The sequence below is a fragment of the Nocardioides sp. Bht2 genome (genome assembly GCF_047308515.1).
Lineage (GTDB): Bacteria > Actinomycetota > Actinomycetes > Propionibacteriales > Nocardioidaceae > Nocardioides.
The window spans coordinates 168522-222823 of the sequence record NZ_JBLBWI010000004.1; the positions used below are offsets into that span (position 1 = coordinate 168522).

At 69.1% G+C, this 54302-nt stretch carries 56 protein-coding genes and 1 tRNA gene (1 of these 57 only partly in view); 36 read left to right on the plus strand and 21 right to left on the minus strand.

Going from position 1 to position 54302, the window contains the following annotated elements; translation table 11 throughout:
* The first annotated feature begins 65 nt into the window (after positions 1 to 65).
* The 5 genes from ACLM5J_RS08520 (at position 66) to ACLM5J_RS08540 (ending at position 5087) form a co-directional block, all read left to right on the plus strand.
* The gene (locus ACLM5J_RS08520; protein ID WP_413655862.1) at positions 66 to 818 is read left to right on the plus strand and encodes an enoyl-CoA hydratase-related protein; all 753 of its coding nucleotides are present in this window, start codon (positions 66 to 68) and stop codon (positions 816 to 818) included.
* Positions 819 to 868: 50 nt separating this feature from the next.
* Positions 869 to 1324: a hypothetical protein gene (locus ACLM5J_RS08525; RefSeq protein WP_413655864.1), complete on the plus strand. Its 456-nt coding sequence runs from the start codon at positions 869 to 871 to the stop codon at positions 1322 to 1324.
* A 26-nt stretch (positions 1325 to 1350) separates the two neighbouring features.
* On the plus strand, positions 1351 to 1956 hold the full coding sequence (locus ACLM5J_RS08530; RefSeq protein WP_413655866.1) for a rhomboid family intramembrane serine protease: 606 nt from the start codon (positions 1351 to 1353) through the stop codon (positions 1954 to 1956).
* Positions 1957 to 2035: 79 nt separating this feature from the next.
* Complete coding sequence (locus ACLM5J_RS08535; protein ID WP_413655868.1) at positions 2036 to 4231, plus strand: HelD family protein; 2196 nt, start codon at positions 2036 to 2038, stop codon at positions 4229 to 4231.
* A gap of 241 nt (positions 4232 to 4472) precedes the next feature.
* On the plus strand, positions 4473 to 5087 hold the full coding sequence (locus tag ACLM5J_RS08540; protein WP_413655869.1) for a hypothetical protein: 615 nt from the start codon (positions 4473 to 4475) through the stop codon (positions 5085 to 5087).
* Positions 5088 to 5177: 90 nt separating this feature from the next.
* Here the strand turns inward: ACLM5J_RS08540 and upp are convergent, their stop codons facing one another.
* Entirely contained in the window at positions 5178 to 5819 is a 642-nt protein-coding gene (upp, locus tag ACLM5J_RS08545; RefSeq protein ID WP_413655871.1) for a uracil phosphoribosyltransferase, read from the minus strand.
* An 88-nt stretch (positions 5820 to 5907) separates the two neighbouring features.
* Here upp and ACLM5J_RS08550 point away from each other — a divergent pair, with 88 nt between their 5' ends.
* From ACLM5J_RS08550 to ACLM5J_RS08560, 3 genes are all read left to right on the plus strand, one after another.
* Positions 5908 to 6387: a tRNA adenosine deaminase-associated protein gene (locus ACLM5J_RS08550; protein ID WP_413655872.1), complete on the plus strand. Its 480-nt coding sequence runs from the start codon at positions 5908 to 5910 to the stop codon at positions 6385 to 6387.
* 23 nt (positions 6388 to 6410) lie between these two features.
* A complete protein-coding gene (locus tag ACLM5J_RS08555) occupies positions 6411 to 6842 on the plus strand; it encodes a nucleoside deaminase (protein WP_413655974.1) in 432 nt (143 codons plus the stop codon).
* A 62-nt stretch (positions 6843 to 6904) separates the two neighbouring features.
* Positions 6905 to 6994, plus strand: a tRNA-Ser gene (locus ACLM5J_RS08560).
* A gap of 76 nt (positions 6995 to 7070) precedes the next feature.
* Here the strand turns inward: ACLM5J_RS08560 and ACLM5J_RS08565 are convergent.
* Entirely contained in the window at positions 7071 to 7346 is a 276-nt protein-coding gene (locus ACLM5J_RS08565) for a hypothetical protein (RefSeq protein ID WP_413655874.1), read from the minus strand.
* Between the two features lie 132 nt (positions 7347 to 7478).
* Here ACLM5J_RS08565 and ACLM5J_RS08570 point away from each other — a divergent pair, with 132 nt between their 5' ends.
* Positions 7479 to 7721 carry a hypothetical protein gene (locus ACLM5J_RS08570; protein ID WP_413655875.1) on the plus strand — a complete coding sequence of 81 codons (243 nt, stop codon included), beginning with the start codon at positions 7479 to 7481 and terminating at the stop codon, positions 7719 to 7721.
* Between the two features lie 146 nt (positions 7722 to 7867).
* Positions 7868 to 8014 (plus strand): hypothetical protein, encoded by a 147-nt coding sequence (locus tag ACLM5J_RS08575; RefSeq protein ID WP_413655877.1) that lies wholly within the window; start codon positions 7868 to 7870, stop codon positions 8012 to 8014.
* A 62-nt stretch (positions 8015 to 8076) separates the two neighbouring features.
* Here the strand turns inward: ACLM5J_RS08575 and ACLM5J_RS08580 are convergent, their stop codons facing one another.
* Both ACLM5J_RS08580 and ACLM5J_RS08585 read right to left on the minus strand, forming a co-directional pair.
* Positions 8077 to 9597, minus strand: a complete 1521-nt coding sequence (locus tag ACLM5J_RS08580; protein WP_413655878.1) for an AMP-binding protein — start codon at positions 9595 to 9597, stop codon at positions 8077 to 8079.
* Between the two features lie 72 nt (positions 9598 to 9669).
* Entirely contained in the window at positions 9670 to 10263 is a 594-nt protein-coding gene (locus ACLM5J_RS08585) for a TetR/AcrR family transcriptional regulator (protein ID WP_413655880.1), read from the minus strand.
* A gap of 255 nt (positions 10264 to 10518) precedes the next feature.
* Here ACLM5J_RS08585 and ACLM5J_RS08590 point away from each other — a divergent pair, with 255 nt between their 5' ends.
* The 7 genes from ACLM5J_RS08590 to ACLM5J_RS08620 all read left to right on the plus strand — a co-directional run bounded on the left by ACLM5J_RS08590 (position 10519) and on the right by ACLM5J_RS08620 (position 18766).
* Positions 10519 to 11709, plus strand: coding sequence for an ABC transporter substrate-binding protein (locus ACLM5J_RS08590; RefSeq protein WP_413655881.1), 1191 nt, complete (start codon positions 10519 to 10521; stop codon positions 11707 to 11709).
* A gap of 37 nt (positions 11710 to 11746) precedes the next feature.
* A complete protein-coding gene (locus ACLM5J_RS08595; RefSeq protein ID WP_413655882.1) occupies positions 11747 to 12613 on the plus strand; it encodes a branched-chain amino acid ABC transporter permease in 867 nt (288 codons plus the stop codon).
* A 65-nt stretch (positions 12614 to 12678) separates the two neighbouring features.
* Positions 12679 to 14610, plus strand: a complete 1932-nt coding sequence (locus tag ACLM5J_RS08600) for an ABC transporter permease subunit (RefSeq protein WP_413655883.1) — start codon at positions 12679 to 12681, stop codon at positions 14608 to 14610.
* Positions 14607 to 15314 carry an ABC transporter ATP-binding protein gene (locus ACLM5J_RS08605; protein WP_413655884.1) on the plus strand — a complete coding sequence of 236 codons (708 nt, stop codon included), beginning with the start codon at positions 14607 to 14609 and terminating at the stop codon, positions 15312 to 15314. The genes ACLM5J_RS08600 and ACLM5J_RS08605 overlap by 4 nt, the downstream gene beginning before the upstream one ends.
* 58 nt (positions 15315 to 15372) lie before the next feature.
* The gene (locus tag ACLM5J_RS08610; RefSeq protein ID WP_413655886.1) at positions 15373 to 16422 is read left to right on the plus strand and encodes a phosphotransferase family protein; all 1050 of its coding nucleotides are present in this window, start codon (positions 15373 to 15375) and stop codon (positions 16420 to 16422) included.
* Positions 16423 to 16460: 38 nt separating this feature from the next.
* Positions 16461 to 17714, plus strand: coding sequence for an acyl-CoA dehydrogenase family protein (locus ACLM5J_RS08615; RefSeq protein WP_413655887.1), 1254 nt, complete (start codon positions 16461 to 16463; stop codon positions 17712 to 17714).
* Complete coding sequence (locus ACLM5J_RS08620; RefSeq protein ID WP_413655889.1) at positions 17711 to 18766, plus strand: LLM class F420-dependent oxidoreductase; 1056 nt, start codon at positions 17711 to 17713, stop codon at positions 18764 to 18766. The genes ACLM5J_RS08615 and ACLM5J_RS08620 overlap by 4 nt, the downstream gene beginning before the upstream one ends.
* Before the next feature lie 330 nt (positions 18767 to 19096).
* Here the strand turns inward: ACLM5J_RS08620 and ACLM5J_RS08625 are convergent, their stop codons facing one another.
* Positions 19097 to 19258 (minus strand): hypothetical protein, encoded by a 162-nt coding sequence (locus ACLM5J_RS08625; protein ID WP_413655891.1) that lies wholly within the window; start codon positions 19256 to 19258, stop codon positions 19097 to 19099.
* A 9-nt stretch (positions 19259 to 19267) separates the two neighbouring features.
* Between ACLM5J_RS08625 and ACLM5J_RS08630 the strand changes: the two genes are divergently transcribed.
* Genes ACLM5J_RS08630 through ACLM5J_RS08640 form a run of 3 tightly spaced genes read left to right on the plus strand, consistent with a single transcriptional unit; the run spans position 19268 to position 20213 of the window.
* Positions 19268 to 19837, plus strand: coding sequence for a hypothetical protein (locus ACLM5J_RS08630; protein WP_413655892.1), 570 nt, complete (start codon positions 19268 to 19270; stop codon positions 19835 to 19837).
* Positions 19834 to 20004, plus strand: coding sequence for a hypothetical protein (locus ACLM5J_RS08635; RefSeq protein WP_413655894.1), 171 nt, complete (start codon positions 19834 to 19836; stop codon positions 20002 to 20004). The genes ACLM5J_RS08630 and ACLM5J_RS08635 overlap by 4 nt, the downstream gene beginning before the upstream one ends.
* Complete coding sequence (locus ACLM5J_RS08640) at positions 20001 to 20213, plus strand: hypothetical protein (RefSeq protein WP_413655896.1); 213 nt, start codon at positions 20001 to 20003, stop codon at positions 20211 to 20213. Before ACLM5J_RS08635 ends, ACLM5J_RS08640 begins: the two co-directional genes overlap by 4 nt.
* 180 nt (positions 20214 to 20393) lie before the next feature.
* On the opposite strand, the gene ACLM5J_RS08645 is transcribed toward ACLM5J_RS08640, so the two are convergent.
* The 5 genes from ACLM5J_RS08645 to ACLM5J_RS08665 form a co-directional block, all read right to left on the minus strand.
* Positions 20394 to 21488 (minus strand): YihY/virulence factor BrkB family protein, encoded by a 1095-nt coding sequence (locus ACLM5J_RS08645; protein WP_413655898.1) that lies wholly within the window; start codon positions 21486 to 21488, stop codon positions 20394 to 20396.
* Positions 21485 to 21796 carry a YtxH domain-containing protein gene (locus ACLM5J_RS08650; protein WP_413655900.1) on the minus strand — a complete coding sequence of 104 codons (312 nt, stop codon included), beginning with the start codon at positions 21794 to 21796 and terminating at the stop codon, positions 21485 to 21487. Before ACLM5J_RS08650 ends, ACLM5J_RS08645 begins: the two co-directional genes overlap by 4 nt.
* A gap of 87 nt (positions 21797 to 21883) precedes the next feature.
* The gene (locus ACLM5J_RS08655) at positions 21884 to 22174 is read right to left on the minus strand and encodes a DUF3618 domain-containing protein (protein ID WP_413655902.1); all 291 of its coding nucleotides are present in this window, start codon (positions 22172 to 22174) and stop codon (positions 21884 to 21886) included.
* The gene (locus tag ACLM5J_RS08660; RefSeq protein WP_413655904.1) at positions 22171 to 22590 is read right to left on the minus strand and encodes a phage holin family protein; all 420 of its coding nucleotides are present in this window, start codon (positions 22588 to 22590) and stop codon (positions 22171 to 22173) included. The genes ACLM5J_RS08655 and ACLM5J_RS08660 overlap by 4 nt, the downstream gene beginning before the upstream one ends.
* A gap of 95 nt (positions 22591 to 22685) precedes the next feature.
* The gene (locus tag ACLM5J_RS08665; protein ID WP_413655906.1) at positions 22686 to 23459 is read right to left on the minus strand and encodes an IclR family transcriptional regulator; all 774 of its coding nucleotides are present in this window, start codon (positions 23457 to 23459) and stop codon (positions 22686 to 22688) included.
* Positions 23460 to 23562: 103 nt separating this feature from the next.
* Here ACLM5J_RS08665 and ACLM5J_RS08670 point away from each other — a divergent pair, with 103 nt between their 5' ends.
* Genes ACLM5J_RS08670 through ACLM5J_RS08680 form a run of 3 tightly spaced genes read left to right on the plus strand, consistent with a single transcriptional unit; the run spans position 23563 to position 26870 of the window.
* Positions 23563 to 24327 carry a CoA transferase subunit A gene (locus ACLM5J_RS08670; RefSeq protein ID WP_413655908.1) on the plus strand — a complete coding sequence of 255 codons (765 nt, stop codon included), beginning with the start codon at positions 23563 to 23565 and terminating at the stop codon, positions 24325 to 24327.
* 1 nt (position 24328) lies between these two features.
* Entirely contained in the window at positions 24329 to 25003 is a 675-nt protein-coding gene (locus tag ACLM5J_RS08675) for a 3-oxoacid CoA-transferase subunit B (RefSeq protein ID WP_413655910.1), read from the plus strand.
* Between the two features lie 58 nt (positions 25004 to 25061).
* Positions 25062 to 26870 carry an N-acyl-D-amino-acid deacylase family protein gene (locus ACLM5J_RS08680; RefSeq protein WP_413655911.1) on the plus strand — a complete coding sequence of 603 codons (1809 nt, stop codon included), beginning with the start codon at positions 25062 to 25064 and terminating at the stop codon, positions 26868 to 26870.
* 233 nt (positions 26871 to 27103) lie between these two features.
* Here the strand turns inward: ACLM5J_RS08680 and ACLM5J_RS08685 are convergent, their stop codons facing one another.
* Positions 27104 to 27607: a pyridoxamine 5'-phosphate oxidase family protein gene (locus ACLM5J_RS08685; RefSeq protein WP_413655913.1), complete on the minus strand. Its 504-nt coding sequence runs from the start codon at positions 27605 to 27607 to the stop codon at positions 27104 to 27106.
* Between the two features lie 311 nt (positions 27608 to 27918).
* Here ACLM5J_RS08685 and ACLM5J_RS08690 point away from each other — a divergent pair, with 311 nt between their 5' ends.
* Positions 27919 to 28809, plus strand: a complete 891-nt coding sequence (locus tag ACLM5J_RS08690; protein WP_413655915.1) for an AAA family ATPase — start codon at positions 27919 to 27921, stop codon at positions 28807 to 28809.
* A 240-nt stretch (positions 28810 to 29049) separates the two neighbouring features.
* Here ACLM5J_RS08690 and ACLM5J_RS08695 read toward each other — a convergent pair whose 3' ends face one another.
* On the minus strand, positions 29050 to 29691 hold the full coding sequence (locus ACLM5J_RS08695; RefSeq protein WP_413655917.1) for an NAD(P)-dependent oxidoreductase: 642 nt from the start codon (positions 29689 to 29691) through the stop codon (positions 29050 to 29052).
* 196 nt (positions 29692 to 29887) lie between these two features.
* Between ACLM5J_RS08695 and ACLM5J_RS08700 the strand changes: the two genes are divergently transcribed.
* Positions 29888 to 31315, plus strand: coding sequence for a vWA domain-containing protein (locus ACLM5J_RS08700; protein ID WP_413655919.1), 1428 nt, complete (start codon positions 29888 to 29890; stop codon positions 31313 to 31315).
* Between the two features lie 16 nt (positions 31316 to 31331).
* Here ACLM5J_RS08700 and ACLM5J_RS08705 read toward each other — a convergent pair whose 3' ends face one another.
* From ACLM5J_RS08705 to ACLM5J_RS08715, 3 genes are read right to left on the minus strand one after another with little or no spacing between them, the layout of a single operon-like run.
* Positions 31332 to 32603: a hypothetical protein gene (locus tag ACLM5J_RS08705; RefSeq protein ID WP_413655921.1), complete on the minus strand. Its 1272-nt coding sequence runs from the start codon at positions 32601 to 32603 to the stop codon at positions 31332 to 31334.
* Entirely contained in the window at positions 32600 to 33523 is a 924-nt protein-coding gene (locus tag ACLM5J_RS08710; protein ID WP_413655923.1) for a hypothetical protein, read from the minus strand. The genes ACLM5J_RS08705 and ACLM5J_RS08710 overlap by 4 nt, the downstream gene beginning before the upstream one ends.
* Before the next feature lies 1 nt (position 33524).
* A complete protein-coding gene (locus tag ACLM5J_RS08715; protein ID WP_413655925.1) occupies positions 33525 to 33962 on the minus strand; it encodes a hypothetical protein in 438 nt (145 codons plus the stop codon).
* Positions 33963 to 34155: 193 nt separating this feature from the next.
* On the opposite strand from ACLM5J_RS08715, the gene ACLM5J_RS08720 reads away from it, so the two are divergent.
* On the plus strand, positions 34156 to 34731 hold the full coding sequence (locus ACLM5J_RS08720; RefSeq protein ID WP_413655927.1) for a LysR substrate-binding domain-containing protein: 576 nt from the start codon (positions 34156 to 34158) through the stop codon (positions 34729 to 34731).
* A 337-nt stretch (positions 34732 to 35068) separates the two neighbouring features.
* Positions 35069 to 37471: a hypothetical protein gene (locus ACLM5J_RS08725; RefSeq protein WP_413655929.1), complete on the plus strand. Its 2403-nt coding sequence runs from the start codon at positions 35069 to 35071 to the stop codon at positions 37469 to 37471.
* Between the two features lie 4 nt (positions 37472 to 37475).
* Here ACLM5J_RS08725 and ACLM5J_RS08730 read toward each other — a convergent pair whose 3' ends face one another.
* The 4 genes from ACLM5J_RS08730 to ACLM5J_RS08745 form a co-directional block, all read right to left on the minus strand.
* On the minus strand, positions 37476 to 38666 hold the full coding sequence (locus tag ACLM5J_RS08730) for a pyridoxal phosphate-dependent aminotransferase (protein WP_413655930.1): 1191 nt from the start codon (positions 38664 to 38666) through the stop codon (positions 37476 to 37478).
* Positions 38667 to 38754: 88 nt separating this feature from the next.
* On the minus strand, positions 38755 to 40206 hold the full coding sequence (locus tag ACLM5J_RS08735; protein ID WP_413655932.1) for an FAD-binding protein: 1452 nt from the start codon (positions 40204 to 40206) through the stop codon (positions 38755 to 38757).
* A gap of 88 nt (positions 40207 to 40294) precedes the next feature.
* Positions 40295 to 40810, minus strand: coding sequence for a LytR C-terminal domain-containing protein (locus ACLM5J_RS08740; RefSeq protein ID WP_413655934.1), 516 nt, complete (start codon positions 40808 to 40810; stop codon positions 40295 to 40297).
* Positions 40810 to 41106 (minus strand): type II toxin-antitoxin system VapB family antitoxin, encoded by a 297-nt coding sequence (locus ACLM5J_RS08745; RefSeq protein WP_413655935.1) that lies wholly within the window; start codon positions 41104 to 41106, stop codon positions 40810 to 40812. Before ACLM5J_RS08745 ends, ACLM5J_RS08740 begins: the two co-directional genes overlap by 1 nt.
* A gap of 169 nt (positions 41107 to 41275) precedes the next feature.
* Here ACLM5J_RS08745 and ACLM5J_RS08750 point away from each other — a divergent pair, with 169 nt between their 5' ends.
* The 4 genes from ACLM5J_RS08750 to ACLM5J_RS08765 are packed head-to-tail and all read left to right on the plus strand — an operon-like array spanning position 41276 to position 46453.
* Positions 41276 to 42001, plus strand: coding sequence for a hypothetical protein (locus ACLM5J_RS08750; protein ID WP_413655937.1), 726 nt, complete (start codon positions 41276 to 41278; stop codon positions 41999 to 42001).
* A gap of 56 nt (positions 42002 to 42057) precedes the next feature.
* Positions 42058 to 44133: a sensor histidine kinase gene (locus tag ACLM5J_RS08755; protein ID WP_413655939.1), complete on the plus strand. Its 2076-nt coding sequence runs from the start codon at positions 42058 to 42060 to the stop codon at positions 44131 to 44133.
* Positions 44133 to 44789, plus strand: coding sequence for a response regulator (locus ACLM5J_RS08760; RefSeq protein ID WP_413655941.1), 657 nt, complete (start codon positions 44133 to 44135; stop codon positions 44787 to 44789). The genes ACLM5J_RS08755 and ACLM5J_RS08760 overlap by 1 nt, the downstream gene beginning before the upstream one ends.
* A gap of 41 nt (positions 44790 to 44830) precedes the next feature.
* Positions 44831 to 46453: a helicase HerA-like domain-containing protein gene (locus tag ACLM5J_RS08765; protein WP_413655943.1), complete on the plus strand. Its 1623-nt coding sequence runs from the start codon at positions 44831 to 44833 to the stop codon at positions 46451 to 46453.
* Positions 46454 to 46502: 49 nt separating this feature from the next.
* Here ACLM5J_RS08765 and eccCa read toward each other — a convergent pair whose 3' ends face one another.
* Complete coding sequence (gene eccCa, locus ACLM5J_RS08770; protein ID WP_413655945.1) at positions 46503 to 50483, minus strand: type VII secretion protein EccCa; 3981 nt, start codon at positions 50481 to 50483, stop codon at positions 46503 to 46505.
* A gap of 131 nt (positions 50484 to 50614) precedes the next feature.
* On the opposite strand from eccCa, the gene ACLM5J_RS08775 reads away from it, so the two are divergent.
* Complete coding sequence (locus ACLM5J_RS08775; protein ID WP_413655946.1) at positions 50615 to 51973, plus strand: EsaB/YukD family protein; 1359 nt, start codon at positions 50615 to 50617, stop codon at positions 51971 to 51973.
* Between the two features lie 22 nt (positions 51974 to 51995).
* On the opposite strand, the gene ACLM5J_RS08780 is transcribed toward ACLM5J_RS08775, so the two are convergent.
* Positions 51996 to 52583 carry a hypothetical protein gene (locus ACLM5J_RS08780; RefSeq protein WP_413655947.1) on the minus strand — a complete coding sequence of 196 codons (588 nt, stop codon included), beginning with the start codon at positions 52581 to 52583 and terminating at the stop codon, positions 51996 to 51998.
* A 227-nt stretch (positions 52584 to 52810) separates the two neighbouring features.
* Between ACLM5J_RS08780 and ACLM5J_RS08785 the strand changes: the two genes are divergently transcribed.
* The 4 genes from ACLM5J_RS08785 to ACLM5J_RS08800 form a co-directional block, all read left to right on the plus strand.
* Positions 52811 to 53116: a WXG100 family type VII secretion target gene (locus ACLM5J_RS08785; RefSeq protein WP_413655948.1), complete on the plus strand. Its 306-nt coding sequence runs from the start codon at positions 52811 to 52813 to the stop codon at positions 53114 to 53116.
* A 39-nt stretch (positions 53117 to 53155) separates the two neighbouring features.
* On the plus strand, positions 53156 to 53455 hold the full coding sequence (locus ACLM5J_RS08790) for a WXG100 family type VII secretion target (protein WP_343994219.1): 300 nt from the start codon (positions 53156 to 53158) through the stop codon (positions 53453 to 53455).
* An 85-nt stretch (positions 53456 to 53540) separates the two neighbouring features.
* The gene (locus tag ACLM5J_RS08795) at positions 53541 to 53987 is read left to right on the plus strand and encodes a hypothetical protein (RefSeq protein WP_413655950.1); all 447 of its coding nucleotides are present in this window, start codon (positions 53541 to 53543) and stop codon (positions 53985 to 53987) included.
* A protein-coding gene (locus tag ACLM5J_RS08800) for a hypothetical protein (protein ID WP_413655951.1) crosses the window boundary here: on the plus strand, positions 53984 to 54302 show its 5' end (the start). It continues 935 nt past the right edge of the window; the window shows 319 of its 1254 coding nt (coding positions 1–319); the start codon lies at positions 53984 to 53986; its stop codon lies off the right edge, out of view. The genes ACLM5J_RS08795 and ACLM5J_RS08800 overlap by 4 nt, the downstream gene beginning before the upstream one ends.

The window sequence follows — 54302 nt, forward strand, 5'->3', positions numbered from 1 at the left end:
CGGCCCGAGCGCCCGCTTGCACACATCGCATGACGTCTTGGGCGAGCGCTGGCAGGATGGCGCCCATGACTGAGGCTCCGCTCGTCCATCTCCACTCCGTCGACGCCGTCGCGACGATCACCTTCGACTCGCCGCACAACCGCAACGCTCTCTCGCGGCAGTTGGTGAGCGAGCTCTACAGTGCGCTGGACGCCGCCGAGGCCGACGCCGCGGTCCGGGTGATCGTGATCCGGGCCGAGGGCCGCGTCTTCTGCTCCGGCGCCGACCTCTCCGAGGCGTCGTCCGGCGGGATGGAGGAAGGAGCGCTCGGCATCGTCGACCTGCAGCGCAGGATCGTCACCTGCCCGAAGCCGGTGGTCACCCGGCTGCACGGCGCGGTGCGGGCGGGAGGGATCGGCATCGTGGCCGCTTCGGACGTCGCGATCAGCGCGGACGACGCCTCCTACGCCTTCACCGAGGTCAAGCTGGGCCTTACCCCGGCCGCGATCTCGCTGACGGTCCTGCCCCGGATGACCGACCGCGCCGCAGCGCTCACCTTCCTGACCGGCGAGACCTTCAACGGCACGGCAGCCGCCGAGATGGGCCTGGTCACCAAGGCGGTTCCGGAGGCGGAGTTGGACGCCGAGATCGACGCCGTCTGCGCGGCGCTGGCCACCGGTGCGCCCCAAGGGCTGCGCGAGACGAAGCTGCTGTTGGGGCGTCACCTGTTGCGCAACATCGACGAGAACGGCGCGGATCTGGCCAAGCTGTCGGCGCGGCTCTTCGGCTCCGATGAGGCCCGCGAGGCGATGACGGCGTTCTTGAGCAGGAAGAAGTAGGTCCCGCGTTGCGTGCGATGACGAGGAACCCGTTGCGTGCCAACGGGCGGATGACTGCTGCGCTCCTGCTTCCGGCCGCCCTGCTGCTCGGTTGCGGCGGCGAGGACGGCGGCGGCCAGAAGGCCGAGAGCAGCCCGAAGGCCACGATGGCGGCGTACTTCGACGCCCTCGCCGACGCCGACTATGCGTTGGCCTGCAAGCAACTCACCGATGAGTACCGCGCGGGCACCATCGAGGAGTGGAACTCCTTGATGGATGAGAAGACCACCACCTGCGAGGAGACGTTGGCCGCCAGCGTCGACATGGTGAAGGCGTTCAGCGACGCGGAGGACGGCAAGGCGCTGTGGCGCTATGAAGGCCTCAACGCGGTGGTCGACGGCGACTCCGCGATGGCGACCGTGCAGCTCACCGCTTTCCAGGACGAGGACAGTACCTACTTCTTGCAGAAGGTGGACGGCGCGTGGCTGGTCTCGGGGGACGACGACGGGTCTGAGTCGGCCGAGTGATGGATTCGCGCACGTAGGCTGAGTGCATGTCGTTCCCCGAGCCGAGTGCCGCGCCTGAAGAGAGCTCGCGGTGGGCCGACGCCGCAACGGTGATCGGCACCTTCGTCGGTGTGCTCTGGCTGCTGGAGGTCGTCGACCAGATCGTCAACAACCGGCTCGACGGCCTCGGCATCGAGCCGCGCGAAGCCGATGGTCTCTGGGGCATCCTCTTCGCGCCGCTGCTGCACAGCGGATGGGGCCATCTGGCCGCCAACACCCTGCCGCTGTTGGTGTTGGGATTCCTGATCCTGCTCTCCGGCATCACCGTCTGGGCACGGTCGACGGCGATCATCTGGATCGTCGGCGGCGTCGGGACCTGGCTCACCGGCGGGGCCCATACGTTGCACCTGGGTGCCTCGGTCCTGGTCTTCGGCTGGCTGGTCTTCCTGGTGCTGCGCGGCTTCCTGAACCGGAAGGTCGGCCAGATCCTGGTCGGCCTGGTCGTGATCGCGGTCTACGGCAGCCTGCTCTGGGGTGTCCTGCCCGGCACGCCCGGAGTCTCTTGGCAGGGGCACCTCTTCGGGGCGATCGGTGGCGGGTTGGCCGCCTTCTGGATGGCCGAGCGTGACGACCGGTTGCCGACCCGGGTCTGAATCGCGAGCGTTGGCGCGCACCGGTGGGTGGCGATCGGTAATGTTGACTCTTCCTGCCACCTGGAGATGAGGACCTGCAGTGCCCGAGGTCGAGCCCAACGCCACCACCGATGCCGACGCCGTAGCGCAGCGTGAGATCGCTGCCGAGCAGAGCTTCGTGGACCGCGTCTATACCCAACTCGACTCCTCCACCCGCAACGCCCGCGAGCTCGCCCGGGAGGGCCACGAGCGGGGCCAGCTCGGTCACGAAGGTGGACTGGTGGAGCGGGACGCGATGGTCTTCCAGGCCGCGAAGCGGATCGCCCAGCTCGACGCCGCCCACGAGGGTCTGGTCTTCGGCCGCCTCGACCTGCGCAGTGACGTCGACCCCGAGCCGCGCTACATCGGCCGGATCGGTCTGCGCGACGACAACCGGGACTCGCTGCTGATCGACTGGCGCGCCCCGGCCGCCGCGGTCTTCTACCAAGCCACCGCCGCGACGCCGCACAACGTGGTCCGGCGCCGGGTGCTTCGGGCCGCGGCCCGCACCGTGATCGGCGTCGAGGACGAACTGCTCGACCCCGAGGCCGACAACGCCGGCGATCTGCCGATCGTCGGCGAGGGTGCCTTGATGGCCCAGCTCTCCCGGGCTCGGGACCGGTCGATGCACTCGATCGTGGCCACCATCCAGGCCGAACAGGACCAGGCGATCCGAGCCCCTTCGCGTGGGGTGGTCAACATCTCCGGTGGTCCCGGTACCGGCAAGACGGTGGTGGCGCTGCACCGCGCCGCCTACCTGCTCTACACCGACCGCCGACGCTACGAGAGCGGCGGCGTGTTGATCGTCGGTCCCTCCGGCGTCTTCATGCGTTACATCGAGCGGGTCCTGCCCAGCCTCGGCGAGACCGCGGTGGCGTTGCGTTCGCTCGGCGAGGTGGTGGACGGCGTCCGCGCGACCCGGCACGACGAGCCGCGGGTGGCCGACGTCAAGGGTGCTGCTCGGATGGCGGAGGTGGTCCGTCGGGCTGCGCGCCAGGCCGTCCCCGGTGCGCCGCGCGAGTTCCAGATGTTCTACCGCGACGACGTGCTTCGCCTCGACCGGCAGTTGCTCGGTCGGTTGCGTCGCCAGTTGCTCTCGCAGGGCAAGCGGAACAAGCAGATCCCGCGGGTGGCCTCGACCCTGATCGATGCGCTCTGGCGCCAGGTGCGCAGCGAGCGTGGTCGTGAGCGGGGCAAGGAGGAGTTCACCGCGGACCTGCTCGGCGACGACACCTTCGTGGAGTTCGCGCTGCGTTGGTGGCCGCCGCTGGAGGCGAACCAGGTGATGGCGTGGCTGCGGGACGCCGACTTCCTGGCGCGGGTCGGCGACGGCGTCATCGACCAGCAGGAGCAGGCGCTGCTGCACAAGAGCTGGGAGCACGACGGTCTCTCGATCGAGGACATCCCGCTGCTCGACGAGGCGCGTTACGCGCTGGGCGATCTGCCGGAGAAGAACGCGGCCGAGGGCGACGAGTACTCCGACCATGTGGGTGGCAACATCCAGGAGCTGACCACGGCCTCCGACCGTGAGTTCGCCAGCGGTCCGGGCTGGCGTCCGCCGACCAACCGGATCGAGGACGACCCGTTCGCGCACGTCCTGATCGACGAGGCCCAGGATCTCACCCCGATGCAGTGGCGGATGGTCGGCCGGCGTGGTCGGACGGCGTCATGGACGATCGTCGGCGACCCTGCTCAGTCGTCGTGGCCGGTCGCCGAGGAGGCGGAGGCTGCGAAGGCGAAAGCCTTGGCAGGCAAGGAGATCCACGCCTTCCACCTCTCCACGAACTACCGCAACTCTTCGGAGATCTACGCCTACGCGGCCGCCTACGCCCAGCGGGTCGGGTTGGACGCGGACCTGCCGACGGCGGTCCGTTCCACGGGCGTCGAGCCGGTGGTGCAGAGCTCCGTCCCCGACATCGAGGCGGCGGTCCGCGCCGAGGTCCAGCGTCTGGCCGGTGAGGTCGGCGGGACCGTCGGCATCGTGGTGCCGGTGTCGCGCCGCGCCGAGGTGAACGGATGGTTGGCCTCGTGGCCGGAGTTCGCCGATGAGGCGCGGGGTGCCGCGAACCCTGGCGATGTGCCGAGCGGTGACGACCGGATCGTGGTGTTGACCGGTCTCGACACCAAGGGCCTGGAGTTCGACGGCATCGTCGTCGTCGGGCCGCAGGAGATCGAGGACGAGTCGCTGACCGGCCGGGCCACGCTCTATGTGGTGCTGACCCGCGCTACTCAACTGCTGTCCCTCATCTCAATGTGACCTCAGCGCGCACTTTCGACACGAATTTGCGCGCCTAGGTCACATTGAGCGGGGAACTCCGCCGCCCCCGCCGAACTGGGGTGCGCCTCCGCCGCCCCCGCCCGGTCCGCCCGGTTGGGGTCCGCCCCCGCCGCCCGGATGGGGTCAACCGCCCCACGGCGGACCGCCGGGCCCGGCGAGCTACAACGCGACGGACGCGATCAAGTACGGGTGGAAGGCGTTCACCACCTACACCGGACCGTTGATCGTCGCGGGCATCTTGGCGCTGGTGCTTCCGAGCATCGTCCAGGGGGTCGGAAGCGCGATCAGCGGTGGCTCGCTCTTCGAGGCCAGCGGCACCGCGGGTGGCGGGACGTTCAACTTCGACTTCAACCCGATGGCGCTGGTCTGGAACATCGTCGCCACGGTGCTGACGATGATCCTGTCGGCGGGGGCGATCCGGATGGCGTTCGACGTCGTCGAGGGTCGCCAGCCGTCGCTGTCGACGATGTTCGACCGGATCAACTTCGGGCAGCTGATCATCGCCTCGCTGGTGCTGGGTGCGCTGACCGCGGTCGGTCTGATGCTCTGCGTGCTGCCCGGGTTGGCGGTGATGTTCCTGAGCTACTTCACGACGTACTTCATCGTCGGCAAGGACCAGGACGCGATCACCGCGATCAAGTCGAGCTTCTCGCTGACGGCGTCGAACTTCGGTGCGGTGCTGCTCTTCGCGGTCCTCGCCGTCTGCGTGGCCTTCGTCGGACTGCTCGCCTGCTGCATCGGCATCGTGGTGGTCTACCCCATCACCGTGGTCGGGACGGCCTACACGTTCCGGGTGCTGCAGTCTGAGCCCGTCGCTCCGCTCGCCGGCTCCTAACAAATCGCCGAGGGCGCACAAATAGCATTCGAGGTCGCAACCTCGTCTGCCATTTGTGCGCCCTCGGGGGTTATCTGTGCGCTCTCGGGGTTAGTGGGCGACGCCGTACAGGCGGTCACCGGCGTCACCGAGACCGGGCACGATGTAGCCGAGCTCGTTCAGCTTCTCGTCGAGTGCGGCGGTGACGATGGTGACCGGGACGTCGATGTCGGCCAGCTCCTCCTCGAGGCGGGCCACGCCTTCGGGAGCGACCAGTAGGCAGATCGCGGTGATGTGGTCGGCGCCGCGGTCGACCAGGAACCGGATCGCGGCGGCCAGGGTGCCGCCGGTGGCCAGCATCGGGTCCAGCACATAGCACTGGCGGCCCGAGAGGTCGTCGGGCAGACGCTCGGCGTAGGTGGAGGCCTCGAGGGTCTCCTCGTTGCGGATCATCCCGAGGAAGCCCACCTCGGCCGTCGGCAGCAGCCGGACCATGCCGTCGAGCATGCCCAGACCGGCACGCAGGATCGGGACGACGAGCGGTTTGGGCGAGGCCAGCTTGATACCGCTGGTCGGGGAGACCGGGGTCTCGATCGAGACGGGCTCGACCCGGACATCGCGGGTGGCTTCGTAGGCCAGCAGCGTGACCAGCTCGTCGGTCAGACGGCGGAAGGTCGGGCTGTCGGTGGTCTTGTCGCGGAGCGTGGTGAGCTTGTGGGCCACCAGCGGGTGGTCAACGACGTGGGTGCGCATGCCTAAGAACCTAGCCCAGGAAGGGGTTGGAACTGCCACCAACCTCTGTCAGTCTGGTCCGGAGGTCCACATGGGTCCAGGAGGCGTGATGGTTGGCTTGACCAGTGTCGAGTTCGCGCTGGCCGCATTCCACCGCGACGGCGAGTGGCAGGTGGAGCCGCTCAGCGAGTCCGCTCTGGTCGACATCGAGCACCTCGCTGCCGGGCTGCACCGTTTCCCCGCGGACGGCGGCGCCCTGGCCCTGATCGGCCTCGACGAGGACGCCTTCCTCGTGGTCCGGACCTCCGCCGCACAGACCAGACTGCTGCTCTCCGACATCACCACCGTCGACGAGTGGGAGCTCGCCCGGACGGCGGTGGAACTGCTCGGACTGCCGTTCCCCGAGGATGACGACGAGGCAGCCCCGGCGGGCGACCTGACCTTGCTGAGCGACCTGGGTATCGACGCCAACACGCTGGCGCCCCTACTGGACGACGATCGGTATGCCGACGAGATCCTCTCCGAGGTGGCGGCCCTGCTGGGCTTCGGTGCAGCCTTCGACGACGCCGTCGGGTTGACTAGCCCCTGATGAGCAGAGAGTACGACGAGGCGATGCGGCTTGCCCTCGCCCAGGGTGAGGTGGCTCGAGCGACCGGGGACGTGCCGATCGGGGCAGTGGTCCTGGACGCCGACGGCGTGGTGATCGGCCGGGGACGCAACACCCGGGAGGCTGAGGCCGACCCGACCGGTCACGCCGAGGTGGTCGCGCTCCGCGAAGCCGCCCGGGCGCGTGGCGAGTGGCGGCTCTCTGGCTGCACGCTGGTGGTCACCCTGGAGCCGTGCACGATGTGCGCCGGCGCGATCGTGCTCTCCCGGGTGGACCGGCTGGTCTTCGGCGCGTTCGACGAGAAGGCAGGTGCCGTCGGTTCGTTGTGGGACGTCGTCCGCGATCGACGGCTGAACCATCGCCCCGAGGTGATCAGCGGCGTGCTGGAGGCCGAGGCCAGCGCGATGCTCCTGGACTTCTTCGCCACCCAACGCTGATCGCCCCGGTTGAGCGGAGGCCGGATTTCAACTGAAGGCCGTCGTCCGGTAGATTCATCCGCGGTGCCGTGTCCGAGCGGCCTAAGGAGAACGCCTCGAAAGCGTTTGTGGGTGCAAGTCCACCGAGGGTTCAAATCCCTCCGGCACCGCCAGCAGAGAACCCGCCTGGGAGACCAGGCGGGTTCTCTCATTTCAGCTTCGTTGGGTCGAGCCTGTCGAGACCAGGGCTCACCCCGGTCGCTTCGCCCCGAATCGGCGCTTCAGGTCGATGCGGATCGCGATGATCGTGCAGACGACCGCTGTCGCCACGAACGTGATGAACGCCCAGAACAGGCCCTCGAGGATGAGTACGTGGCAGTCGCTGGCATCGTCAGGGCAGGTGCCTTCGACGCGCATGAACACCAACCAGGGCAGCCCGATCAGCGCAAGGGCGTAGCAGATCCGTCGGAGCACGGTCTCGATCCGTCGCTGCTCGGCGGCGAGCGACGCGTCGTCGTCGATCATCCAGCCTCCTTGGCCGAGGGAGGCACACGCTAGTGGACCAGGCGGCTCTCCGCCGCAGAATGTGTTCTCGCTCCGCAGAGGCTCCCGTGCTGCGATGATCCAAGCCACGCAAGGTCAGGAGGATGTGACGTGATGGAGCGCAGTCTCGTGCGCTGGTCGATCCTGGTGGGAGCCGGCATCGCAGTACTGGTGCTGATGAACGTCGTCGCGGAGGTGGTGCGGCCGGAGGGCGCTGCCGATGGTGCGGACAGCAGTGACGGCGATGTGGCGGGCCTCTACGCCTACCACGTCATCCCGACCGCGGCAGTGCTGCTGGCGTTCGGTCTGATCGTGGCTGGCTGGGGTGCGCGGTGGGCAGCCGCGGCCCGGCGCTGAGGGGCACGGTTCGGTAGCTAAGCCCGCTCGCTGTGAGCTCAGCGCGGGTTTCGGCTCCGTGAACGGACGCTGAGGTCACATCGAGCGCGTGAGGTCGGCGCACGGCGTAGGCTGGCCGAAGCCAAGGGAAAGGCGAGACGACGCCGATGAGACGACTACTGCGTGCCCTGTTCTTCGGGACCTCCCGGCTGCCCTACGGCTCTGCTGCTCGAGGTGTCGATCCGTCCGCGGTGCGACCCGACCAGCGAGCGGAGCCGACCACGCTGATCCACCGCCCGGACGACGAGAAGTAGCTCAATGTGACCTCAGCGCGGCTTTCAGGGCTGTAACCGGACGCTGAGGTCACATTGAGCGGTCAGGCCTCGTCGGCGACGCGGCGCAACTCGCGGCGCAGGAGCTTGCCGGTGGGGGTGCGTGGCAGGGTGTCGGCGAACTCGAGCACGCGGGGGCACTTCATCTTGGCGAGCCGTTCACGGGTGAACGCGATCAGCTCCTCGGCGAGCGCCTCGGTCGGCTCGACGTCGGGCTTGAGCTGGACGACGGCACGCACCTCCTGGCCGTACTCGGGGTGGTTGGCGCCGAAGACGCCGGCGTCGAGGACCAGCGGGTGCTCCAGGAGCAGGTTCTCGGCCTCCTGCGGGTAGACGTTGACGCCGCCGACCAGGATCAGGTCCTCTCGACGGTCGCTGAGGAAGAGGTAGCCCTCGTCGTCGAGATAGCCGATGTCGCCGACGGTGCGCCAGCCGCGGTCGTTACGGGAGCCGGCGGTCTTCTCCGGCGAGTTCAGGTACTCGAAGTCGAGCCCACCCTCGGACCAGATGATGCCGGGGACGCCCGCCGGAAGCGGGTTGCCGTCCTCGTCGAGGACGTGCGGGGTGCCGAGGATCGCGCGGCCCACCGAGCCGGGCTTCCGCAGCGCTTCCTCGGACCGGATCAAGGTCATCAGGATCGCCTCCGTGGAGGAGTAGAACTCGTCCACGATCGGGCCCACCCAGTCGATCATCGCCCGCTTCACGGCGGGCGGACACGGAGCGGCGGCATGGATGACTGCCTGCAGGGTGGAGACGTCGCGCTTGGTGCGTTCCTCGTCGGGCAGGTTGAGCATCCGGACGAACATGGTCGGCACCATCTGGGTGTGCGTGACCCGGTGGTGCTCGATCAGCCGCAGAGCCTCGGCGGCATCGAACTTCTCCATCACCACGACGGTGCCGCCGAATCGCTGAACGGTCATCGAGGTACGCATCGGTGCTGCGTGGTACAGCGGTGCGGGGGAGAGGTAGATGCTGTCGGCGTTGAAGTTCCAGGTGGCCTGGAGGAACGGCGCGGTGCCGCTCGCGGTGCCCAGCGGCAGATTGTCGAGGCGGGCGGCAACACCCTTCGGCCGACCGGTGGTACCGGAGGAGTAGAGAAGGTCGACACCCTCGCTCTCGGGGCCGGTGGGCTCCGTGGGCTGGGCGGCGATCAGTGGGCGCAGGTCGGCGATCGCGTCGCCGGCACCGTCGACGCCGTAGGCCGGGATCGGGGAGGTCGACTCGGCCAGCGCCGCGCCCACCACGGTGTCGTAGCGCTGGGCGGTGAGCAGTAGCTTGGCGCCGCTGTCGGCCAGGATGTAGGCGATCTCGGCAGCGGTGAGCCGGTCGGAGATCGCGGTGTAACGCAGGCCGGAACGCTGGCAGGCCCAGGCCGCTTCCAGCATGCCGACGGCGTTGGGGAGCAGCAGTGCGACGACGTCGCCCGGGCCGACCCCCTGGGCGCGGATGAAGTTCGCGATCTGGATCGAGGTGTCGGTCAGTTCGCGGTAGGTGACCACCTGGTCACCGAGGATGTACGCGGCCTTCTCCGGGCTCCGGGCAGCATGGTCGTCGATGAAGCTCATAACGGCCAGTATGTATAACGCTCGCTATAAATGGAAGACCCTGGGCAGATCAGATCTGCGAGTTCTGGGGAGTCAGTTGAGGTCGACGAACTCGACCAGGGCGACGGCGAACCGGGCGTAGTCGTCGGCGAACTGCGCCGGCGTCTTCGGTCCATCGGGGCGGTACCAGCTGACGATGTTGCGGCCCAGGCTGACCACGGCGCGAGCCGCCTCGATGGGGTCCGGAGTGGCGAATCGGCCCTGCTGAACACCGTGCTGAATCACCGCCCGGAAGAGATTCTCCTGCTCGTCGCGCAGGGCGACGACCTTGGCGCGGCCGTCGTCGTCCAGGCTCCGGATCTCGGTCGCGCCTATGGTCGCCTTGGCCTTCTCGCGGATGTGGAAGGCGACCCAGGCGCGCATGATCGCGCAGAGCTGATCTTCCGGTTTCTCGCCTGCGGCAAGGACCGCGGCGCGAGTTTCCTGCATGACTTCGGCGAGCAGGGCGACCATGATCTCCTGCAGGATCTCCTGCTTCGAGCCGAAGTGGTAGTAGATCGAGGCGACGGTGATGTCGGCCTCTCGGGCGATGTCTCGGATCGAGGCTCCGTGGTATCCGACTCGGAAGAACAGCGTCGTTGCGGCGTTGAGGATCACGGTGCGTCCTCCGCGAGCTTGCTTGGCCACCTTGGGTCCTCCTGTGTCTGGATCAGGGCCGACTCTAGTGGCATCCGGCGCATCGCGGGCCACCTTGGCCCACGACGTCCGCCCAGTGGGCCCTCGGATCAGAGCTGGCCACGCGTCACCCCGTCGGGGCGTCGTCGATACCCAGTCTGCAACTATTTATTCATAACGAGCGTTCGGTATTGTTTTTCTGTGACGGGCGTCCTAGGGTGAGGCCGATCACGCTCGCTTGGGGTGTGGATGAATGAGGAGTTCGGCATGAAGAAACTTGCGCTTGCAGCAGCACTGGCCACCGCCGTCGTGGCCGTGTCGGCCTGTGGTGGTTCCAGCAGCGACGGTGCCTCGTCCGACGGCACCGTCCGGATCGGCGTCGTAGGCCCCGAGACCGGCGCGGCGCCCCAGTACTACACCGACCTGATCCGTCCGGCCGAGCTCGCTGTCGAGCAGCTCGCCAAGAAGTACGACCTCAAGGTCAAGCTGGTTCCGGTCGACGACCAGGGCACCCCCGACGGCTCGTCGCGCGCCGTGCAGAAGCTGCTGAACGAGGAGAACGTCGACGCGATCCTCGGTCCGCCGCTCTCCGGTAACGCGCTCCAGGTCGCCGACGTCATCCAGCGCACCGGTCGTCCGTGGCTGACCCCGGCGATCGCCCCCGAGATCATGGACGAGTCGCTCTCCCCGAACTGGCTCTTCCGCACCAACTACAACTCGGCCGACCTCAGCGAGGTCGTGGCCTCGCTGCTCTTCGCCGGTGACGCCACCGTCGGTGTCGTCCACTCGGCCGACGCCTACGGTCAGAGCGGCGTGGACTCGGTCAAGGCGGAGGCCAAGCGTCTGGGCAAGAAGGTCGCGGCAGTCGAGGCGATCCAGCCCGGCGCCACCGACTTCAGCGCCGGTATCTCCCGCCTCAAGGCCGCCGGCGTGGACTCGGTCTTCCTTGCGATCACCGCAGGTGCCGACACCTCGACCGTCACCAAGACCATTGCGCAGCAGGGCCTCAAGCCGAAGCGCGTCGTCACCAACGCCACGATCATGGCCGACTTCGCCGAGCTGGCCGACCCGAACCAGTGGGAGAACCTGGTCTTCGTCGACCCCCGCGACCTCGTCGGTGAGAACCTCGCCACGATCGCCAAGGACTACAAGGCGAAGTTCAAGGCCGACCCGATCCTGCCCACCAACATCTACAGCGTGATGGCCGCGATCGACGCCTACCTCCAGGCTGTCGCCGAGGCCGGCGACGCCAGCGACTACGACGCCGTGCGTAAGGCGATGGAGGACGTCGCCTCCGTCTCCGTCGGCAGCGACACCATCGAGAAGCCGTTCGCCGAGGGAGACCACGAGCTGTACGAGGCCGAGGACCCGTCCGCCTGGAACGTCTTCGGATTCAACGACAAGGGTGCCCTCGAGATGCGCGGCAACCTCGAGCAGTGCCTGTCCGGCGACTGCTGACGCACGACGGACCGGATAGAGAACAAGGAAGGCAGCAATGGACGCGATAGTGAGCGGACTGGTCCTCGGAGGCCTGTACGCCCTGGTGGCGCAAGGATTCGTCCTTACCTATGTCACCTCACGGACGATCAACTTCGCCTCGGGTGAATTCCTCGCTATCGGCGCCTTTGTCGCACTGGGGGTGGGGAGCTGGAGCTGGCTCCCCACCGCCGGCAAGGTCGCGATCGGAGTGCTCGCCGCCGGCATCGTCGGCGCCGTCGCCTACCGACTGCTGGTGGTTCCATTCGCCCGCAGCGAGCACGACAGTCGCTGGTTGCTCAGCACGGTGGGTCTCTCCTACGTCCTGATCAACCTGCTCACCCACGCTGAAGGAGCCAACCCGCAGCGGCTCGGCTTCGCGCGTGCCGAGGGCACCGAATCGCTCTTCGGTGTCGTGGTCAACAAGCAGCAGCTGTGGATCGCCGTGGTCGCGGTACTGGTCACTGTGGCCCTGGTTCTGGGTTCGCGTTTCACCTCGGCCGGTGTGCTGATGCGCGCCACCGCGGAGGACCCGCAGGCGGTCTCGCTGATGGGTGTCTCACCGCGCCGCGTCGGCGCCATCGCCTACGCACTCGCCTCAGCGATCGCCGGACTGGCCGGCATCCTGTGGGCGGCCGAGGTCGGCGCGACGCCGGGTCTCGGCGTGCACATCCTGGTGTCGGCCTTCGCGGTCGGCGTCATCGGCGGACTCACCTCCTTCTGGGGGCCCCTGGTCGGCGGCGCGCTCTTCGCCGTCGTGGTCCAGGTCGGTTCCTACGAGGTGGGTGCGCTCTGGGGTCAGGTCATCGGCCTGCTCCTCGTCATCGTGGTCCTGGTCATCCGACCTGAGGGCCTGCTGGGTCGACGGATGGAGGCGAAGCTGTGATGGCGCGTCTGAGCGAACTTACTGCGACGGTGCGAAAGCGCCCCGTACTACGCGATCTCGTTTGGGTGCTGGCACTCGTCCTGATCGCCTTCTGGGCCTCGCGTCCGGCGATGTCCGGCGACGGCGTCACCCTCGCCGACAGCCAGATCCTTGGCTCCATCTGCGCGATCATGGTCGCTGCGGTCGGCCTCAACTTCCTGGTCGGCCACGCCCGACTGGTCTCCCTCGGCCAGGGCGCCTTCTTCGCGATCGGCGCCTACGCCAGTGCCTGGCTGACCCTGGACGCCGGCTGGCATCCGCTGCTCGCCATGGTGGCCGCACTGGTGATCGCCGGTCTCATCGGTGCACTGCTGGCGATGGCATCGATGCGTCTGCGCGGACCGTCGTTCGCGATGATCACGCTGGTCGTGACGATCCTCGTCGAACGGATCCTCGTCGAGTGGGCGCCGCTCGGTCGGCTCTCCGGCTACCCGAACACCCTCGACCACGGCACCGGCCTGCTGGAGCCAATCAACGTCTTCGGCATGGAGCTGGACCCGCCGCTCTTCGCCGGCATCCCGGCCGACGTGATCCTGGCGATCCTGGTCGTCCTGGTGGTCGCCCTCTACGGCTACCGCAACGTCTCGCAGTCCTCGTGGGGCCGTTCGCTGCGTGCCATCGGTACCAGTGAGCACCTGGCCGCGCACCTCGGCGTCAATGTCTATGCACGCAAGGTCGCAGCGATGGCGGTGGCCTCGGTCTACGGCGCCGTCGGTGGTGTCTTCTACGTGCAGGTCTTCGCCCACCTGCAGCCCGAGTCGTTCAACATCTACCTCTCGATCACCATCATCCTGGCCGTGATGCTGGGCGGCGCGGGAACCGTGCTCGGCCCGATCGTCGGTTCGATCGTGATCGTCCTCCTCCAGCAGACCGACGTGCTCGTGCCGCTGGTCGACGCGCAGAAGAACATCAGCGAGAGCTGGTACCTCTCCACCCCCGGGCTGATCGGCCTGTTGCTGATCCTCACCCTGGCGATCCTGCCGCAGGGTCTGGTGGGTGGCGCCCAGGCGCTGTGGCACCGGTTCCGCCCGGCCGCGGCGGACGACGGCGACGCGGCAGGTTCCGCCGCCACCGACGCTGAAACCGCGACCGAGGCCGACTCGACGGAGGCAGTCCCTGCCCCGGTGGCATCGGGCGCTCATGCCGACGCCGAGGCCCTGCTGACGGTCCGTGGCGTGCGTCGGATGTTCGGCGGACTCACCGCTGTCGACGGCGTCGACCTGACCGTCCGGGCCGGCCAGGTGCACGCGCTGATCGGCCCCAACGGCGCCGGTAAGACCACGCTGGCCAACCTGATCACCGGGGTCTACGCACCCAACGCCGGCGAGATCTCCCTGCGTGGGCAGCGGATCGACACCGCGCCGACCTACCGGATCATCCGTTCCGGTATCGCCCGGACCTTCCAGACCCCGTTGCTCTTCGGGCACGAGACCGTGGAGGAGAACGTGCTCTCCGGGTTCGCGCACACCGGCACCCTGCCGTTCTGGAAGGCGTGGCTCAAGCTGCCCACCGAGTACCGCCGCGATCACGAGATGCGGGCCCGCACCGCCGAGCTGATGGAGCTGGTCGGACTGCGTGGCTTCGAGCAGATCGAAGCCGGCAGCCTCTCCTACGGCAAGCAGCGTGCCCTGGAGATCGCCCGTGCCCTGGCCAGCGAGCCCAGCCTGCTGATCCTCGACGAGCCCGCGGCCGGTCTCAACACCGCAGAGACCGCTGAACTCGGACATCTGATCCTCCGGCTCCGCGAACGGGGCCTCGCGATGATCATCGTGGAGCACCACATGGAGCTCGTGACGATGGTCTCCGACGAGGTCACCTGCATGTACACCGGCTCGGTTCTCGCCCACGGCACACCGGCCGACGTGCTGGCCGACCCGCAGGTGATCGAGGCCTACCTCGGCGTCTCGGTCGCCGCCGAGAACTCCGACTCCCAGCTGGAGAGGACGCACAACTCATGAGTCTCATCGTCAACAACCTGGTCTCCGGATATGGACGCCTGCGCGTCCTGCAGGAGGTGTCGATGGAGATCGTCCCCGGCACCGTGGCCTCGGTGGTCGGTGCCAACGGCGCGGGTAAGTCGACGCTGGCGCTCACGCTGAGCGGCCTGCTGCGGGCGACGTCGGGAACGATCGAACTCGACGGGAAGCCGATCCTCCGGTTGGCACCGGAGAAGCGCGCTCGCCTCGGCCTGATCCACGTCCCTGAAGGCCGGCGGCTCTTCGGTGGGCTCACGGTTGCCGAGAACATCGCGATGGGGCGCCACGCGGTCGGCAGGCGCAAGGGCGACGACGTCGTCGAGAGCCTGCTCGACAGCTTCCCAGTGCTCCGGGAGCGGTGGGGACAGCGGGCCGGCCTGCTCTCCGGCGGCGAGCAGCAGATGGTGGCGCTGACCCGGGCCGCGGCGTCCCAGCCGCGGTACCTCCTGCTCGACGAACCGTCGCTCGGCCTCAGCCCCCGGCTGAGCTACGAGGTCTTCCGGTTGATCTCGATGATCACCGAGCAGACCGGTGCCGGGGTGCTGCTGATCGAGCAGCGGGTCGACGCCGCTCTGGAGTTGGCGGCCGAGGCCCACGTACTGGAGCACGGCGCCGTCGTCGCCTCCGGCCCTTCCCACGAGATCAGGTCTTCGGACGCCGTCCGCAAGGCCTACCTCGGGGCGTGATCGGCAAGCGCCGCTGACGAACGCCGTTCCCCCATCAACGCTCGTGAACAAGGACACCATGAACCACCCACGCTCATCGGGGAGCGAGGATGCGCTCGCGCTCCCTCCCTTGCAGAACTACCTCCATACGGCGCTGCTGGCCCAGGGTCATCCTGGGCTGGCAGGCGATCTGACTGCTTCGCTGATCGCCGGTGGTCGGAGCAACCCGACCTATCTGCTGACCGACGGCACTCATGACTGGGTACTCCGCCGCCCGCCCTACGGCGAGGTCTGGGCCAACGCCCACGACGTCGGCCGCGAGGCGCGGGTGGTCTCGGCGCTGCGCGACACCCCCGTCCCGGTACCGAACGTCGTCGCGCACTGCACCGACGAGCAGGTCTTGGGTGCCCCCTTCTATGTGATGGACCGGATCCCGGGCCGTACCTATCGGACCCATGAGGACACCGCGACCCTCACCGTTCAGCAGCGCTCCGACCTCACCGACTCCTTGGTCGAGACCCTGGTCGACCTGCACTCGATCGACCCGGCGGACGTCGGCCTGGAGAAGCTCGGTCGGCCCGACGGGTATCTCGGTCGACAACTCGACCGGTGGGCCCGGCAGTGGGACGTCGTTCAGACGGCCCCGCAGTCCGGCGTCCGCGAGCTGCTGCGGCTGTTGACCGAGGGACTTCCCGAGACCCGGTACCCCGGGATCGTGCACGGGGACTACAAGGTCGACAACGTGATGGTCGATCCGGCCGACCCGGGCCGCATCCTCGGCGTCCTGGACTGGGAGATGGCGACCACCGGCGACACCATCGCCGACCTCGGTTTCCTGGTCAGCTTCTGGGACGAGCCGGGTCAGCCGTGGAACCCGATCTCGGCCGGCGCCACCGCTCATGAAGGGTTCGCCTCGGCTCTCGACGTGGTGGAGCGGTACGCCGCTCGCCGTGGCGTCGACGTCGAGAAGATCGAGTGGTACCTGGCGTTCTCCGACTTCAAGCTCGCGGTGATCTTGGAGCAGATCCATCACCGGCACCTGAAGGGCGAGACCACCGGCGAGGGCTTCGACGACATCGGCGCGATGGTCGCCCCGCTGCTCGAGCGCGCGCTCTCGCGGGCCGGCTGACCCTTCCCTGATCCACCTTTTGAACCGTAGGAGTTCCCATGTCGCTTGAAAGCGCCGGTCTCGTCGAGGCCGATCTGACTCTGTCCCCCCGGGCTCGTGAGCTTCGCGAGAAGCTGATCGACTTCATGAACAACGAGGTCTTCCCTGCTGAGCAGGCCTACCACGCCTACCGCAAGGCCGCCGGGCCCGACGACCACACGGTGCCGCCGGTGGTCGAGGAGCTCAAGGTGAAGGCCAAGGAACGGGGGCTGTGGAACCTCTTCCTGCCTGCGCTCTCGGGCATCTCGCAGCTGGACTACTCCGCGCTCGCCGAGATCACCGGGTGGAGCCTGGAGCTCGCGCCTGAGGCGTTGAACTGTCAGGCGCCCGACACCGGGAACATGGAGTTGCTGCACCTCTTCGGGACGCCGGAGCAGAAGAAGCAGTGGCTGGAGCCGCTGATGGACGGCACGATCCGGTCGGCGTTCGCGATGACCGAACTCGCGGTCGCCTCCTCGGACGCCACCAATATCGAGACCAGCATCGTGCGTGACGGCGACGAGTACGTGATCAACGGTCGTAAGTGGTGGACCAGTGGCGCGGCGGACCCGCGCTGTCAGGTGCTGATCGTGATGGGTAAGACCGATCCGACCTTGGCGCGGCACCGCCAGCAGTCGATGATCCTGGTCCCGACCGACACGCCTGGCGTGGAGATCGTCCGCGATGTGCCGGTCTTCGGGCGGCACGACCAGCACGGGCACTGCGAGGTTCTGTTCACCGACGTCCGGGTGCCGGTCGCGAACATCCTGGGGGAGGAGGGCGCGGGCTTCGCGCTCGCGCAGGCTCGGCTCGGCCCTGGTCGGATCCATCACTGCATGCGGGCCCTCGGTGCTGCCGAGCGGGCGATGCAGCTGATGACGGAGCGGGTCCAGAGTCGGGTCGCGTTCGGCAAACCCCTTGCTGAGCAGGGGATGGTGCAGCAGCAGGTCGCCGAGTCGCGGTTGGCGATCGAGCAGGCGCGGCTGCTCTGCCAGTACACCTCCAAGGTGATCGACGAGCGCGGGAACAAGGCGGCAGCCTCGTATGTGTCGATGGCGAAGGTCTCGGTGCCGCGGGTTGCGCTCGACGTGATCGACCGGGCGATCCAGGTCCACGGTGGCGCCGGCGTCAGCGACGACGTGCCGCTGACCGCGATGTACGGCTGGCACCGGGCGATGCGGATCTTCGACGGTCCCGACGAGGTCCACCTGCGGACCATCGCCAAGAACGAACTGGGTCGCGAGCAGGTGCTGAAGCCGACGGTGACCGCATGAAGATCGGGATGCCGCTGAAGTACTCCGGTGGGATCGACGAGACCGTCGAGGGCCTGCGCGAGTTCGAGGACGTCGGTCTGGACATCGTGCTGCTGCCCGAGGCCTACACCTTCGACTCGGTCAGCCAGCTCGGGTACATCGCTGCCAGGACCAGCACGGTTCAGATCGCCACCAGCATCCTGAACATCTACTCGCGCACCCCCACGCTGCTGGCGATGACCGCGGCAGGTGTCGACTACGTGTCGGGTGGACGGTTCGTCCTCGGCATCGGTTCGTCCGGCGTGCAGGTGGTGGAAGGGTTCCACGGCGTGAAGTTCGACGCGCCGCTCGGGCGGACCCGTGAGGTCGTCGAGATCTGCCGCCAGGTGTGGAGCGGGCAGCGGGTGGAGCACTCCGGTCGGCACTACCAGGTGCCGCTCACCGAGGCCGACGGCGGCACCGGCCTCGGCAAGCCGTTGAAGTTGATCAACACGCCGCTGCGCTCGCGGATCCCGATCGTGCTGGCCGCCCTCGGCCCGAAGAACGTCGCGCTTGCCGCTGAGCTGTGCGAGGGTTGGGAGCCGATCTTCTACCTGCCCGAACGGGCCGGAGAGGTCTTCGGTGAGTCCCTCGACCAGGGCCGCGCGAAGCGTGCTCCGGAGCTGGGCGAGCTCGACGTCATGGTCGACACCCAACTGCTGATCAGCGAGGACGCCGACGAGCTGGCGGCCGGCATCGCCGAGGTCCGCGCACATCTCGCGCTCTACATCGGCGGGATGGGCGCTAAGGGGAAGAACTACTACTTCAACCTCGCCTCGCGCTACGGCTTCGAGGCCGAGGCGGAGCAGATCCAGGAACTCTTCCTGAGCGGCGACCGGGCGGCTGCCGCGGCCGCCGTCCCGGATGCGTTGGTCCACGGCGTCGCCCTGATCGGCGCCCCCGGCCATGTCCGCGAGCGGGCCGCCGCCTTCGCCGAGGCCGGCGTGACCACCTTGAACGTGCGCCCGCTGGCCGGCGCCCACGCCCGCCAGGTGGAGGACATCGGCCGACTCAAGGAGTACGTGAGCGGCTGAGGCTGCGCCCTCGTATCGAATCAGTGCCGTTGTCCGGTGTCAGCAGGTGACACTGGACAACGGCACTGTTGCGTTGACCGTGGATTGCATACCGCGTCGTGCATCGGGTACCGCCTCCTTTGGAGGGAGACAACGATGTCCAAAGCCAACGAACGGCTCGGGATCAGCTCCAGCTTGATCGCCGGGATGAGGGAACTACCACGCAACGCTTCATGGCTCCTGGGAAAAGCTCTGAGCCCATCGTCGCCGAGAACCGATCCGAGTCCCGGACCAGGTTCAGGTGGGCCCGGGCTCGTCGCCAAGGTGAAGGACGCAGCGGCTCAGGCGGCGTCACTGTTGCCGGGCGACAACTCGGTCGATACTCAGCTGGCCCGCGCGCGGGCTGCTGCTGAACGGGCGCAGGAGGCGGAGCACGAAGCCGTGGAAGCGGCTCGGCAGGCCCAGGATGCTACTGAGCAGGCAGAGCGAGTGCAGGACCAGGAACGTCGTCATCTCGAGGAGGTGGCGGCCGAGTTGGATCAGCAGGTCCGCGAGCGAACCAGCCGAGCGCAGGATCGTGCAGATGCCCAGGTCGCCGCCGAACACGACAAGGCGGAGGACGAGTCGCGCAAGAGCCGGGAGAACGAGTCGAGAAAGAGTCAGGCCCGATTGGCCGCGGCACGCGCCGAGGCCGAGAACGCACAGGAGATTGCAGAGGGGCGATACCGTCACGCCACCGAGTTGCTGGCGGAGGCGCGTGAGCATGCTGATGCCGCCGCGCGCGCAGCGGATGAGGCTGCCGAACGGGCACGGGCTGAGGCCGAACGGATCACCGCCGCAGCCCAGCACGACGCGGACGAGGCAGGTGGCGCCGTCGTTGAAGCGGAGGACCTCAGGAAACAGACCGCGCATACCGCAGCGGCGATCACCCGTTCGGTCCGAGACGACCTGCCCGGCAACCTCTCGGATCTGACCAAGGCAGAACTTCTCGATCTTGCCGCCGGGCAGGGCATCGCCGGCCGTAACGGGAAGACGAAGGCACAGTTGGTTGACTCGTTGCGCCGGGCTGCGGCGAAGGAGGGGCGATCATGAGGTTTCCACGCCGTCGTGTCTCCTTCTGGCGCCGCCTCGGCAGGCCCGTCGCCAGCGACGGCGCAGAGCTCGCCCGCAAGGGTGCAGTCGCCGGCGCCGCCCTGGTTGCTGTCGCCGTGGGCAGCGCCGTCGCCGGGGCTTTCCGCCGCCGCGAGGAACGGCAATGAGACTGACGACTATCGCGGCGCTCGCGGTCGGGTTCGTGCTGGGTGCCCGGGCCGGAAGGGAGCGGTATGAGCAGATTCATCAGTTGGCGATCCGGTCGGCGAAGCAGTTGGAGGAGTACGGTTCCGGCGGCCCGCTCGCCCAGCGTCTTCGGGAGGGTGCCGAGCGGCTTGGTGACACTGCGGCCGGACCCCGACCAGACTCTCGCTGACGGAGTGATCGTTGAGACGGAACTGCGTGCACGGCTTCTCGGGCTGCCGCTGCTCCGCATCGACGGCGTCGTCCTGATTGCTCCCGCCTCACCCCAACCTGCGCCCGTCGTCTCGAACACGCCGGTGATCGGCAGCGGAAGCGATCTCGCATACGCCCGCCGGTTGCTTCGGGAGAATCGTCAGCGGCTCGGCCTGTTGGCTTCGCCGTCGCCCACATTGTCGGTGTCGTCTGTCTGCTCGTCTGCGCCGCGGGATTGACGGAGCGCTCTACCCTGCTCGATGTCCTCGCGTTCCTTCTCGGCCACCTTCTCGGTGTTCCGGTCGTCGCGCAGGGGGAGCTGGATGCGCCGCTCGGCCGGGATCCCGGCCTGCAGCTCGCGACCACGCTCGAGCTCGGCGTCCAACTCGGCGCCGAAGAGCAACGCGAGGTTCGTGATCCACAGCCAGAGCAGGAAGACGATGGCACCGGCCAGGGATCCGTAGGTCTTGTCGTAGGAGGAGAAGCCCGCGACGTAGAGACCGAAGCCGGCCGAGGCGAGTGCCCAGGTCACGATCGCCAGCACCGCACCCACACTGACCCAGCGGAACCGGGGCTGCTGAACGTTCGGCGTCACGTAGTAGAGCAGTGCCACGATCAGTACCACCACTGCCAGCATGACCGGCCACTTCGCGATGCTCCAGACGGTGATCGCAGCGTCGCCCAACCCGATCGCGTCTCCTACCGCCTCGGCTGCGGCACCGGTGACGACGAGCCCCAGGGCGACCAGTGCCACCAGCACCACCAGGACCAGCGTCAGCAGCAGCATCAGCGGGCGCAGCTTCCAGATCGGGCGTCCTTCGCCGACCTCGTAGATCCGGTTCATGCCGCGCGCGAAGGCCCCGACGTAGCCGGAGGCCGACCAGAGGGCGACCATCAGTCCGAGCACCAACCCGAGCCCGGCGTTCGGGGTCTCACTGAGTCGGGTCAGGATCGGCTCGACGGTGTCCGCGGCCGAGTTGGCACCCACGTCGTCCAGGATCTGGAGCAGGGTGTCGACGGTGCGCTGCCCCTGGCCGAAGACGCCGACCAAGGAGAGCAACGCGATCATCGCCGGGAACGCGGCGAGCACCGCGTAGTAGGTGAGCGCGGCTGCGAGATCGGTGCACTGGTCCTTGGAGAACTCGCGCGCGGTCTTGCGCACCACGTAGCGCCACGAGTGCTTGGTCAGGTCGGTGGGCGACTCGGGCTTGCTCGCAACGTCGGGCGCCAGGTGCGCCCCCTTGGCCGGGTTCACGGCCGCGGTGGCGTCGTCCCGCTGGAACCAGGCGCGGTCTCGCCGTGGCCGGCCATCCCGTGCACCTGCTCCTTGACCGCCTCCTGCACATAGCTCGCTGCATGGGTGGCCTTCTCGCTCACCACGTTCTGAGCCTGGGAGGCCTTCTCTGCCACGACCGCCTGCGCGTGCGCGGCCTGCCGTTGTACCCGCGGGTTATGCCAGGCGCGTTGTGTCAGGTGCTTGATCTGCTCGTAGCGCTCACGACCAGCACGCGCTCCCAGCACGTACCCGACGCCTGCCCCTGCAAGGAATCCGAGCTTCCCCATCTCTATCTCCTGAGATCGCACCGGCGTCCGCGACGCCGGTGATGTGGTCACCGGTCTTCGGTTCCCGCCCGTCGAGGTTCCATGCGGCTACCTCCGGCGGCGCAGCACCATGACGCCGACGACGCCCAGGACGACGCCGAGGGCTGCGGCGATCAGCCACGGCTCGGGACGACCCCGCTCGGTGGTGACGCGGTCGGCGAGATGGTGTGCCTGCTCCTTGGCCGCGTCGGCGGTGGCGTGGGCGCGCTCCGTTGCTCGCGCCTTGACGTCGAACCTGGCGGCCAGCGCGTCGAGGGTCTCGGCGACGTCGGTGCGGGCCTGCTCGACGGCCTGCTCGGCGGCGGCTACCGACTCCGGGGTGGACTTCTGCTCACTCATCGGTGCAGTCCTTCCTTCACAGCGGCGACGTCCTGCTTCACGTTGTCGAGGGTCTCGGTAGGGGCGGGCGGCGCCGCTGCCTGGACCCGGCTCCTGCCGACCATGCCGACCACGGCGGCGATCGCCAGCAGGGCGACCCCGACGATGAGCGCCGCGAGCCAGGCGTCCATCACCAGGGCGAGGGCCAACACGGCGGCGGCGAGCAACGTGCCCACGCCGTACAGGGCGATCAGGCCGGCACCGCTGAGCATGCCGGCGCCCACCCCGATCCCCTTCGCCTTGGTCGTCAGCTCCACCTGGGCAAGGCGCATCTCGCTGCGCACCAACTCCCGCATCTCCTGCGAGGCCTGAACGAGCAGCTGCCCGGTCGTCGGGTCCTGGGCGCTGTGCTGCGCGGTGTGCGGATCGTTCGCCATCGACTGCCTCCGTTCGAACTGCCCGCGTGCTCCGAGAACCGCCGCGGGTCTTCTGGAGCGGTTCCCGGATCGGCGGGATTCATGCGGTGCCGTGCTCAGCGTCGTCCGGCGCCGCGGGCGATCCTGGTGGAGAGCTGGTGGGCTGCGCGGAGCAGCAGTCCGCCGAGTTCGGCGTGGCGGTCGGGGGAGAAGCGGTGCTCGACACCGGTCAGGGTCAGCGCCCAGCGGGGTTGGTCGGCGACGTCGAAGACCACGGCGGCCATGCCCCAGCTGCCCTCGACCACCAGGCCGGGGTTCACCGCGTACCCGTGACGTCGGGTCTGGGCTACCCGCTCCAGCACCTCGCCGCGGCTGTGGGCGGGGCCGAACTGGGTGGTCAGGTCGACGGTGTCGAGGTAGTCGGCGATCTCTCGGTCGTCGAGGTGCGCGAGGATCGCCAACCCGGCCGAGACGACGCCGAGTGGGAACCGGGCACCCTCGTGCAACACATGGCTGCGCAGCGGGAAGGCGCCGTCCTCGGCGAGGAGACAGATGGTGTCGTTACCGCGGCGTACCGAGAAGAAGGCGCTCTCCCCAGTGGCCAGGGCCAGCTCGCGGACGACGGGTAGCGCGTACTGGGTGACGTCGTGACGGCGCGCCGCCACCGCGCCCAGGACGTAGAGCTCACCGCCGACCACCCAGCGGTCGCTGTCTGGTTCGCGGTCGACCATCCCGACCTCGCGCAAGGAGCCGAGCAGTCGGTGCACGGTGGGTCGGGGAAGCCCGACGGCGCGGGCGATCTGCGTTGTGTTGACGCCGTCCGGTTCATGGGCGCCGACCTCGCGGAGCACCAGATGAACCCGCTCCACGACGCTGACTGGGGTGTCCATTCAGTGAACACTACCGCGTCCTTATGGCCACGTGGCGAGCAATCGACGCCTCCGTGCCGTCCGATCGTTGACCACGCACCACGCCCGGGAGTGCAATGGCGGCATGGACAAGGTGGTGGATTCAGCGCAGGCAGCGGTGGCAGACATCGGCAACGGGACGACGCTCGCAGTCGGCGGGTTCGGGCTCTGCGGCATCCCATCGGTGCTGATCCAAGCCCTGCTGGAGCAGGGCGCGAACGACCTCGAGGTCGCCTCCAACAACTGCGGCGTCGACGACTGGGGTCTGGGTCTGCTGCTCGGGCAGAAGCGGATCCGCCGGATGATCTCCTCCTACGTCGGGGAGAACAAGGAGTTCGCTCGCCAGTACCTCTCCGGTGAGCTCGAGGTCGAGCTCACCCCGCAGGGCACCCTCGCCGAACGGATGCGCGCCGGCGGCTCCGGCATCCCCGCCTTCTTCACCGCGACCGGCGTCGGCACCCAGGTCGCTGACGGCGGTCTGCCCTGGAAGTACGACGATGCCGGCAACGTCGAGATCGCCTCTCCGGCCAAGGAGGTCCGCGAGTTCGACGGCCGCAACTACGTGATGGAGAAGGCGATCGTCGCCGACTTCGCGCTGGTCCGAGCCTGGAAGGGCGACCGGCACGGCAACCTCGTGTACCGCGACTCGGCCCGCAACTTCAACCCGTTGGCCGCTATGGCCGGCCGGATCACGGTGGCCGAGGTCGAGGAGCTGGTCGAGCCCGGCGCGCTGGACCCGAACGAGATCCACACCCCCGGCGTCTACGTGCACCGGGTGGTCGCGTTGACCCTGGAGCAAGCAGCAGAGAAGCGGATCGAGAAGCGCACCGTGCGCGAGGGAGGCAACTGAGATGGCCTGGACCCGTGAGCAGATGGCGGCCCGCGCCGCCGCCGAGCTGACCGACGGCAGCTACGTCAACCTCGGCATCGGGCTGCCGACCTTGGTGCCCAACTATGTGCCGGACGGCGTCGACCTGGTCCTGCAGTCGGAGAACGGCCTGCTCGGTGTCGGCCCCTATCCGACCGAGGACGCCGTCGACCCTGACCTGATCAACGCCGGCAAGGAGACGGTGACCCTCAACCGGGGCGCCTCGATCTTCGACTCGGCGACTTCGTTCGGGATGATCCGCGGCGGCAAGATCGACGCCGCGATCCTGGGTGCGATGCAGGTCTCGCTGCGCGGCGACATCGCCAACTGGATGATCCCCGGGAAGATGGTCAAGGGGATGGGTGGCGCGATGGACCTGGTCCACGGTGCGAAGAAGGTCGTCGTGCTGATGGAGCATGTCGCCCGCGATGGTGCCTTCAAGATCGTCAACGAATGCTCGCTGCCCTATACCGGGCTCGGCGTCGTCCAGCGGATCATCACCGATCTCGGGGTGATCGACGTGGTCGATCCGGCGACCGGAACCTTCGCCGAGTCGGGCACCGCGGGCGAACGCGTGCTGCGCCTTGTCGAGCTGGCCCCCGGCGTCACCGAGGCGGAGATCCGTGAGAAGACCGAGCCCCCGCTCAATGTGACCTGACGGTAGGACTTCGCCTCAAATCAGGGCGCTGAGGTCACATTGAGCGCAGAATGCGGACATGAGCCGGTTCGACGTCGTGGTGCAGGGCGGTACCTACTTCGACGGAACGGGTGCTCCCGGGCGACGTGCCGACGTCGGTATCCGCGACGGGCGGGTCGTTGCGGTCGGTGACGGACTCGACGTAGCCGACGCCGCCCGTGTCGTGGAGGCCCATGGCCGCTGGGTGATGCCCGGCTTCATCGACACCCACACCCACTACGACGCCGAGTTGATCGTGGCGCCGAGCCTGAGCGAGTCGGTGCGGCACGGGGTGACGACCGTGCTGGTCGGCAACTGCTCGATCTCCGCCGTCTACGCCGACGCGCTCGACGTCGCCGACCTCTTCAGCCGCGTCGAGGCGCTGCCTCGTGAAGAGGTGCTGGCGGCGCTGCGGGAGAAGAAGAGCTGGCACACCCCGGCAGAGTGGGCACGCGCGCTGGACGGACTCGCGCTCGGTCCCAACGTCGCATCCTTCCTCGGCCACTCCGACGTCCGCGCGTCGGTGATGGGACTGGGCCGCTCCACCGACTCCGCGCAGAAGCCCACCCCGGCGGAGGCGAAGGAGATCGAACGGCGGATCGGCGAGGCGCTGGACGCCGGGTTCCTTGGCGTCTCCACGATGACCAACCCCTGGGACAAGCTCGACGGCGACCGCTACCGCTCGCGCACCCTGCCCTCGACCCATGCCAGTTGGAAGGAGTTCCGCCGGATCAGCCGACTGCTGCGCCGTCGTGACGCGGTGCTGCAAGGCGTGCCGAACCTGAACACCAAGTACGACGTCGCCTTCTACGTCTCCACCTCGACGGGGCTCTTCCGCAAGCCGTTGCGGGTCTCGCTGCTGAGTGCCGCCGACACCCGCGCCGAACCCTGGGTCAACCGGATCTTCGCGCCGATCGCGTATCTCGCCAACCGGATCGGTCGCGGCAAGTTCGTCTGGCAGCACCTGCCGACCACGTTCCAGGTCTGGGCCGACGGGATCGACCTCGTCGTCTTCGAGGAGTTCGGCTCGGGGCGGGAGGCGATCCACCTCAAGGAGGAGATGGGGCGCAACGACCTGCTCCGCGACGAGTCCTACCGACGCTGGTTCCGCGCCGACTTCGAGAAGCGGTTCTCGCCGCGGGTCTGGCATCGCGACTTCGACGACGCATGGATCACGGTCTGCCCGGACGAGAGCCTGGTCGGTCGCTCCGTCGGCGACGTGGCTCGCGAGCGGAAGCTGCATCCGGTCGACTGCTTCCTCGACCTTGTCGTCGAGTACGGCACCGACTTCCGTTGGACCACGGTGATCGCCAATGCCCGCGAGAAGGTGGCGAACCGGTTGGTGAACACGCCGGGGGTGACGATCGGCTTCTCCGACGCCGGCGCGCACCTGCGCAACATGGCCTTCTACAACTTCGCGGTCTGTCTGCTCGACCGGATGCACCGGGCCGAGCAGCAGGGCAAGCCGTTCATCTCGCCCGAGCAGGCGGTCTACAAGCTGACCGGCGAGCTCGCCGACTTCTACCGCCTCGACGCGGGTCGGATCCGTGAGGGCGATCGCGCGGATCTGGTGGTGATCGACCCGGCCGGGTTGGACGGCTCGGTCGACGACTACCACGAGGCGCCGCTGGTGGAGCTCGGTGGCATTCGGCGCATGGTGAACCGGAACGATGCTGCGGTTGCCGCGACCCTGATCGCCGGCGAGGTGGTCTGGGCGGACGGTGCCTTCGCCCCTGGTTTCGGGACCGAGTTCGGCACCGGGTCGTTCCTGCCGTTGGGGCGGCCGGTGGCACCCCGCGTCGACCGACGCGCCCCGCTCAAGTCGACCGACGCGCCCCGCTCAATGTGACCTGACGGTCGGAATTCGCCGCAATTCCGCGCGCTGAGCTCACATTGAAAAAGAATTTCGCGAATCTGCGTCATGACCGCCGCGCTGGACCGTTCCACCTGTACCGAACGGGGGTTGGTTCAGCGGGCGGTCGGACCTCGGAGGGAGGGGCCCGACCGCCCGTGTTGAATTTCTGGGCCTGTTCGACGGCGTTCAGCCGGACCGGACCGGACCGGGCCGGGTTCAGGGCAGGCTCAGGGCTCGCTGATCGAGGCGGCGCTGCTGCCGCCGATCGGCATCTCGGGCAGGCCCAACTTGCGGTGGTCCCAGCTCCGGGTGGCGTCGACGTCGATCCGGACCAGGACCCGGTTCTTTGCCATCGCCTCGACGAACGGGCGCATCTCTTCGGAGTACGGCCCGGTGTAGCGCTCGAAGATGTTCACGCAGACGTCCCAGAGCTGGTCGGGGTCGTCCTCGATCAGAGTCCCGCGGCCCTCGAGGGCGACGCCACGCAACTGGTCGTAGGTCTGTCCGGCCTCGACGAGGAACGAGATCCGGTCGTTGCGGCGCAGGTTGACGGCCTTCTGCGACTTGCCCTTGGTCTCCAGCCAGATCTGGCCGTCTAGGTAGGCGTACCACATCCCGACCAGGTGGATCTGGCCGTCGCGGCCGATCGTGGCGACGCTCGCGCTTCGTTGGCGGGTCAGGAAGTCGGCTACCTCGGCGGGGTTCATCTGGACGACGTCGCGCTGCTTCATCTGGGCTCCTCGATCCGTTTTCGCTACGATATCTGGAACACGTTCTAGTTTCACCGGGTCCAGAATCTTTACTTCGTCCGACTTCGCTGCGATTTGACGCGTTTGTGAGCCGCGACACAGGCGCCCCACATACAGTGAAAGTGCCGGAGCGCCCCCCGATCCGGCCGCCGCCGTCGGAGTGACGTCGCGCGTGGCAACGGAGCTGGACCCCCGCCAGCGATGCCCTATGTTGATCCGTTGTCCTGCGCCTCGCTCCGGCGGCGGCCCCTGTTCCCGGCGTCTGGCGCCAGGCTCGCAGCTATGCTCGCGCCGTGACCTCGACGACACTTCACCGGTGGTTCAGCACGCCCGACGACGCCGTGGCCCAGCTTGCTGGAGCTGGCTACCTGGCGCAGGAGGAGACCGCAACGGCGGCGTTCCTGGCCGGCGCGCTGGGCAAGCCGCTGCTGATCGAAGGTCCGGCCGGCGTCGGTAAGACCGAGTTCGCGAAGGCTGTGGCCGCCTCGATCGGTGCCGAACTGGTCCGATTGCAGTGCTACGAGGGTCTCGACGAGGCCCGCGCGCTCTACGAGTGGAACTACAAGAAGCAGTTGCTCCGGATCCAGGCGTCGGCCGGCGACGCGTCGTGGGAAGAGACCCACGACGACATCTTCACCGACGAGTTCCTGCTCACCCGCCCGCTACTGACGGCGATCCGGCGCGAAGAGCCGACGGTGCTCCTGATCGACGAGGTCGACAAGACCGACGTCGAGGTGGAAGGCCTGCTGCTGGAGGTGCTCTCCGACTTCCAGGTCACGATCCCCGAACTCGGTACCTTGAGTGCGGTGCGCCGGCCGTTCGTGGTGCTCACCTCGAATGCGACCCGCGAACTCTCCGAGGCGGTGAAGCGTCGCTGCCTCTACCTCTATCTCGACTACCCCGACGCTGAACGCGAGCGCGAGATCCTGCTCCGCGCCGTCCCGGGGTTGGAGGAGAAGCTCGCCCAGCAGATCGTTGAGATGGTCGCCAAACTGCGTGAGCTCGAGCTCAAGAAGGCGCCGTCCATCGCCGAGTCGATCGACTGGGCGCAGACGATGGTGGCGCTCCAGATCGGCGACCTCGACGCCGACGCCGCGCGTCGCACCCTCGGTGTGGTTCTCAAGCACGTCACCGACCAGGAGCGGGCGGTGCGCGAGCTCCGTCTTGCCGCCGCCAAACGCTAGCCCGAGCCGGCAGGCATACGCGCCGAACCGTCAGGCGCACGCGCCGAACCGTCAGGCATGCGCGCCGAACCGGCAGGCATGCGCGCCGAACCGTCAGGCATGCGCGCCGAACCGTCAGGCACACGCGCCGAACCGCCACCTATGCGACGGTTCGGCGCGTCCAGGTGACGGTTCGGCGTACTTGAGTGACGGTTCGGCGCGTCCAGGTGACGGTTCGGCGCGTTTGAGTGACGGTTCGGGTCAGTTGCCGACGGTGAACCGCTGGCGGGGGTGGTTGCCCTGCTCGATCTCGTCGACGAAGGCGCGGGCGAAGTCGACACCCGAGATCGAGGAGTCGCCCTGCTCGTCGACGACGAGGACGTCGCCGCCGGTGCGGTAGGTGCCGCGGTCCTCGCCGGGCACCCAGGCGCCGAAGGTGGCGGCCGGGCTCACGTAGAACCAGTCGACGTCGCTCTCGCTGGCGCGCAGCGCCTCCAGCACCTCGGCGTGGGCGAGCGCTTCGGGCTTGTACTCCGTCGGGAACTCGGGGGTGTCGACCAGGCGCGGGCCACCGGCGGCGACCAGGGAGCTGCCGGCCCCGCCGACGACGCCGAGCCGGGCCTTGTTGTCGACGGTCGCCTGGACGACCTGGCCGAGTGCCTCGCCGAGAGTGTGCTCGTCGGCCAGCTGGGCGTGGGTCGCCAGGACCAGGACGTCGTCTGCCGCCGCCTCGCGCACTGTGTCGGCGTCGAGGACCGAACCGATCCGGTACCGGACGCCGTCGATGGGCTCTGCCGGTGCGGAGCGGGCCCACGCGGTGACGGTGTGGCCGCGGCGCAGGGCTTCGCGGGCGATGTTGCTGCCGGCGTATCCGGTGCCGCCGATGATCGAAATCGTGGTCATGATGCTCACTCCCTCGGGCGCCGTCTGGGCGCTCCTTGTCTCTTTTCTCTGTGGTCAATAGTTGCTCGATGCGCGGGATTTCTCCCGGTCCTGATCGGACAGCTCATGGTGAGAATCGGACATCCGTCCCGTCGCATGCGCGCTCCCCGCAGAGTTCGGCGTCCGGTGGTGACCGGGGTGGGGGAGACTGGGCCTCATGTCGCTGACCGCTCGCCATATCGACTTCATCGAGGCGCTCCGCCGTGCGGGCCTGCCGGTCTCGGTCGCCGAGGACATCGACGCCGCCCGGGCGGTGCAGGTGGTCGGGCTCGCCGACCGGGAGCGGCTCAGGGCGGTCTACGCCGCAACCATGGTGAAGCGCGCCGCCCACCGCCCCCAGTTCGACCTGCTCTTCGACCTCTGGTTCCCCGCCCTGCTCGGCGACGGCCGCACGGCGGACGGATTGACCGACCTCCTCAACCCCGCGGACGCAGATCAGCGTCCTTCCGCGGAACAGGCCGGGGTGCCGACCGACTCGGCCGAGGCGCTGGCCCAGATCCGCGACGAACTCGCCCAGGCCCTGCGTGAAGCGGCCAGCGGTGCCGACTCCGCCGGTGAAGGGATGCAGGAACTGGCGATCAGCGCGGTCGGTCGGTTCGGTGCGATGCCCGGGCGTTCGCCCGGGATGTCCTCATGGAGCGCCTACCAGGCGATGATGCGGATCCAGCCCGAGCGGCTCGTCGAACAGCTCATCGCCGGGCTGATCGCCGACGGCGACACCGAGCCGGTCGCCCGGCGCCGGGCGCAGCGGGTGCTGGAGCAGTTCAACCAGCTCGTCCAAGCCGACGCCCTCCGTCGGCTCGCCGCCGAGAAGGGCGCCCAGCACGTGGCGACCAACACTCTGCGTCCCACCATCGACCGGCTCGACTTCCTCAGCGCGCGCAAGTCCGACCTGGTCGAACTGCGTCGTGAGATCTACCCGCTGGCCCGTCGGCTGGCGACCCGGCTCACCCAGGAACACCACGCGATGCGTCGGGGGCCACTGGATTTCCGGCGCACCGTGCGCGCCTCGATCGCCACCGGCGGCGTCCCCCTGGTCACCCACCAGCGGCCCAAGCGTCCGCACCGTTCGGAACTCGTCGTCCTCTGCGACGTCAGCGGCTCGGTCGCGAACTTCGCCCAGTTCACCTTGCTTTTGGTCCATGCGCTGCGCGACCAGTTCACGAAGTTGCGGGCCTTCACCTTCGTCGACCATGTCACCGAGGTCACCGAGCACCTGGTCCCCGGTGGCGACCCGGTCGACGTGATGGAGAGCCTGGCAGCTTCGGCGAGTCAGGCGGCCCTGTGGGGGCGCACCAACTACCCGCGGGCGTTCAAGGTCTTCGAAGAACGGTTCGCGGACGCCGTCGGGCCGAGGACGTCGCTGCTGATCCTCGGTGACGCCCGCTCCAACTACGCCGACCTGCAGTTGGCGCAGTTCAAGGCGCTGACCAGTCGGGCGCGGCATACCTGGTGGCTGAATCCGGAGCACCCGCGCAACTGGGGCACCGGCGACTCGGCGGCACCGTCGTACGCCGAGATCGTGCCGATGGTCGAATGCCGCAACCTCACCCAGCTGGGTGAGTTCGTGCACGACATCCTGTGACCTGACGCCGCACCGATCAGCTCAGGTAGCCCAGCTCCCGGAGCCGCTGCACGCAGGCTCGTAGATCCGCATGGGTGCTGGTGTCGACCGCGCGACCTCCGGCCAGGTAGGCGTTGACGCCGCTCGCCACACCACCGTCGAAGACCACCGTCAGCCGGTTGCTGACCCCGGCGTTGAGCAGAGATCCCAACAGCGCAACGGGATCAGAGCGATCCTCCAGCGCGAGGACCGGCACCGACGGCGGCACCGCAGTGGCCTGCGCCGCGGGCGACCCGGCGGTGATCACCTGGTCGATCACCCAGGCGTCGCTGGGGCTCGCAGCCAAGGCAGTGGCGACGACACCCCCGTGGCCGGAGCCGGCGAGCAGCACCCGCGCGCCCGATGTCGAACCGATGGCCTGGCGTAGTGCTGCCTTGCTCTGCTCGACCCTGCTGGCGACGTCGCCGTCGGCGAGCACCACCCGATCAGTGGCGGAGCGGCTCGGCGTACCGGTCAGATAGGCGATGAACCGGCCTCCCGCCAGCGGCTGGACCCAGAGCCCGACCTCCAGTGCAGCCAACACCTCGACGACCTCTTCGATCGACGACGGCGGAGCGGGTGCGGCGCTCGGGGCGCTCGACTCGTCAGCCTCGACCGAGACCAGGCCACCGGCGACATCGCGCAGCGCCGAGGAGAAGTCGTCGGTGAACTCCGTGGCGCCGACAGCACGCAGGCCGCCGCGCGCGATCGCCGCACCGTGCTGGCCGCCGAGTGCTGAGCTGGTCAGCAGGGCCCGCAACTGCAGGCTCTCGACCAGGCCCCCGCCGCCGCTGACGAAGTGCTGCATCAGGTCGGGGTTGGCGTCGGCGAGTTCGTTCAGGTAGGCGGCCAGTGAGTCCCGGTCGAGGGCGTCGGTCTCGATCAGACCGGCGGCCACGATCGCGCCGCCGAGCTCGACCTCCGGGGCCAGGTAGCCGACCGCACGCGCCGCGATCGAGCCCAACGTCCGGTACGCGGCGTCCTGGAGTTCGTCGATCCAACGGTAGGTCCGCACCGTGGCCCGGACGATCAGGGCGTCGGCGTCGAACTCGGTGGAGCGGCTGAGCAGGCCGTGCTTGCCGGTGGTGGCGGCAAGGATGTCGTCCTCGGCCTGCTTGAAGCTGCGCGGTGCGAGCTCTGCGGAGTCGGCGACGTCCTCGTCGTTGAGCACCTGCGCGCCAAGGGCGGCGCGCGCACGCAGCTCGTCGGCGGTGGCGTCGAAGAGCTCGGCCAGCGCGGTGAACCGGGTGTACTTGTCTTCGGCGTTCATGCCGACACCTCCGCCAGGACCGGGGCGAGCAGGGCCGAGAGCTCCGGGGGCTGGACGGCACGCACCTGCACGCGGTTGAGGTCGCCGTCTCGGTAGGCGGTCAAGGCATGCCAACCGTCGAGGAGAAGGACCAACGAGACCACGCCGACGGTGGTGCCGCCGGCCTCGATGTCCGCGACCAGAGCGCGGAGTCGACCGCGGCTCTCGGAGCTGAGGGCGGTGATGATCGCCTGCGTCTCGGTGTCGTTGAGCTCGCTACCGGCGCCGTCGTGGGCGGCGCCCTGGTGGTGCGCGACGATCGCTGCGAGCAGGTCGGTCCGACCCGAACGGACCGCCTCGGAGCCAGCGTCGAGAAGCTCGAAGGGGAGGTCGGCCAGCGCCGGGACCTGGGAGCTGCTGGCACCGGCGTCGTTGGGCAGTGCTGCCGCCCGGGCGAGTTCGCCGGCCCACTGGACGGCGTCGAACCAAGCAAGCTCGAAGACCAGTCCGTCGCTGGTCGCCAAGGTGGCCACCGCGCCGTCGCGGAGCCGGTGCCAGGCGCGGGCCCGACAACCGTCGACGACGACGTCGAGGTCGACGGCGACCGCAGGCTTGGCGAGCAGGCCGAGGGCGCCGATTGCGCCCGGGTCGGTCGTTGCGCCGTCCACCAGACCGCGGCGGCTCAACGAGTCGAAGGCGTCGGGCAGTGCGTGGACAGCGGCCCGGAACCGGGCGTCGTCGCTGCTCTGCGCGGAGGCGCCGAGCCGGCCCTCCAGGGCGCTGGGGGCGGCGGCGTCACTGAGCTCGAACGGCAGTGGCGCGTTGCCGGCCCGTTCGGCGAGAAGCTGGAGTTCGGTGAGGGTCAGCGAGATCCTGCGCGGCAGGCCCTCCAGCATGCCGACCGGAGGCGGCGCCGGGGTGGTGAGGTCGATGGTCGGCATCTCAGAGTCCTGGGAGGGTCACGGTGAGCCAGTCCTTGTGGCCGCTGGCGGGAGGGACGAACTGGTCGAGCAGGCGGTCGGCGTCGGCGGCTTCGACCTGGACGCCGTCCGCCCCGGCGGGGAGCCGGGCGATCCGGTTGCGCGCATCGACGACCAGGGAGGAGGCGCTGCGTTCGGTGTCGGCGATCGACTCCTTGAGCCGCTCGACCTCGGCGGCGTGCTTGGTCAGCGAGTCGGCGGCGGTCTCGTGTTGTTCGGCGCCGTCCTTGAGCTGGGCGGCCCGGTCGGCGACCCGTCCGCGGAGGTCGGTGACGGCCCGGCCCTGCCAGCCGACGGCCTCCATCTGTCCGACCAACTGGTCGGCCAGGCTACGCAACTCCGTGGCCTGCTCGCGCAGTTGTGATGCGCGCTTACGCATCGCGGCCGTATCGCCGTACATGGATCACCTACCTCGCCTTAACGAGCCACGTTCCCCATCGCGGCCGAGTCCAAACCCGTGAACGCAAACTACTTGTTCGGGGTCGGCGGATCGACCACCAGGACCCTCGCCGGGACCGGACTCGGCGGGGTTGTCGGAAGGCCGCCGGGGGCGGGCGTCGGCGGAGACCGGACGGCGGGCATAGCCTGGGGGCATGACTTTCCGGTTGGGTTTCGTGACAGGTGCTACCCCCGACAAGTGGGCACGTGCCTGGCGAGACCGCCGTCCGGAACCGCTGGAGTTGGTCCCGCTCACCGAGGCCGACCAGGAGTCCGCCGTGCGCGAGGGTCTGGTGGACATGGCGATCGTCCGGTTGCCGGTGGACCGCACCGACCTGCACTGCATCCGGCTCTACGAAGAGCTGCCGGTCGTCGTTGCATCACGTGACCACTTCATTGCGGCTGCCGATGATGAGGTCGCCGTGACCGAGCTGAGCGGCGAGCAGTTGGTCCGCCCGCACGCCAGTGGCTGGACGCCCGAGGCCGACCAGCTCGACTGGCCGCCGATGACCGAGAAGGACGCCGTCGAGACGGTGGCGGCCGGGACCGGGGTGGCGTTGATGCCGATGTCGATCGCCCGGCTCTACCAGCGCAAGGACGTGGTGCAGCGGATCGTCAGCGATCTCGACCCCACCGAGGTGGGCCTGATCTGGTTGATCGACCGCGATGGCGAGGACACCCAGACCTTCGTCGGCATCACCCGGGGTCGGACGGCGCGCAGTTCCCGCTAGCTCCTCCTGATCGGATCGGGATCGGGCGGGTGCGAGGTTCGGGGTGCGTTCTGCCGCTGCGTGAGGGTCGCTGCCTTTAGTCTGATGTGTCCGGTTTGGTGCCGGCGAGGACTACGGGGGATTGATGGCCCAGAACTTCTGCGTCGAATGCGGTCAGCGACTGACCTCACCGTTCTGCACCGCGTGCGGTGCACGTGCCCTGGATGCGCCCCAAGCGCCTGCGGCACCTCCGCTCTCCGTGCCCCCGGCACCGACCGCGCCCCCGCTCCCCGTGCCCCCGGCACCGCCTGCACCGCCTGCGCCGCCTGCGCCCGCGGCGCAGAAGGACGAGACATCGGTGCGTCTGCCCCGGGTGCCTGACGACGTCGCGGAGGCATCGGCTCCCGTCTCCGGCCCGGCCCGCCCAGGCAAGCGCCGCCGAGTGCTGATCGGCTCAGCGCTTGCGGTCCTGGTCGCGGTGGGCGGCGCGGCGACAGGTCTGGCCCTCGTGATCGGCGACGACGAGAAGGACGGCACGAGGCCGGACGCACAGCTCGAACCGACCAGCTCGGTGCTCGGCGAACCGAGCAGGGAGTGGAGCGTCTCGGCGGCCGAACTGGTCGACCAGCCGGGCGCGGAGTTCACCGCAATGGTGCCCGTCGAGGGCGCCTCCTTCGAGCCGTTCTACCTCGAGAAGACGGTGCTGGCCGCCGTCAGCTACTGGGACGAGGTGACCGAGGAGTCGCAACGCTGGACCGTCGCCCTCGACTCGAAGACCGGAAAGCGGAGGTGGGTCCAAGAGGAGGAGGGCTACGCCTGCGCGCTGCTAACCGAACGCCGCATCGCCTGCTGGGAGAGCGATTGGGAGGCGAACCGGGCGACGGTCACGGTCCGCGACACCGGGACCGGCAAGGCAGTCGCGTCGGCGGAGTACGACGCGGTGGTCCAAGAGGTGGTCGGCGACGGCGACAAGGTCTACGTCGCGGGCACCACCTACGACTCCGTCACCGAGGTCACCGAGATCATCGTCAGCTCCGGCACCGTCGACGACCCGGACGGCGGCTGGAAGACCGTGATCGAGCACGACTCCAGTGACGACGAGGGTGGCGACGGCGGGATCGGCGTGCGGGTCGACGACGCTGGTGTTCACCTCGCCATGAGCGGGGGCGGGTACGTGCTGGACGCTGCGGACGGCGGCCACCGGACCGAAGAGCCGCAGGTCGCGGTGCGGACCAGCGAGGGCGAGGAGTTGGCGCTGGCGCACGACGATTCCTGGGAGACCTTCTGGTTCGCCGGGCACGAGGAGCTCCGGTTCACCGACTACCCCTGGTCGTACGGCGACGATCGGCCCGTCGTCCGCGGTGGCCTGGTCGGCGCCGGGAACACGCTCTACGACCTCGAAGCAGGGCGGGAGCTGCGCGACGTCGTCCCGAGCGACGACGTCAACGTGGACTGGCTCAGCGACCGGGTGCTGCGGGTCAGCGAATGGTCCCAGTACGACGAGTGGGGCAACGAGGACTACACCGAGAAGGTGCACTTCCAGGATGCGCGCACCGGCACCGTGCTGTGGCGCGACGCGGAGTCCCGCTCGGGTTACGCATCGACCGAGGACGCCTTTCTGAGCACCGGTGAAGGCAGCGACCTGTTCGAGGTCCGCAGCCTCAGCAACGGCAAGCTCGCCTGGCGCCGGGAGCTCGACCTCACCAACACCGTGGACGGCGAGACGTACCCGATCGTGGCCGATCTCGGCACCACCGCCGACGCGATCGTGGTGACCGCCGGCGAGACGATGTGGGGATTCAGCGGCTTCGGTGAACCCGACGAGGAGTTGCTCGCCCAGGGCAACGTCGCCGGTTCGGGCTCGACGGTCGAACCGTCCTCGGAGGAGTTGGAGCTCAGCGACGAGTACGTCACCAAGTGCGGTTCGGAACCGGAGTTCGTGCCGGTGACCGCCGAGAGCGCGGAGGGCGCCGTCGAGGTGACCTTCGACGTGGTGGCCAGCTGTCCGCAGGGCCAGTGGCTCAACTCTTCGCAGTACCGGATGTTGATCACCGGAACCCCCGAAGGCGCGGACGGCGAACAGACCTTGGCGCTGGGCGTCTTCGACTTCTCCGACGATCCGGTCTGGGTGCCCGACGCGGACCCGGGCGAAGGTTCCAGGGTCGCGGTCCGGTTCCCGGTGAGCCAGGTCTGGGCGACCCCGGCCGAGATCGGCAGTGCGATCTCCGGCGGCCAGATCCTGGTGGACTGCGACGACGACGGGGCGTCGGGCGAGGACTCCTACCTCCCGGTGACGCCGGAGTCCACCGACTCGGGCAGCGCGGACTCCGACGAGACCGACGTGGTGGTCGACGTCGATACCCGCGAGCAGAACAGCCTCGCCGCGCTGCAACGGTTGGCCGCCGAGGATCGGGAGCCGGTCGCCGAGAAGCTGGCCGACTCCTGGGTCCCGCAGCTCTCCTCGAAGCAGGACGGCACCCACGACCGACTCGACGCGCAGACCTACGACTACACCGGGATCTACGAGGAGCACCTACGGCTCCGCCTGGAGTACCCCGAGGTCCGGTTGGTGTGGAGCGGCGACTTCGCCGGATTCGAGCAGGACGACTACTGGGTGACCGTGGCCGGAGTGCCGTCGAGCAAGCCTGGGCCGGCGATCTCCTGGTGCAAGGAGTCCGGCCGCGAGCCGGCGCACTGTTACGCGAAGCTGCTCCGGGTCAGCGGCGACCACGAAGGTACGACGCGCTCCTGGAAGCGGTGAGGCACTAGGAGCCTGGCTGGGCGACGACGTCGGCCAGGCGTTCCAGTCCGCGGTTGATCTCCTCGGCCGAACCGGCGAAGGAGAACCGGACGTGGTGGCGGCCGTCGCGGGTGTCGAAGTCGACGCCCGGTGCGACCGCGACCCCGGTCCGGGCCAGCAGGTCGAGGGACCAGGCCATCGAGTCCTGGGTCAGGTGGGAGACGTCGGCGTAGGCGTAGAAGGCGCCGTCCGCCGGGGCCAACCTGTCGATGCCCAGCTTGGGGAGGCCGTCGAGCAGGAGGGCACGGTTCTCCGCGTACCGCGCGACGTGGCCGTCCAGTTCGCGGTAGGAATCGTCGCTGAACGCGGCGACCGCGGCGCGTTGGGCGATCACCGGCGGGCAGATCGTGAAGTTGCCGGTCAGCACGTCCACGGCACGGCGGAGTCGTTCGGGCACCAGCATCCAGCCGATCCGCCAGCCGGTCATCGAGAAGTACTTGGAGAACGAGCAGAAGACGATCGCCTCACGTGAGGTGGACCAGGCGGAGGCGCGGCTGTGGTCCGGGTCGTACTCGATGCCGTGGTAGATCTCGTCGCTGATCAGCTGCACGCCGTGTGCTTCGCACCAGGCGGCGAGGGCGGCCAGTTCGGCGGCGGCGAGCATGGTGCCGGTCGGGTTCGCCGGGCTGGCGATCACCAGGCCCTTGATCGGCCCGGTCCGCGCGACCAGCTCCTCGAGTTGGGCGACAGTCGGCTGGAAGCGGGTCTCGGGTCCGCAGTCGAGCTCGACGACCTCGCATCCCAACGCCTGCAGGACATTGCGGTAACAGGGGTAGCCGGGGCGGGCCATCGCGACCCGATCGCCGATCTCGAAGGCGGCCAGGAAGGCGAGCAGGAACCCGCCGCTGGAGCCGGTGGTGACCACGACGTCGTCCGCGGAGGCGTCGACTCCGTGCCACCGCTTGTGGTGCCCGGCGATCTGCTCGCGCAGTTCGGGCAGGCCGACCGCGACCGAGTAGCCGAGGGGGTCGCCCGAGTTGAGCAGCCGGATCGCTTCGTCGCGGACCGGCGTCGGGGCGCCGGTGCTGGGCTGGCCGGCCACCATGTTGACCAGATCGCCGTGGGTGCGTTGGCGTTCTTGCGCGGCGGCCAGCAGGTCCATGACGTAGAACGGCGGCACGGCGGCCCGGCTCGCAACGGTGAAACGGTCACTCATGGTGCCTAGTCTGCCTCCATCCCCGCGGACGTCCTACGTTGCGTGGGAGCGGGTCCTCGGACCGGATGACGTCCGCACGGGTGAGGAGTCAGGAGGCGGCGGCGTGGCGTCCCGCCCGGCGTCCGAAGAAGGAGCCCTCGCCGAGTTGGGTGCCGGTGGAGTAGCCCTTCGCGTCCTGGGCGATGTTGGAGGCACAGGCGCCGGCGGCGTAGAGGCCGGTGATCGCCGAGCCGTCGGCCCGCAGCACCCGCCCATCGACGTCGGTGGTCAGGCCGCCCATCGTGAAGCCGGCGTAGAGCGCCTTGCCGAGGGTGAGGTCGTAGGCACCCCACGGTCCGGTGTCCTGTGCCGCGAGCCAGGCGGGCTGCTTGTGGAAGTCGGGGTCCTCGCCGCGCGCCGCGTGCTCGTTGTACCGATCCAGGGTGGCCTGCAGGGAGCCGGTCGGCAGGCCGAGCCCGGTCTCCATCTCGGCAACGGTCTCCCAACCGTCGATGAACGGTGCCAGCGGGAACGCCGGGTGCTCGATGTGCTCGCTGTCGACGATCAGGTAGGCGGCGTGGTCGGGCTGCTCCATCACGAAGCCGGAGGTCCGCGAGTGGTAGGAGTCCTCGGCGACGAAGCGCTGCCCGAGCTTGTTGACCACCAGGCCCTTGACCAGGCTCTGCGGCGGATAGAAGGGGGCGGTGATGAACGCCTCCTCCATGAAGGCGGTCGCTCCGCCGACGGACTCGCCGAGCCGGATGCCGAGGCCGTCGTCGTAGGTGGAGCCGAGCACGAACGGCTTCTCGGCCAGGTTCGGCGTGTACTTGGCGACCATCTCGGAGTTCATCACGAAGCCGCCGGCCGCGATGATGACGGCGTTGCAGGCCACGAAGCCGACCTCGTCGAAACGCTTCCAGCGCAGGCCGATCACGGTCCCGTCGGCATCGGTGACCAGGGAGTTCCCGCCGGTCTCGTAGCGGACCTCCGCGGAGGTCTCGGCGAGTCGGTCGCGGAGCAGGTCCATCACCAGCTTGGTGCCTTCGGTGTCTCCCGGCACCGGGACCTTGTGGCCACGGGGTGCCGGGGTGGCCTGTTCCAGGAAGGGCCAGACCTTCTCGTTGCCGGTGTACATCAGCCCTTCGGTGCCGGGCTGGATGACGGCCTTCTTGTCGAGGTAGCTGCGCTCGAACGAGAAGCCGAGCGCCTCGAGCCAGGTGAAGTGCTCCACGCTCTCCTCGCAGTAGGCGCGGATCTTCTCGGCGTCCGGCTCACGGGAGACGGCGGTCAGGTAGGCGATCATCTCCTCGACCGAGTCCTCGTGGCCGGTGGCCTGTTGGACCGGGGTTCCGCCGCCCAGGTAGAAGGCGCCACCGCTCATCGTCGAGGTGCCACCGTGGACGGCGGCGCGCTCCAGCAGCAGGACCTTGGCCCCGCTACGGGCGGCTTCGAGCGCCGCGCAGCCGCCGGAGATCCCGAAACCGAGGACAACGACGTCGAACTGTTCGGCGTCGGCGGGCAGGGCGGAGGCGTCGACGACGTCGGGAAGCGCGGTGGTCATGCGCGCCAGATTAAGGCAGAACTAGAACAAGTTCTAGACCTTCGGTGAATCGGCGGCGAGGGATCGGCGTCCGGTGCGCGCGGGTGGCTTACAGCGGCGGGCTGCAGATGGTGGCGTCCTGGGTCACCTTGATCCGGGACGGCGCCTTCTTCGCGAGCTGCTGGAAGTCGCTGCCCAGCACCACCACCACGCCGACGCCGAGGACCGGCTTGCCGGTGTGGATCTGGTAGCCGGCGCCGAGCTGGCGCAGCACCAGCTTCGCAGCTGGGTTCTCCGAGCTGTCCGCCCAGACCTGACCTCGCTTGACGTCGGCGTTACGGGCGTTGCCGCTGTCACCGGCCGCGAAGCCACGCTTCACGAACTCCTGCATGGTGCGGCTCGCCAGACCCGAACGGCCACCGGCGTTGAAGACACTGACGGTGACCTCTTCGGTGGTGATCGTGCTCCCCGCGGAGACGGTGCGGTTGGTGCAGCTCGCCTCCGGCTCCTTGAGGATCCCCTCGCCGGGCAGGTCGGCGGTCACCGCACGGACGCCGAAGAAGAGGCCGAAGAGGCACAGCACGATCAGCACGGTCAGGGTGACCGTGGTCCGGCGATGGTCCATCAGCCCTCCAAGTCGTAAACGCGGGCGTGGAGGACGTGGCGCTGCTGCAACGCCGCACGGAGTGCGCGATGCAGTCCGTCCTCCAGGTACAACTCGCCGCGCCAGCGTACGACGTGGGCGAACAGATCGCCGTAGAAGGTCGACTCCTCGGCCAGCAGGGACGCCAGGTCGAGGGTGTCCTTGATGGTGACCAACTCGCCGAGACGGACCTGCATCGGCGCCACCTGGGCCCAGTCCTGCGAGGTCATCGCATGCTCGGGGTAGGGGCGGGAGCTGCCTACGCGCTTGAAGATCACGGTCTCGAGCTTAGTGTCGCGGCCCTGAACGAGGTCGGACCTCGCCGCGTTCGGCCGGTCGAGACGGCGTCGGACGGCGTCCCGGCGACTGTGCCGCGCTGTCCCTGGAAGACGGGACAAGTCGGCCCGCAGGCTGAGTCAGGTAACCGAACCGAACGAGGAGAACCTGATGAACGCCACCCCCACCATCGCCGCGGCGCCGCGGTCCGCGGCACCGACAGAGCCCGTCGCCCGACCGTCGCGTGGCTGGGCCTGGGCCGGCCTGATCGCCGGTCTCGCCGGCCTCGGCACCATGGTCGGATCCGGCATGGTCAACGCCGTCTACGACCCGGACCTGGACGGCGACACCGCGAAGATCGCCGACAAGCTCGCCGACCAGGTCCCGCAGATGATCGCCTTCCACACCTTCGGGATGGTCGCGGCCGTTGCGCTGATCGTCTTCGCGGCCGGCGCCTACCGGCGACTCGCCGCAACGGTCGGCGCGCACAGCCTGACGCCGCTCGTCGCCTTCAGCGGACTCTTCGGCACCGCGGTCGTGCTGGTCCTCGGTACCGGCCTCACCACCGAGTTCGTCTTCGCCAACGGCAAGGAGGAGATGGCCAGCGCCGAGAGCTCGGTCTTCTTCGCCCACTGGATCGGCACCATCCCGTGGTGCTGGGGTCTGGTCGGACTGAGCGGGATCGCCCTCTTCGCCGCCGCCCGCCAGGGTGCGGTGCCGCGCTGGTTGGGCCGGGTCGGCCTGATCGGCGGCGGTATCACCCTGCTGTTCGGGATCTCCCCGTTGCAGTACATGGCCGGCATGTTCGCGCCACTCGGGTTGATCGTGATCTCGCTGGGCTTCCTCTTCGGCGACAAGGCCTACCGCGCCGGCCGGGAAGCCACCGGGCACGCGTGAGGAATCTGCGGGCCGAACCGCTCTGCCGTACCGGAGAATCGCGGCACAATGGCGCCGTGTCGTCCTCCACTCGCTCCGTGCCCGGGAATCCGGTCGCGGAGCGAGGCGGTCCCGGCTGGCTCGTCGCCCTGTTGCCGCTGCTCTGCATCGCGTTGCTGCCGATCTCGATCTGGGTGGATCTGCAGGCCCCGGCAGGCGGACCGGGGGTCGAGATCACCGGCGGCGCCGGGTGGCCGTGGACGTTGAACGGTGCTGTGCTCGGTCTCCTCGCCGCGATCGTGCTGCGCCACGACCGGCATCAGATGTTCGGCTGGGCGCTTGCCGGATTCGGACTCTTCTGGGCGCTCGACGGCTTCGCGCAGAGCTACGTACGCAGCGGTCTCAGCGAGACCGAGGCCTGGCCGGCGATGACCTGGATGCTCTGGTTCCTGAACCGGTTCGGGGTCTACCTGACGGCGGTCACCGCGGTCCTGGTGATGATCTTCCCGACCGGGCGTTTCCTCAGCGGGGCCTGGGGTTGGGTCTCTCGGGCCACGGTGGCGATGCTGGTGCTCAGCGGCCTGGTCGTCCTGATCGCCCCGGCGGAGGGACGGCTCGGTGTCGACCGACTGCCGGACGGCGTCGACCTCGATCCGACGACGGTCCCGTGGCTCTCCGGGTTCGGGGAGCGGTTGGTCAGCGCCTCGGTCGCGGTCGGCGTGGTCGCGTTCCTGGTCTCGCTGCTCACCGTTGCGGTCCGGTACCACCGCTCGCGCGGCGTGGTCCGCGACCAGATGCGCTGGTTGCTGTGGAGTGTGGTGGTCATCCTCGGCGCGCTGGTGGTCGGACTGCTGGTCCCGTTGCCGGCCAGCGACCACCTCGGCGCGTTCCTGGCGACCGTGTTGCCACCGGCTGCGATGACGGTGGCGATCGTGCGCCCCAGTCTGGTGCCGATTGGCGACCTGTTGGCGCGCACCCTGGTTTTGGCGGCAGTGGTGGCGGTCCTGGTCGTGGCCGACGTCGCGGTGCTCTGGACACTGACCCAACTGTTGGGTGACGGCCTGAGCCGGGCGCAGGTGGCCGGCGTCGTGCTGGCGGTGGCGGTGCTGCTCTACTCGCCGGCACGGTCCTGGCTGGCGGCCCGGGTGCGCCGCCGGATGCTCGGTGAGCGCGGCCAGCGCTACGACACGCTCGCCGGACTCTCGGCCGTGTTGGAGGAGGCCGCGACGCCGCACGACCAGCTCGACGCAGCGGCGCGGGCGGTGGCGACGGCGTTCGGTGTCGGGTTCGTCAGTATCGAGGTGGAGTGGCCGGACGGCGACCCGGTGGTCGCGACCCACGGCGCTCGCCCGCAACTGGTCCGCGAGCTGCCGATCCGGTACCGCGCGCAAGAGGTCGGTCGGCTGATCCTGCCCGCCAAGGGGGTGCGGTCGCGGCTCGGGCCACGTGACGAACGGCTGCTCGGCGATCTGGTCCGACAGGCGGCAGCCGCCGTCCGGACCACCCAGTTGATGGCCGAGGTGCAGGCCAGCCGCGAGCAGTTGGTCGCGGCCCGCGAGGAGGAGCGTCGCCGGATCCGCCGCGACCTGCACGACGGCCTGGGTCCGGCACTCAGCGGCATCGTCTTCCAACTGGACGCCGCCCAGCTCCGGCTCCGTGCCGACGCCGCGCCAAGCGGTGAGATCGCCGATCAGCTCGGCACCGTCAGCGCCCAGATGCAGGAGGTGGTGGCCGACGTCCGCCGGCTGGTGCACGGCCTGCGCCCGCCGGCGCTGGACGACCGCGGGCTGTTGGGCGCCATCCGCCAACTCGGTGAAGGGCTGGAGCTGACCCTCGACCTGGCCGCCGACGACCTCGCCGGGCGGTTGCCGGCTGCCGTCGAGGTGGCCGTCTACCGGATCATCGCCGAGGCGCTGACCAACGTCGCCCGGCACGCGGGGACCACCCGCGCGGAGGTGTCGGCCGTGATCACCGACGGTGTCCTGCGCCTCACCGTTGTGGACCGGGGCCGCGGCCTGGCCGGCGCCGCGGCGGGTGTCGGCATGTCGTCGATCCGGGAGCGTGCCGACGAGTTGGGTGGGGTCGCCACCGTGCGCTCGGGTGTCGACGGTGGTACCGAAGTGGAGGCCCGAATCCCGGTGAGGAGCGAGTGATGGAGTCGATCACGGTAGTGGTTGTCGACGACCACCAGATCGTCCGCGACGGCTTGGTGGCGCTGCTCGGCGCGATCGACGGCGTCGAGGTGGTCGGTACCGCAGCCGACGGCCGGGACGCGGTGCATGTGGTCGCCGAGACCGCGCCGGACGTGGTGGTGATGGACGTGTCGATGCCGAACCTGGACGGGATCGAGGCGACCCGCTTCCTGCTCGGACGCCGTCCGGAACTCCGGGTGCTGATGCTCACCATGAACGAGGACGACGAGACGGTGCTCGCCGCGATCCGGGCGGGTGCCTGCGGCTACCTGCTCAAGGGCGCCGGCGCGGCAGAGGTGCACCACGCGATCCGGACCGCGGCCGCCGGCGGGATGGTCTTCGGTGCCTCGATGGCCGGGCGGATCGCGGCCCTGTTGGCGCGCGGGACTGCGGCACCCGCCGCACCGGCGTTCCCTCAACTGAGCGAGCGGGAGCACTCGGTCCTGGCGCTGATCGCGTCCGGGCGCAGCAACGGCGAGATCGCCGGCGAGCTGCACCTGTCTGAGAAGACGGTCCGCAACGCCGTCTCCGCGATCTACGCGAAGCTGGAGGTCGGTGGACGCCCGGAGGCGATCGTCCTCGCGCGCGATGCCGGCCTGGGCAGTACCGATCGCTGAGGTGCTGACCGCACGCCGGAATGCGGCATAGGGTGCGGGACATGAGCGAGAGTCCCGAGACGCCGGCCACGAGTGAGAACCCGATCGTCGCCCAGGTCGCCGCCGGTTATGCCTTCGAGGGCAGGGCGTTGGAGCTCGGCGGACTGATGCTGGACGCCGACACCTTGGTGCCGACGCCGGTCCGGATCCCCCTCGGCATGCTCAACCGGCACGGGCTGGTCGCGGGGGCGACCGGAACCGGGAAGACCAAGACCCTGCAGTTGCTCGCCGAGCAGTTGAGCACGCTCGGGGTGCCGGTCTTCGCCGCTGACATCAAGGGCGACCTCTCCGGCGTCAGCGTCCCCGGCGAAGGTGGCGAGAAGATCACCGCCCGCGCGGCCGGCGTCGGTCAGGCGTGGCAGGCCAAGCAGTTCCCGGTCGAGTTCTTCGCCCTCGGCGGAGAAGGGATCGGCATTCCGCTGCGGGTCACCATGAGCTCGTTCGGGCCGGTCCTGCTGGCGAAGGTGCTGGGGCTCAACGCCACCCAGGAGTCGTCGCTCGGGCTGGTCTTCCACTACGCCGACAAGGCGGGCCTGCCGCTGCTCGACCTGGCCGACCTGCGCGCCGTCGTCCAATACCTGACCAGTGCCGAGGGCAAGGCCGATCTCAAGGAGCTGGGCGGCTTGTCGTCGGCGACCGCCGGGGTGATCCTGCGCGAGCTGATCAACTTCTCCGACCAGGGCGCGGACGCCTTCTTCGGCGAGCCGGAGTTCGACTCCGCGGAGTTCCTCAAGACGGCCCCTGACGGGCGCGGGGTGATCTCCCTGGTCGAGTTGCCGAACCTGCAGGACCGGCCGGCGGTCTTCTCCACCTTCCTGATGTGGTTGCTCGCGGATCTCTTCAACGACCTCCCGGAGGTCGGCGACCTGGACCAGCCCAAGCTGGTCTTCTTCTTCGACGAGGCACACCTGCTCTTCAAGGACGCCTCCAAGGACTTCCTCGCCCAGATCACCCAGACGGTCCGGCTGATCCGGTCCAAGGGTGTCGGCGTCTTCTTCGTCACCCAGAGCCCGACCGATGTCCCCGACGACGTCCTGGCGCAGCTCGGCTCCCGGGTCCAGCACCAGTTGCGGGCGCATACGCCGAACGATGCGAAGGCGCTCAAGCAGACCGTCAACACCTACCCGCACTCCGGTTACGCCGACCTCGGTGCGGTGATCACCTCGCTCGGGATCGGCGAGGCGGTCGTGACCGTGATGAACGAGCGTGGCGCGCCCACCCCGGTCGCCTGGACCCGGCTCCGGGCCCCGGAATCGCTGATGGGTGCGGCCGAAGCGGCCACGATGGAGGCCGCCGTCAAGGCCTCGCCGTTGTACGCGACCTATGCGACCAGCATCGATCGCGAGTCTGCGCGCGAGATTCTGGCGCAGAAGCTGGAGGCCGGGGCCGACAAGGCGGCCGCGGAGGCTGCGGGTGGAACGGGCACCGCGCCCACCGACGGGTTGGAGCCGCACCAGCGTGAAGCCGAGAAGCTCGCCAAGCGCAAGCCTGCGGGCAAGGCGCCGAAGCCGGAGAAGTCGGTGGTCGACCAGGTCGTGCAGTCGGGTGCCTTCAAGGACTTCATGCGCACTGCCGCGCGCGAGATCGCGCGCGGCATGTTCGGCACCGGTCGCCGTCGCCGCTAGCTCAATGTGACCTGACGGCGGCGAAATCGGCCTGGCGACCGCGCTCAGGTCACATTGAGCTGGGGTCGGTCCAGGCGAGCTGGACCACCTCGACGCCGCGGTCGCGGGAGATCAACCGACCGCGGCCGGGCGGCGAGAGCACCGGCCGGACGTTGCCGAGCAGAGCGCCCTCGTCCGGGCTGCCCGAGAGCATGATCCCGGGCATGGCCAGATCGCGGAGCGTCTGCAGGACCGGGTCGTACATGCCCCGAGCCGCGCCACCCATCCGCCGGGTGACGACGAGGTGGAAACCGACGTCGCGGGCCTGGGCCAGCAACGGCACCAACGGGTGCACCGGGGAACCGGCCTGGGTCGCGACCAGGTCGTAGTCGTCGATCAGGACCCACGCCTCGGCGCCCGTCCACCAGGTCCGGCTACGGAGCTGTTCCGGAGTGACGTCCGGGCCGGGGAGCCGGTTGGTGAGGTAGCCGGCCAGATCCTTCAGCGCAGGTGTCGCCTGGGTCGCGCTGGTCAGGTAGTCGAGTTGGAACTCGGCCGGGATCTCGCCGAGCAGCGAGCGGCGGTAGTCGACGGCGATGATCTGTGCCGTCTCCGGGGTGCGGGTCCGGACGATCTCGGCGACCAGCGCGCGTAGCATCGCGCTCTTGCCGGAGCGGCCGTCGCCGAGCACCAGCAGGTGCGGCTCCGCCTCGGCGTCCAGCCCGACCGGGGCCAGCTCCTTCTCGTTGATCCCGAGCAGGAGGCGCGAGCTGGGCGGCGCAGCCTCCCGGATCGACTCCAACTGGACCTTCCCGGGCAGCAGCCGGACCTTCGGGCCGCTCGGACCCCGCCACGCGGTGGCCGTCCGGGCAACCAGGTCGGCGACGCCGTCGCCGAGGGAGTCGCTACGCATCTCGCCGTCGATCCGGGGCAGGGCGCCGAGGAAGTGGAGCTTGCCCGGGACCAAGCCACGGCCGGGGCGACCGGTCGGCACCAGTTGGGCCACCTTGCGGTCGACCTCGGAGTCGAGCGGGTCGCCGAGGCGCAGCTCGAGCCGGGTGCCGAAGAGGTCCCGGAGCGCAGCGCGGAAGTCGGCCCACCGCGACGCCGCCACGATCAGATGGACGCCGAAGGTCAACCCACGCTGGGCGAGGTTCTGCAGTTCGACCTCGATGTCGTCGAAGTCGGCGCGCAACGTGCTCCAGCCGTCGACCACCAAGAAGACGTCGCCGAAACCGTCGTCGGCCTGGCCGTCGGCGCGGCGGCTCCGGTAGGTCTCGATGGAGTCGATGCCTTGGGTGCGGAAGTACTTCTCCCGTCGGTCCACCACACCCTTGACCTCAGCCACGATCCGGCGCACCACGTCGGGTTCGGACCGGGAGGCGACACCGGCCAGGTGGGGGAGGCCGTTCAGTCCGGCGAAGGTGCCGCCGCCGAAGTCGAGGACGAAGAACTGGCTCTCCAACGGAGTGGTGGTGAGGGCCAGGCTGGTGACCATGGTCCGCAGCAGGGTGCTCTTACCGGTCCGTGGGCCACCGACCACCGCGGCATGTCCGGCGGCACCGGTCAGCGAGACGGTGAGGGTGTCGCGGCGCTGTTCGCGTGGCCGGTCGACGATGCCGACCGGCACGGTCAGCGCGCCGAGCGCGCGCCAGCTCGGCGAGACCAGCCCGAGCTGCGGGTGCTCGACCAGGTCGGGCATCAGCGCGTCGAGGGTGTCGGGAACGTCGAGCGGCGGGAGCCATACCTGGTGGGCGCTCTCACCGTCGCCGAGCATCCGGGAGACCGCGACGTCGAGGAGTGAGTCCTGCTCGCCCTGCGGCGCGCTCGCCACCACGGGGAGGTCGTCGTCCGGCACCTCGAGCGAGGTCACCTCGGCGATCGTGAACGGGAGGATGCCGCGGAGGTTGCCGCCCTCGTCACGACGCACCGGCCGCCGCCCGGACGGCGGCCCGGAGACGTATGCGGCCTTGAACCGGAGCAGAGTGGACTGATCGGGCTTGAGGTAGCCCAGGCCGGGAACGGCGGGGAGCTCGTAGGCGTCCGGCACGCCGAGCACGGTGCGCGATTCGACGGCGGAGAAGGTCCGCAGACCGATCCGGTAGGAGAGGTGCGACTCCAGACCGCGGAGCCGGCCTTCCTCGAGCCGCTGGCTGGCCAGCAGCAGATGCAGGCCGAGGGAGCGGCCGAGGCGACCGATGGCGACGAAGAGGTCGATGAACTCCGGCTTGGCGGAGAGCATCTCGGAGAACTCGTCGACGACGATGAAGAGCGACGGCATCGGTGCGAGGTCCTCGCCCGCAGCGCGCGCCTTCTCGTAGTCACGGATCGAGGCGTAGTTGCCGGCGGCGCGGAGCAGTTCCTGGCGGCGCACCATCTCGCCGGAGAGCGCATCCTGCATCCGGTCGACCAGGGTGAGCTCTTCAGCGAGGTTGGTGATCACCGCGGAGACGTGTGGCATCTCGGACATGCCCGCGAAGGTGGCACCACCCTTGAAGTCGACCAGCACCATGTTGAGCTGGGAGGGCGAGTGGGTCATCGCCAGACCGAGCACCAGGGTGCGCAGGAACTCGGACTTGCCGGAGCCGGTCGCGCCGATCACCAGACCGTGCGGCCCCATGCCCTGCTGGGCGGACTCCTTGATGTCGAGGTGGATCGGGGTGCCGTTGTCGCTGACCCCGATCGGTACCCGGAGCCGGTCGCGCGAGGGACGCGATCGCCAGGCGCTGTCGGTCTCGAAGGTGTGCACGTCGCCGAGGCCGAGCAGATCCATGAAGTCGGTCGGCCCGGTGGCCTCGCCGGCCTCGGTGCCGAGCCCGACCGTGTTCAGCGGGGCCAGCCGACGGGCGAACGCCTCAGCGGTGGCGAGGTCCATCTGGTCGGCGAGGCCGCGCATCGGTTCGGCACGCAGTCGCAGCGCGGTTACCGGGGCCTTGCCGTTCTCGGGAGCGGCCGCCTCGAACTGCATCCGCAGCCGGGACGGGTCGTCCAGCTCGTCCCACTGCTCGGGGAGATCGAGCAGGGTCACGCCGTGCAGGCCGTCGGGCGGGATCACGTGGTTGCCCGGCGGCAGGTCGACGCCGTCGACGACCAGCAGGATGTGCGGCGTCGCGCCGGCCTCGTCGGCACCGAACCGGGGCCGTTCGCTGAGGTCGGGAGGCAACATCGCGCCGAGGTCGTCGAGCGAGGTGGTGACCATCCGGCGGGGGCCTACCGCGTCGCCCTGGTGGCTGCTGAGGCTGTGCGGCAGCCACTTCAACCAGTCCCATTCGGGCAGGTGGCGGGGGTGGCAGAGCACCGCGATGAGCAGGTTCTCCGGGTTGTGGAACGCCGCCGCGGAGCAGAGCAGGGCACGTGCGGAGGCGCGGCTGTTCTCCTCCGGGCCGGTCAGCTCGACCCGGTCGAAGGCGCGCAGGTCGATCGAGGCGGGCAGGTTCGGCTGGACCCGGTGCACGACCAGGAGTCGGTGCAGCGCACTCGCCGCGGTCGGGTCGACCTGCTCCACCGGTGCGCTCTCGGGCGGGACCAGCTCCAGGGAGAGGGGTTGGACCGACAGGCCGTAGCGGACATGGAGGAACTGCGGATCGTTCGAGCCGTTCTCCCAGAGCCGGGTGCGGTCCTCGGCGAGCGCGGGCAGGGCGGCGGGGTCGGGGTGGTGCCAGGTGAGGGCGGCCCGCTGCTGGTCGGCGGCGTCGCGGGCCACCTTGCGGATCGTGGCCAGATAGCGCAGGTACTCGGTGCGCGACCCGACGACCTGCTGCTGGCGCTGCTTGCGCTGCCGGTCGATCTGGACGCCGATGAAACCGAGGGTGGCGAAGAGGAACATGCCGCCGGTGATCAGCAAGCGCGAGGACGACGGGGCACCCGAACCGCCGGTGCTCATCGTGGCGACCAACAGGATCGAACCCACACTGCCCAGCATCGGGATCGCCATCATCATGGCTTGGCCGACGCCCTCGTGCTGTTGCAGCTCAGGGGGTGGCTGCAGCTTGATCTGACCGGAGGGCATTTCCGGTGGATCGAGGCGGGTGCCGCTACGCAGTGTGGTCACTGGTCACCTTCGTCGAGGAGTCCGAGACGCCGGGGTCGACAGCCCGGCGACGACGATCCTACGAGAACGCGTCGACACAACCTTGCCTTCGGCGTACTACGCTGCCCGCAGAACTCACGAGGGGGTGCGTCGTGTCAGGCGTTGCCAGCACCGACACGGTCTCGGTCACCGTGTATGGCCCGGTCGGGTCGCTCGACCTTGCTGTGCCCGCAGGGGCGGCCGCCGCCGATGTGCTGCGCGAATACGCCAACCAGACCGGTCACCGGGCACCTCTCCAGCTGAGCACGACGCGCGGCCGGCAGTTGCCGCACGACCGTTCGCTGGCCGCTGCCGGTGTCGAGGCCGGCGCGTTGTTGGTGGCGCTCGGCCTTGCCACGCCCACGCGGCGAGCGGCGCCGACCGAGCAGGTCCGCCTCGACGACGATCGCCCGACCACTTCTCCGGTCCACCTGTTCGTCGCCATCGCCGCCGGCCTGATCGGCGTCCTGGCTGCCGTCCTGGTCGCCGGCTCGGAGTCGACCGAGCAACGGATCACCGTCGTGGTGTTGAGCGCTGCCGCCCTCTTGGGGGTGGTGCCGGTCGGACAGCACCAGGCGCAACGCGCGGCCGGGGCCCCGCTCTTCGCTGCGGCCGGCACCTTCGCGCTGGTCTACGAGCCAGGTGCGGTGCACCTTCCGGTCACGGTCGGCGTCAGCGCCCTGGTGGCCGCGGTGGCGGCAGGTGTGGCGCGGGCCCTGGACACCGGACGGCGCGAGGTCGCCGAGGTCTGGATGGCGGCGGGTCTGGTCTGTTTCGCGTTGACGGCCTTCACCACGTTGACCGGCGCGAGCGCCGCCGCGCACTGGGCGATCCTGTTGCTGGCCACGCTGTTGGCCTGCCGGTTCGTGCCGATGCTGGCCGTCGACGTTCCGGATCAACTGCTCGTCGACCTGGAACGGTTGGCGATCACCGCCTGGTCGGCGCGTGACGTGCGGCCGCAGAAGCGGCGCCGCACCGTGGTTGCGCCACGGATGGTCGAGGACCTGTTGGCGACCGGTGCGATCGTCGTCAACACAGCCGGGCTGTTGATCGCCGCCGTCGCAGGGATCGCCGCTCCCGCGCTGTTGGCCACGGCCACTCTCGGTGTCGACGACATCGGCGCCGCGGCACTGGTCTTCTTCGTCGGTGGCGGTCTCCTCCTCGCTGCTCGCAACCTGCGCCACGCGATGGCGCGCGCGGCCCTGCGCTGGGCAGGGATCTACTGCTGGGCGGTGCTCTCGTGGCACCTGATCACCGACGCCTCGGTCCAGGCACGCTGGTGGGGGATCGGCGCTGCCACGGTGATCGGCCTGGCGCTCGTCGCTGCGGCGATCGCGACCGGCCGGGGATGGCGTTCGGTGCGGTGGGCGCGGCGTGCGGAGATCGGTGAGGTGCTCTGTGGAGCCTTCGCGATCGGCGCGTTGATGGTGGCCAGCGGGGCGTTCCGGGTGCTCTGGGAGATGCAGACCTGAGCGACCCGCGGTCGGTGCCGGTTCAGCGCCAACGCCAGCTGGCGAGCATCGCCGTCATCGCGGTCCGGGCCTCGGCAGGGGTGCCGGGATGGTCCAGGGCGATGGTGAAGAAGGAACCCTTGTGGCTGGCCCCGATCACGATCCGGGAGTAGCCGTTGGCACGGCCTTCGAAACCGAAGGCGGGCTCGCCCGCGACACTGCCGTCGGGGGTTCGTTCGACCCGGGTGGCACCGCTCATCAGGTTCTTGCCCAGCGGGACCAGCTTGTCGAGCGTCGGCATCGGCTCCAGCGGGAGTTCGGTGATCGCCAGGTTGGCCAACGGGTCGCCCTCGATCACCGCCCACAGGTCGTTGGCGTCGCCGGTGACGTCGTCGACCTGCCAGGCGCCGTCCACCGACAAGCTGTAGGCGGGCCGCTGCACGGTGGTTCCGGCCGGCGGCGCTTCGCTGCTCGCTCCGCCATCCGGCGACGCGGGTCCGGTGCTGCCGGAGCTGCTGGAGCTACTGGTCGGGGGACCGGTGGGGCCGGCATCCGGCTTCTCGTCGTCACTGCAGCCGGCGAGCAGCCCGACACCGAGCAGGGTCGCTAGAGCGAAGGTGCCGAGGCGCATCTGTCTTCTCCCGAGAGGCCGACGAACGGAACTGCCAGCCACCCTAGTGGCCCGTGTCGGAAGTTCTCGGGCGGTTGGCGCGCCCGCTGAGCGGGCCTGTGGAAATCGCGTCTCCCAGGTTTAGCCCCGTTGAGCCCGGGTATCCCTGAAGGTGCCGGGCTGAACGGCAGTCCGGCTCTCCATGAAGTCTCGGGCGGGTGGATCCGTCACGGGGAAAGGACAGATCGATGAGCATCTCCAAGTCCGAACAAGTCCTCCTGCAGTCCGCCAAGGACGTCGAGCAGGTCTATGACGAGAGCACCGCCGACATCGCCACGTTGCGCGGCAAGCTGGCTCGTCTGGAGACCGAGTGGGTCGGGCGCGGTGGAACGGCCTTCCAGGCCACCATCCAGCGCTGGGACGAGGCGTCGAAGCGCACCCTCTCCGCGCTGCAGCGTTTCCGTGACGAGCTCAACGCGGTCGAGGCGGAGTACACCTCCACCGAAGACAGCGTCGAGCAGGGCTTCAACCGCTACGCAGCCGGCCTCGGCTGATCTGTCCTTCCACCACCACATTCCTTAGGAGACAAGACAATGGGCAACCTGGGTGACCTCAAGGTCGGCTACGAAGCACTCGACGCGAGCGCCGGTGACATCCTCAACGCGGCAGCCGCGCTGGAGCAGAAGATCAACGACATGGAGAAGCGGATGGAGGCCCGCAAGGCGGAGTGGAGCGGTAAGGACTCCGACGCCTTCGACGCCTGCCGCGCCGAGTGGGACAAGGGCATGGCGGACATGAACCTCGCGCTTCAGGGGATCGCCAAGGCGGTGAACCTCTCCAAGGAGGAGTACATGTCCACCGAGGCGAACAACGCCAAGCGTTTCGCCTGGTGACCGCGCCGCGACGGGTGCTCGGCTGAACCTGTCGAGCACCTTCCTCGTGGCTCTCTATCCATTCATCGCACAGGGGAGTTGAACCTTGTCTTTCTGGGTTCCGATGAAGGCAGCCATCGATGATCTACCGGGCGCGGTCTCCGCTGAGTTGCGGGTCGACCCGCAGGCGGTCGAAGCCGTCGCCACCCGCACCGAGACGCTGGCCGCAGATCTGATCGACGACGCCGACTTCAAGAAGGTGCCGGTGCACGTCAGCACCGTCCGCCTCGGTGACTACGGCCATGCCGGTGAGGTCGCCGAACTGCACACGCTCGCCCACACCATCGTCAGCGACGTGCTGACCGGGGTGAACAGCGACCTCCTCGACTTCGCCCACCAGCTCAAGCTCTGTGTGGCCGATGCCGAGGACCAGGACAGCCTGAACGCCACCGTGCTCAATGCGATCGCCGGCGTCCAGAGCAGTCACCGGGCCGAACAGGCAGGACAGCAGTCCCGCAACGAGAATCTGCCGACCGGAGGGGAGTCGTCATGACGTGCGACGCCGGGACGGCGCCCAACGCGGGTGCTGTGGAGCGCCGCCTCGCGGCCACCATCGCGGGTGCCGACGAGAACGAGATCGCCAAAGCTGCTCAGGGCTGGGCGTCGGCCCGCGCGATCCTGACCAAGGTGAAGAACGGCCTGGAGGGCCAGGCCGCCGCCTTGGAGGCGGACGCCACGCTCAGCGGCGCCGGGCCGCAGGCAGCACTCGCCTACCGCAAGATCGCCGGCCAGGTCCAGGACCGGATCGTCGAGGTGGAGCGCGCGGTCACGGCTCTGAACAAGGCGAACGTGGCGATCACGGCGGTGA

Excerpts from the sequence above, each read along its gene's own strand:
- ACLM5J_RS08780 (WP_413655947.1), bottom strand. The coding sequence starts at position 52,583 with ATGCGCCTCGGCACCTTCGCTCTAGCGACCCTGCTCGGTGTCGGGCTG.
- ACLM5J_RS08700 (WP_413655919.1), top strand. The coding sequence starts at position 29,888 with ATGTCGCTGACCGCTCGCCATATCGACTTCATCGAGGCGCTCCGCCGT.
- ACLM5J_RS08605 (WP_413655884.1), top strand. The coding sequence starts at position 14,607 with ATGAGTCTCATCGTCAACAACCTGGTCTCCGGATATGGACGCCTGCGC.
- ACLM5J_RS08760 (WP_413655941.1), top strand. The coding sequence starts at position 44,133 with ATGGAGTCGATCACGGTAGTGGTTGTCGACGACCACCAGATCGTCCGC.
- ACLM5J_RS08610 (WP_413655886.1), top strand. The coding sequence starts at position 15,373 with ATGAACCACCCACGCTCATCGGGGAGCGAGGATGCGCTCGCGCTCCCT.
- ACLM5J_RS08570 (WP_413655875.1), top strand. The coding sequence starts at position 7,479 with ATGGAGCGCAGTCTCGTGCGCTGGTCGATCCTGGTGGGAGCCGGCATC.
- upp (WP_413655871.1), bottom strand. The coding sequence starts at position 5,819 with ATGCGCACCCACGTCGTTGACCACCCGCTGGTGGCCCACAAGCTCACC.
- ACLM5J_RS08715 (WP_413655925.1), bottom strand. The coding sequence starts at position 33,962 with ATGTACGGCGATACGGCCGCGATGCGTAAGCGCGCATCACAACTGCGC.
- ACLM5J_RS08650 (WP_413655900.1), bottom strand. The coding sequence starts at position 21,796 with ATGGGGAAGCTCGGATTCCTTGCAGGGGCAGGCGTCGGGTACGTGCTG.
- ACLM5J_RS08695 (WP_413655917.1), bottom strand. The coding sequence starts at position 29,691 with ATGACCACGATTTCGATCATCGGCGGCACCGGATACGCCGGCAGCAAC.
- ACLM5J_RS08720 (WP_413655927.1), top strand. The coding sequence starts at position 34,156 with ATGACTTTCCGGTTGGGTTTCGTGACAGGTGCTACCCCCGACAAGTGG.
- ACLM5J_RS08655 (WP_413655902.1), bottom strand. The coding sequence starts at position 22,174 with ATGAGTGAGCAGAAGTCCACCCCGGAGTCGGTAGCCGCCGCCGAGCAG.
- ACLM5J_RS08740 (WP_413655934.1), bottom strand. The coding sequence starts at position 40,810 with ATGGACCATCGCCGGACCACGGTCACCCTGACCGTGCTGATCGTGCTG.
- ACLM5J_RS08640 (WP_413655896.1), top strand. The coding sequence starts at position 20,001 with ATGAGACTGACGACTATCGCGGCGCTCGCGGTCGGGTTCGTGCTGGGT.
- ACLM5J_RS08735 (WP_413655932.1), bottom strand. The coding sequence starts at position 40,206 with ATGACCACCGCGCTTCCCGACGTCGTCGACGCCTCCGCCCTGCCCGCC.
- ACLM5J_RS08750 (WP_413655937.1), top strand. The coding sequence starts at position 41,276 with ATGAACGCCACCCCCACCATCGCCGCGGCGCCGCGGTCCGCGGCACCG.
- ACLM5J_RS08730 (WP_413655930.1), bottom strand. The coding sequence starts at position 38,666 with ATGAGTGACCGTTTCACCGTTGCGAGCCGGGCCGCCGTGCCGCCGTTC.
- ACLM5J_RS08620 (WP_413655889.1), top strand. The coding sequence starts at position 17,711 with ATGAAGATCGGGATGCCGCTGAAGTACTCCGGTGGGATCGACGAGACC.
- ACLM5J_RS08520 (WP_413655862.1), top strand. The coding sequence starts at position 66 with ATGACTGAGGCTCCGCTCGTCCATCTCCACTCCGTCGACGCCGTCGCG.
- ACLM5J_RS08615 (WP_413655887.1), top strand. The coding sequence starts at position 16,461 with ATGTCGCTTGAAAGCGCCGGTCTCGTCGAGGCCGATCTGACTCTGTCC.
- ACLM5J_RS08785 (WP_413655948.1), top strand. The coding sequence starts at position 52,811 with ATGAGCATCTCCAAGTCCGAACAAGTCCTCCTGCAGTCCGCCAAGGAC.
- ACLM5J_RS08635 (WP_413655894.1), top strand. The coding sequence starts at position 19,834 with ATGAGGTTTCCACGCCGTCGTGTCTCCTTCTGGCGCCGCCTCGGCAGG.
- ACLM5J_RS08675 (WP_413655910.1), top strand. The coding sequence starts at position 24,329 with ATGGCCTGGACCCGTGAGCAGATGGCGGCCCGCGCCGCCGCCGAGCTG.
- ACLM5J_RS08790 (WP_343994219.1), top strand. The coding sequence starts at position 53,156 with ATGGGCAACCTGGGTGACCTCAAGGTCGGCTACGAAGCACTCGACGCG.
- ACLM5J_RS08530 (WP_413655866.1), top strand. The coding sequence starts at position 1,351 with ATGTCGTTCCCCGAGCCGAGTGCCGCGCCTGAAGAGAGCTCGCGGTGG.
- ACLM5J_RS08580 (WP_413655878.1), bottom strand. The coding sequence starts at position 9,597 with ATGAGCTTCATCGACGACCATGCTGCCCGGAGCCCGGAGAAGGCCGCG.
- ACLM5J_RS08680 (WP_413655911.1), top strand. The coding sequence starts at position 25,062 with ATGAGCCGGTTCGACGTCGTGGTGCAGGGCGGTACCTACTTCGACGGA.
- ACLM5J_RS08670 (WP_413655908.1), top strand. The coding sequence starts at position 23,563 with ATGGACAAGGTGGTGGATTCAGCGCAGGCAGCGGTGGCAGACATCGGC.
- ACLM5J_RS08595 (WP_413655882.1), top strand. The coding sequence starts at position 11,747 with ATGGACGCGATAGTGAGCGGACTGGTCCTCGGAGGCCTGTACGCCCTG.
- ACLM5J_RS08565 (WP_413655874.1), bottom strand. The coding sequence starts at position 7,346 with ATGATCGACGACGACGCGTCGCTCGCCGCCGAGCAGCGACGGATCGAG.
- ACLM5J_RS08590 (WP_413655881.1), top strand. The coding sequence starts at position 10,519 with ATGAAGAAACTTGCGCTTGCAGCAGCACTGGCCACCGCCGTCGTGGCC.
- ACLM5J_RS08665 (WP_413655906.1), bottom strand. The coding sequence starts at position 23,459 with ATGGACACCCCAGTCAGCGTCGTGGAGCGGGTTCATCTGGTGCTCCGC.
- ACLM5J_RS08575 (WP_413655877.1), top strand. The coding sequence starts at position 7,868 with ATGAGACGACTACTGCGTGCCCTGTTCTTCGGGACCTCCCGGCTGCCC.
- ACLM5J_RS08705 (WP_413655921.1), bottom strand. The coding sequence starts at position 32,603 with ATGAACGCCGAAGACAAGTACACCCGGTTCACCGCGCTGGCCGAGCTC.
- ACLM5J_RS08550 (WP_413655872.1), top strand. The coding sequence starts at position 5,908 with ATGGTTGGCTTGACCAGTGTCGAGTTCGCGCTGGCCGCATTCCACCGC.
- ACLM5J_RS08625 (WP_413655891.1), bottom strand. The coding sequence starts at position 19,258 with ATGACGACGTTCCTGGTCCTGCACTCGCTCTGCCTGCTCAGTAGCATC.
- ACLM5J_RS08555 (WP_413655974.1), top strand. The coding sequence starts at position 6,411 with ATGCGGCTTGCCCTCGCCCAGGGTGAGGTGGCTCGAGCGACCGGGGAC.
- ACLM5J_RS08660 (WP_413655904.1), bottom strand. The coding sequence starts at position 22,590 with ATGGCGAACGATCCGCACACCGCGCAGCACAGCGCCCAGGACCCGACG.
- ACLM5J_RS08685 (WP_413655913.1), bottom strand. The coding sequence starts at position 27,607 with ATGAAGCAGCGCGACGTCGTCCAGATGAACCCCGCCGAGGTAGCCGAC.
- ACLM5J_RS08710 (WP_413655923.1), bottom strand. The coding sequence starts at position 33,523 with ATGCCGACCATCGACCTCACCACCCCGGCGCCGCCTCCGGTCGGCATG.
- ACLM5J_RS08765 (WP_413655943.1), top strand. The coding sequence starts at position 44,831 with ATGAGCGAGAGTCCCGAGACGCCGGCCACGAGTGAGAACCCGATCGTC.
- ACLM5J_RS08525 (WP_413655864.1), top strand. The coding sequence starts at position 869 with ATGACTGCTGCGCTCCTGCTTCCGGCCGCCCTGCTGCTCGGTTGCGGC.